Origin of the sequence: Psychrobacillus sp. BL-248-WT-3 (genome assembly GCF_012843435.1) — a bacterium.
GTDB lineage: Bacteria > Bacillota > Bacilli > Bacillales_A > Planococcaceae > Psychrobacillus.
Genome location: NZ_JABAFC010000021.1, coordinates 1 through 57,671, shown reverse-complemented (window position 1 = coordinate 57,671; position 57,671 = coordinate 1). Strand labels below are relative to the sequence as shown.

Below are 57,671 nucleotides of genomic sequence, written 5' to 3'. Positions count from 1 at the left end.
AACGATTACGAATGTAAAGTGGTTTGTGATGAAATCGGTGCTACTTATGTGCGTCCTGCTATGCCAAACGACCAGCCTCAATTTATTGATGCTATGGCGGACGTAGTTATGAAGCATTTAAAAGCTTAAAAAAAACGTTTGATAAAATGCTCTAAAAGTTATTGGCTTTTAGAGTATTTTTAGTAAGTATATGGAGTTTTACATTACCATTCTGGGAGGATTTTTCGAATGAAAAAGGTCATTATCTCACTAGCACTACTTGTAGCTTTAACATTGGTAGGCTGTGGTGAAAAGGAAGAAACACATTCAAGTACTAGTCATCAAGGAACATTAGAAGAGGTTATGGTAGAGATTCAAACACCTAAAGAGTTACCTATTAACGAAGATATCAAGCTTTCTGCTAAAGTTACTCAAAATGGGGAAGCAGTAAATGATGCAAATTCTGTAGAGTTCGAGGTATGGGAATCAGGACTTCGTGACGAAGGACATATGGTAGAGGGTAAGCTTACAGAGGATGGTGTGTATGAAGCTGACTTTACTTTTGAACATGACGGAGTTTATTATATGTTTGCTCATACAACCGCAAGAGATATGCACGTAATGCCTAAACAAGAGCTTACAGTAGGTACACCAGATATGAGTAAAGTGTTACCTGACGATAGCGATAACTCAATGGAACATATGAGTGAAAAACATTAAATTTTACTTGCGTAAATAAACAATAGAGAGTATTATAATGACTAGTTGACCGAAATGGTTTTCTGGTCATTTTTTTATGAGGAGGGATAACCAAATGGACCGCAAACAGGAAATTTTAATAGCTGCCAATAAATCCTTTTCTCTTTTCGGATATAAAGCAACAACTATGGAGCAAATAGCCAAGATTGCAAATGTAGGAAAAGGAACTATATATAATTTCTTTGAAAACAAAGAAGTCTTGTTCCAAGAAATTGTCCTTCATATGATTGAAGAAATGAAACTGGAAGCTGTTAATGTCATTATTGAAGATGCTCCATTTCAGCAAAATGCTCATGCAGCGCTCATGAAGATGCTCGAGTTCCGTGAAACACATCAATTGTATGCAAAGATAATTGATGAGGAAAAACAATGGAAAACTCCTGCAGTAAAGCATGTCATTGGCCAAGTCGAGCAAGCTATTGTTTCGTTCATATGTGAGAAAATCAATAAATATGTTAAAAAGGGAGAAATCCGACAAGTAAATGCAGAGCTTGTAGCATATTTATTACTAAAGGCTTATGTTGCATTCGTAAATGATTGGAACTTAACCCACGATGATTCATTATCTGAAGAAGATATTGCTAACTTCTTTCAGGATACAATTTTTCGCAGTCTCGCAATTTGAGACTCATTTTTTTAGTCAAAAGTGACTAAATGAACATATCGGTCATATAGTATTAGGAGGAATCGACATGATAAAATCGGAATGGAAAGGTATTTTTAAAAACAAAAAATTATTGATTTCAATAATTGCAGTTTTATTTATTCCAGTGATGTATGCTGGGATGTTCCTATGGGCTTTCTGGGATCCGTATGCTAATTTAAGTGATCTACCTGTAGCAGTTGTTAACTCCGACGAAGGAGCAGAGTACAACGGAACGGAGCTCTCCCTAGGTAAGGAGTTAACAGATAAGCTACGAGAAAGTGGCCAATTTAAATTTGTATCTGTATCTGAAAAAGAGGCAGATGCCGGTTTATTAAACCAAGATTATTATTTATTAATTGAGATTCCAGAAAACTTCTCTGAACATGCAACGACTTTATTAGATGAGAAGCCAGAAAAAATGGTCATCACTTATAAAGCAAATGAAGGATTTAATTTCTTATCATCGCAAATAGGTGAAACAGCAATGGATCGTATTCGTGCAGAAGTGAATGAGCAAGTATCAGCAACTTATGCTGAACAGCTTTTTGATTCGATTACGAAGCTAGGTGACGGATTTGCGGAAGCCTCTGATGGGGCAGGGCAGCTAAAAGACGGCGTAGCTGAAGTTAATAATGGTGCCTCTAACCTAAAAGGCTACTTAGAACAATTAGCTAGTAGCACGATTGAGCTGAGTGATGGTACTAATAAGGTAGTTGATGGTATTAATACAGCTGCTACGGGATCTAAGGATTTAAATGAAGGTCTGGGAACACTTGCGGATGGTTCTTCTCAGCTTACAAATGGCGTTAGTCAAACGGCTGAAGGGGCCGCAGCTTTAAATAGTGGTATTAAAGAGTACACAGCTGGTGTAGATAAACTAAATGAAAGCTATCAATTACTTAGCGAAAAGGAAAAAGGCCTGCTAGATTCCTTGGCTAAGCTTCAAGCGAGTAGCTCCAAAATGAATGACAGCACAAACCAACTGGCTCAAGGCTCTGCTAATGTAACAGCTGGTATCCAAGCCTTATCTCAACAATTAGGTCAGTTAACAGCTGCTTTACCTCCAGAACAGTCGGCTGCTATTACAGAGACATTAAAGCAACTAGAAGCTGGTAGTACCTCAGTTTCCACAGGCTTAGAACAATTAGCTGGTGGAACTCAGGATTTAACTACTAGTACTTCTCAAATAGTAAGTGGAGCAGAACAGCTGAGTGGAGGTTACTCACAAGCAAAGCAGGGTGTTTCTCAATTAGCATCATCTTACGCAGCATTAGTAGAAGGTTCATCTAATCTTGCTGGTGGTACGACTACCCTAAATGAAAAAATGAACGAATTCAACGCTGGAATCAGTCAGGCGTATGCTGGATCCTCTAGCCTTGTGAAGGGCTTGAACGAGCTAGCTAACGGCTCATCTCAATTGAAAGAGGGTACTGGTACACTTGCTACGAAATCAGGTGAATTAGCAGATGGTTCTACTAAACTAGTAGAAGGTACACAATTATTGGCAGATGGAACGGAAACCTTGCAATCTAGCTTAAAAGAAGCAAGTGAGCAGGCAGGCGAAGTAACACCATCTGAATCGACTTACGAAATGGTTGCATCCCCTGTAGATGTTAATATCGTAGGGGTCAATGAGGTACCTAACTATGGAACAGGCTTCACACCTTATTTCTTATCACTTGGGTTATTTGTCGGTGCATTATTAATTTCAATTGTCTTCCCATTTGTTCAACCAGCAATTGCTCCAACAAGTGGGGCCAAATGGTTTGCTAGTAAAATAACGGTTTTAAGTGTGGTAGGAATTATTCAATCGCTGTTTGTAGTTGCGGTTGCACTATTTGTCTTAAAGCTTGAAACTCAAAGTGTAGGACTGTTCATCCTTTCTGCAGTCATTACAAGCTTCACATACTTAGCATTAGTACAGCTGCTTGTTTCGATTTTAGGTGATCCAGGAAGATTTGTTGCAATTATTGTCCTAATTCTGCAACTCACAACAAGTGCAGGTACATTCCCATTAGAACTAATACCAGCACCGTTGCAATTCTTTAATAAATTGTTACCAATGACTTACTCAGTCCAAAGCTTTAAAGCATCTATTTCTACAGGTGATTTAAGTCATTTCTGGTTTAATAATAGCTTCTTACTTGGCGTAATGGTAGTGTGCTTAGTAATAACATTCGGATACTTTATGTTATTGTTTACAAAACGCTATTCTAAACAAACAAAAGAAGCGTAATATAAAATTATTAAAGCTCCTCACATTTTACGAAAAGTAAAATGTGAGGAGCTTTATTTTGTACATATTGTTCCGTTAGACTTCCTGTTTTTCCTTTTTCAATTTTTCTACTAGAGGCATCACTTGCTCTGCAAACCGCTTCATTTCCGTGTGCTGAGGGGAAAACTGAAGGATTAACAGATTTACTCCAGCTTCCTCAAACGAAATAATTTTTTTAGCAAGTTGTTCCGGTGTGCCTATTAAGTCTGGCCGTAATCCTCGGTTGGAAACGGAATAATCCTTGAGCTGCACCTCCACGTTAAGATGAGATTTGCTAACAAAATCCTTGTAGCCCTCATAACCAGGAGAACCTTCTTTCACTTCCGTAATGCGAGCAAGTTCTTGTTGAACTTCCTCCTCGGTATCTCGACAAATGATATAGGCAGACATCCCAAACGTTTCTAATGGTTTTTCCCCAAGCGATTGGCGTCTATTTTTCATATCATTAATTTTTTCAGCAATTTCCTCGACTGTGCCGCCATGCATAACATAGGAGTCACAGGTTTTAGCAATTGTTTGCTTTCCAGCTTCACTTTCTCCACCAGCATATAGGGGGATATGCTGGTTCATTGGCTTGGGAGACAAGTAGGTGTTTTCATATTGATAAAACTGGCCAGTATAAGTAAAGGGTGTTTCTTTCCATAACCCTTTTAAGATGTGGATAAACTCCTCTGTCCGTGCATAGCGTTCATCATGTGCTGTGAAGATACCTCCATATTGTCTTGCTTCCCCTTCCCACCATGCAGATACAACATTGAGAGAAAAACGCCCGTTGCTTATGTGATCTATATTTGCGGCTGCTTTTGCCGTTAACGCAGGATTATGGAAGCCAGGTCGAATAGCAGTTAAAATTTCTATGCGTTTCGTGACGGCTGCGATAGCTGCAGTAGTTGACCATGCATCTAAAGAGGGACTCTCCACTCCTTTAATATCATTAAGATTTAATTCAGCTATTAAGGTTAAATCGTAACCCCATTCTTCTGCATTTTGTGCTAGCTCTTTTACATATTCAAACGTTGCAGGCATAGCCTCATCTGTTACATTTCGTAACCATCCACCGAATACAGGCAACCAAAATCCATACTTCATTATTTATTCTCCCCTTTTATTTTATTAATTCTGAAAATTATTATAACTAATCCTACCATAATACTTGGTTATTAACAATTAATCATTAATGGTTAATCTGATTCATCCATATACGCAAAAAAACCAGCTAGGAAGGGGAGCTTCTAGCTGGTAATTTAAAAAAATTATAGGTTGTTGCATTTATCACAGTGGTTCCCATAGCATTCATGTTGCTCTTCAATTGGCTCGCCGCATGTTACGCATTTCTTTTTGGGCAGGTTACGGAAAAATTCTAATACGTTTTCTAACATATATATTCCACCTCCATCTGTTATATAACTGTTTCGATTGAATTCATTGTAATATAACACAGAATGTTTTGTCAACACTTTCTATAGATTTTTGCTAAAATAGGAATAAAGGAGTGATACCCATGTTTTTTATTGATAATAAAGGAATTACGGATCCACGTATTAACTTAGCTATTGAAGAATATGCTCTCAATACTATGGATGTAGAGAAGGATTCATTTCTTCTGTTTTACATAAATCAGCCATCAATCATTATAGGGAGAAATCAAAACACAATTGAAGAAATTAATACAGATTTTGTAGAGCAAAACGGTATTATCCCAGTACGCCGCCTTTCTGGTGGAGGAGCAGTTTATCACGATCTTGGTAATTTAAATTTCAGCTTCTTAACGAAGGACGATGGAGATAGCTTCCGTAACTTTAAAAAATTTACCCAACCAGTTGTAGATGCTTTAAAGAAAATGGGAGTAGATGCAGAGCTTTCTGGAAGAAATGATATATTAGCTGGAGGAAAAAAAATCTCTGGTAATGCTCAGTTCTCCACTCGTGGAAGAATGTTCAGTCACGGTACACTAATGTTCGATACTGAAATCGATGCCGTTGTTTCTGCATTAAAAGTTAAAAAAGACAAAATTGAGTCAAAAGGAATTAAATCCATTCGTAGTCGTGTTACAAATATAGTAGATCTACTGGACAAGCCGATGACGATAGAGGAATTCCGCTTAGCGATACTTTCTTCTATTTTTGGAGGGGAAGACAAGGTTCAATATTGGGAACTAACGGAGGAAGACTGGGCTAATATCCACAAGCTATCTGAAGAGCGTTATCAGAAATGGGAGTGGAACTATGGAAAATCGCCTAAATCTAATATCCAGCATTCCCACCGATTCCCTACGGGCAGTGTAGACGTTCGTCTGGAAGTAAACAAGGGAGTTATAGAAGAGGTTAAATTTTTCGGAGACTTCTTTGGAGTAGGAGAAGTGGAAGAGGTAGAAGTGCTGCTTGTAGGCAAAAATTATAGCAAGGAAGCCATTGAACAAGCTCTAGAATCAGTAGACGTACCAAAATACTTTGGTGGGATAACGAAAGAGGAATTGATCCAGCTAATGTACTGATTAATTGTTCGAATAGTACCGAGTAAACAGTCCATATCTAAATGGGCTGTTTTTTTTTGTTTAAAAGGCACATCAAAGACCCGTTTAGGGAGAACTTCGATGATACCTTTTACTTTTTTTATATCTGAAATAAGTACGATAAAAAAACGCACCTGGAGGATCCAAATGCGTTCATCATTCATTATTTTACTTCCTTAAAGCCTTGACTAACTAGCATATCAGCTGATTTTTCCATACTAATTCCATTTTTTTTAGGGTCTTCGCTAAAGGTCATACCTGGCAGATCCATAATTTCATCAAAGTCGACAGCCTCATAATCTATTACTAAGGATTCGATTGCCTTGGTATCATCATACTCAAGTTTATGTGTTATTCCATCAATGTTTTGGAATTGTTCGGTCATAGGCTCAAAAAGTTCTTTCGCCTGTTCTTTCGATTCAATACCAGCTAGTTCATACTCGATAACATTTTCTGTTGTTTGCTTTGTAACTTTATCACCTTTCGCCGTGTACTCTAACGTTGTTGCAATGCCATTCTGCTCAGCCTCAAACGTTCTAGTTGTTTCATCTTCACCACATGCTGTCAGAAATACAGCCAAAACTACTAACGTAATAAATCCGATTAATTTTTTCATTATTAAACTCCTTGTCATTTGTTATTTTAATATAGTCGTATAGGTGCATTACATTAAACCTTCACATTTTGATGAGAGGTTTCCTCTATATACAACATACAACTTCAACCTCCTAAACTCAGCAATAGGTCATTAAATAAAAATCAACCCTTTCTACTAATTTATTAGCAAAATGATTTCAAAACAAAAAGCCCCTGTATAAGTCACGTATTTTCATAACTTCGGCAAATCAGTACTACTAATATTATGGAATAACTACATGATTGATCTTTTTTATGTAAATAAAGAGGATCTTAATTTTGCTGAATAACATATAAGTTTTCAAAGTGACGTTTGTATTGTACAAGGGGTAATAACTGTCATTTTGATGAAATCTTTTCGCTAATGAAACTTTTACCCGTTTTTACCATTTATTAAACATAAAGTGGTAAAATATATAAGAAAAGTAATTGTAGTAGGAGTGAGGAAATGAAAAAGAAGTCAGAGAAGCTGTTAATAGCAATGATATTGATGTTTAGTTTTGTTTTTGTGAATGGGACAAGCATGGAAGCTGCAAGTATAGTCATGTGGGGGAAAACAGAACTGAAGCTAGGTCAAATTGGTAAAGCGACTATAGTAAAAGATTCTACTTTAGTGAAGATAGGGGAGGACGGATCCCTTCAAACAATAAGAAAGCTGAATCAAGGCGATGAATATCGTGTATATAGCTATAAAAGTACACACAATGGATTATATGGGGTTGGTGGGGGATCTTATATTCAAAAAAACAATAATGTCCTATACGAAACTCCTTCCAAATCAAAATTAGCTCTTTTAGAGAATCCGCCGAAGACTTCTGTCCCGACAAAACCTGCAAAATCAGAAAACGGTAATGGTATAGAGGTTGTACCCGGTGCTCCTACAAAATTTCAAAACTGTAAGGAGTTAAACAAGGTATATCCACAAGGAGTAAAAAAAGGGCATCCTGCTTATGCGTCAAAGCATGACAGAGATAAGGATAACTGGGCATGTGAAAGATAATATGAGTACTAAATTTAATGGTGTTTCCTAAGGGAATACCATTTTTTTGTTGTTTAGAATTATAAAATTCTAAAACCTGTGGATAAATTAATGTCTAGCTCCACCGCCTTGCCCATCGAGGTCAAATGGTTAAAAGCTGCTCCTGCGCAAGCTCGTCGCAAACAAGAACGTTTGCGGTGACTGAGGAACTGCCTCCTCACTTTTCATGTTTCAATAAACTTCCATCGACATATTTTTATTATTTTTGTAGGATAATAATATATGGAAGGAAGTTGATGATTTTGTTTAATAAGTTTATGAAAATATTTATAGTATTACTTTTATTTGTAGGTCTAGGTTTCTCTAATCAATTAACTGCTGAGGCCGCTCCAGTTATGTGGGGGAAAACAGAGCTTAAGCTAGGACAAATAGGTAAGGTTACTATATTAAAAGAGACGAAACTCGTAAAAATGGAAAACGGTACTTTAAAAGATGTACGTAAATTAACAAAAGGTGAAGAGTTTCGTGTCTATAGTTATAAAAGCGAACATAGCGGTCTCTACGGTGTAGGCGGCGGAAGCTTTATACAAAAAGATACTTCTAAAGTGAAATATGAAACACCATCAAAAAGTAAGTTAGCATTACTAGAACAGCAAACTACTTCCCAAAGCAATGCAACAAAAGTTATGTGGGGAAAAACAGAGCTGAAAAAAGGACAAATAGGTAAGGTTACGATATTAGGGGACACACGATTAGTTAAGTTAGAGAATGGTTCACTATCAACCGTACGTAATTTGAAAAAGGGCGAAGAATTCCGTGTGTATACATATAAGAGCGAGCAAGGTGGCTTATATGGTGTAGGTGGCGGAAGCTATATACAAAAAAGCACAAAAGTTAAGTATGAAACACCATCTAAATCAAAGCTAGCTCAATTAGAGGCTTTATCTGCCAAAGAAATGAAGGTACATTTCATTGATGTCGGTCAAGGAGATTCGATATTAATCCAGTCACCAAATGGGAAAAGTATGCTGATTGATGGGGGCGGAAAGTCAAAAGGTGATACAGTTGTCAAATTCATCGAATCTCAAGGGATTACAAAGTTAGATTATGTGGTTGCTACACACCCTGATGCAGACCATATCGGGGGACTAATAAAAGTTTTGGAATCTAACATTAAAATTGGTACATTTATGGATAGCGGTAAAGTGCATACTTCAAATACTTATAAGGACATGCTAACATTAATTCGTAATAAAAATATAAACTTTAAAATACCAACTAAAGGTGAAAAAATTACATTTGATAATTTAAATCTGCAAGTGCTAAATGTGGGAACAACTAATAGTAATAATAACGACGCATCTATCGTACTAAAGCTAGCTTATAATAATATTTCATTTCTTTTGACAGGTGATGCAGATACAGGAAAAGAATCAGAAATAATGAGCAAATATAATGTAAAATCTACTATTTTAAAAGCTGGTCATCACGGATCAGATACAAGTAGTTCCGAAGCCTTCTTAAAAGCAGTTAAGCCAGAAGTTACGATACTTTCTTATGGCAAAAATAATCAATATGGTCACCCACATAAAGCAGTGGTGGATCGTCTAAATTTATATAAATCAAGTATTTATCATACTTTATCAGGTACAATAACAGTTAAAACAAACGGTACAAGTTATTCAGTTAGTCAGTAAAAATATCTTCGGCACAGGAGACGCGTCACACTATTAAAACTTAGGGAGTGAAGGTAAGTGAGCTCAAGTAAAAAATATACACTTGATCGTATTGAAGAAGGTATGTATGTTTTTTTAGAAGCACCAGAAGAAATGAACCAGCTGATCCTACCAACATCTACTTTTGATCTTGAACTAGATGAAGGCGATATTGTTAATATCACAACAACTGATGAAGGATATCAATTGGAAGTTTTAAAAGAAGAAACCTTAGATAGACGTGAAGAAATCAGTGCTTTATTAGAAGATCTAATAAATAGAAATAAATGAAGAGACTCGGTCATAACTAGTCTCTCAAGTAAAAACGTGAAATCGTAAAACTCGATTTCACGTTTTCTTTATTATAAGGCCGGTCCGTATACTGTAGAAAAAAATTTCTCCTTAGTTGTGTGAAGAGGAAGCCGTTAAGATAGCTGAGCTAAAGGAATCGTTAGTTGAATAGTATATAGTGAATATATATAATATATAAAGAGGTCTGAACGTTGAATGTCTAAATTAAGTTGATTGTAAAGGTATAAGTTTATTTTAACCATACTTCGAACATATTATCGAGGGATTTACGATAGATACACATATGGATGTAAAGGAGGTATCTGCATGCAAATCATTATATCTAACAGCTCAAAGGAACCGATATATGAACAGATATACAAACAAATTCAAACTAAGATCTTGTCAGGTGAATTAATAGAAGGAGCCGCTTTACCTTCTATTAGACAATTGGCTAAAGATTTAAGAGTCAGTATGATCACTACAAAACGAGCATATGAAGAATTAGAAAAGGCAGGCTTCATATATTTAATTGTTGGAAAAGGTTCATTTGTAGCGGAACAAAATTTAGATGTTATTCGAGAGAAAAAATTGCGTGTAATTGAAGAACAATTAAGTGCGGTTATCTCTAACAGTAAAGAATCAGGGTTATCTTATGAAGAATTACAAGATTTATTAAAGCTGCTGTACGAGGAGTGAGAGGAATGGGAAATGTAATAGAGTTCCAGGGGGTTTCTAAAAAATTTGAGACATTAACTATCGACAATGTAGATTTACAGATAAAAGAAGGATACACAACAGGATTTATTGGTCCGAATGGATCTGGTAAATCGACGATGATCAAGTTAATGATGAATCTTTTACAGCCGGATAAGGGAAAGGTAAGTGTATTTGGAAAAAATTATGCCAGCCATGAGAAAGAAATTAAAAACCGTATAGGCTTCGTATACGACAGCAATATATTTTATCAATCCCTGAATTTAAAAGAAATTAGTAAAATAGTTGCTCCCGCTTATAAAGCATGGGATGATCAACAATTTAATCAGTATGTTAATCAATTTGAGTTACCTCTAAATAAATCTCTTAAAAATTTTTCTAAAGGTATGAAAATGAAAGCTTCTATAGCTATTGCCTTATCTCATCATGCAGAACTAATTATTATGGATGAGCCGACATCAGGATTAGATCCTACGTTTCGCAGAGAGTTGTTAGACATTTTTCAAGGAATTATGGTAAATGAGGGAAGGAGTATATTTTTTTCAACGCATACGACAAGCGATTTAGAACGTTTTGCTGATTATATTGTATTAGTTGATAAAGGGAAAATTCTTCTTAACCAACGTATAGATGAGTTACAGGAACGATATGTCGTTGTAAAAGGAAGCACGGATTTACTAGACCGAGATACAGAAGCACATTTCATTGACATAGAACGTTCTCAAGGAGTATTTCAAGCTTTGTCAAAAGATGCAGAAGAAGTACAGAAAGTCTTTGAGGATCATGTCGTGATAGAGAAAGCCTCTTTAGATGAAATAATGTATTATATGAAATCTGCCCAAAGAAGCAAGGTAAATAGTTAAATTTATAGGCTATGTTAAAGGTAAAGGTTGATTTAAATACACGTAAAAAATGAGCTAGGATATTTTCCTGGCTCATTTTACTTTGATATTGCTTTTTACTAAACCAGCTAATAGGATGTCAATATTTTTCTCTAAAATTCTACATAACCTTATGTTATACTATTTTGAGCATGACAAATAGCCCTCCAAAAACCTTTTGGAAGGTTTTCTCTTTGTTACATGTAACCGTTAATTACGCTATATCTAGGAAATTCTCTTTTCTATTTAATAAAGCATAAATCCAATGAAGCAGTTTGTTAATGCAGGCTACTATCGCTACTTTGGCAGGCTTGCCTTCTGATTTTTTCTTATTATAGAATTCTTTCAGCTTTTTGTTTCTTGAACTTCTGATACCGCATAATACGGCAAGATACAAAGCATGGCGTAATCTACTAGAGCCTCGTTTAGTAATACGATTGGTTGTGGCAGTAAACTTTCCTGATGAATGAACACTGGGATCTACTCCTGCAAAGGCAACTAGTTTTTTCGGGTGATTAAACCGTTCGATTTCTCCGATCTCAGAGATTATCGTGCAGCGATCTTTTCTCCGATTCCTGGAATCGATTGGACAAACTTGTAACCTTCTAATTCATTTGCCAAGGTCACTATACGAATTTCCAACTCCGAAAGGTGTCCTTGGTACTGAAAAAGCATTTCAATATACATTTGAAGATTGATCAAGTGACTGTGATACACCACTTTTTGAAATGGATTTCGATAGGCAGAATCCATTAGTTTTTTTGCCTTCTCCAATGCCCATAGATTAGAACGTCTTGGACAAAACTCCATCACACAATCCGCTAACTTACTTTCTCCAGCTGCTATTACATCTTCTGAAGTCGGGTATTTCTTTAACATCAATAAAGAAACCTTTGAATACAGATCACCAAAAACCTTGCGATATTCAGGAAACACTTGATCTAGAATAGTGTGAAACTGCAGCTTAGCCTCCACATACATATTCGTCACAATCTCCTGTTGTCTCGATAGATTTCTAAGATTTAAGAGTTGAATCCCTCTTTTTTTATGAGGTTCAAAATCTTCTTTGTAATAGAGCACACACAACTGATACGCATCAATTGCGTCTGTTTTTACCTTTCGTAAACTAGATCTCTTCGCCTGATAAGAAATAATAGGGTTAAGCAAGATATATAAAACCTCGTTCTCCTCCAAGCATTGAATAACAGGAGAATGGTAATGACCTGTAGATTCTAAAATGACCATAGGCATTTGCCCGGTCATCACTTCAATCTCATGTAAGAAGCCTATAAAACGGTCTAAATCCTCTCGTGTATGCTTCATAGAATAACTCTTTCCAAACGGCTTCGATTTATCTAAAAATGCCTGAACTTGGCTCTCTCCTTTTGCCACATCCAGACCAACTACTGGGTTCATTTAACTTCCTCCTCTGACGCACTCACCAGTACCCCTGTTCCTCCTTGTAGTGTCATAGCTTCGCTTGTTATACGAGATCTATGTCCCAACCAGCCTCAAACATGTTTCTACAAGTAGGGGGTGGACAGTTTAGTTCACGGGATCATTGTCCCACGCACCCGTACGTCCTACCCTGGCTACTGATATATTAAATCCTATAAAAATAAGGTCAACCAGTAAAAACTGGTTAACCTTATAATACGAAAGCACCCGTTAGTTGAACATCTTATTACTATTTGAAAATGATTCATTATTCTTCACTTCTTTCCTCTGGCCCAAATTGCGACCAACCATTATAACCTGATAATTCATACTTTAAATATCCTTGGGAATTTACCTCATAGATGTTTATAATGGCGACCGCTTTTGTAGGTTGTCTTGTATAAAAATAAAGAATACTATCTTCTTTTTTTTCGCCATCCTCAATGTAATAGTGCAAATATACACTTACATCATTTGTTTTTAATTCTTTGGTACTACTAGTAATTTTACCTGTTTCTCCAGGACCAAGACTTTTTATTGTTCCTAACTCTACAAAATCACGATTTCCGTTATGTGAGAATGTAAGATCAGGTAGACTTTGATTACTCAAATTATTCACCTCAATAGTAATTCCTTTATCATATTTTTTATACTCGTCTGGTGACCCATCTAAAAAGAATAATAAATATATAGGTAAAATTATGAGCAAAATTGCAAGTATTAACCCAAAAGATATAAAAGGAATAAGAGATGTATTAGTTTTCTTCATTATTTAACACCTACTCTCTTTATGGATAGTATATTGGTAATATAGGGATATTTGAAATAATGATTGATTATTTCGGAAAGCGAATATTTAACTAAACTGCTGCTTTACTTCAATAAGAAAAAAGGCTTTACTCCTTCTTGAAGTAAAGCACGCGTTAGTGAATTAGTGGTGATCATTCTTATACTTCAACCATACATCTATCTCTGCTTTTAAGAATCTTTCCTGATTATCGATTTTTAAGTATGGAATAAATTGATAAGTGTCATAGCTACTTAATTTTGCCTTCTCAAATTCATCTTTTTTAATAATGCCTTCTAATGATTGCTCACTTATCTGAAGATATTCGGAAAGTTGTATTTTAGTCATTAAATCAGGCATTGAATTCGTTACTGTTTGAGGATTACTTACCTTACTTAATGAATTTGAAAAGGTGCTATAAAAAATAAAAGAAGATATTACTACCGATATACCTAATATAAATGCACCAATTATATAAGTTGACTGTTTCAAGTCAAATCCCTCCATAAAATAAATTTATTAAACTGCATTATTTGGTCAAGAAAAAAGTGCAACCCCCTGCCTTGAAGTAAAGCACCCCCTTCGTTCAATAATTTACATATATTAACTTATTCAACACAATAGTATAAAAACCTTCTTAGTTAAACTAAACTGCCCCGTTAGTTTAAGTGTAACATTTCACAAACTAAATCTCCTCAAGAAAAAACAACCCTAGCCTTTAACATAGCCAATTTATAAATGAGTCTATTTCATAAATAGCAACTTAACAATTTACCACCATCTTTTTCGCTGGATTGATTGAAGCAGCAAGCGGCGAGTCTGACTGGATGAGCAAAACAGTTAGACATCACTACCACGCGCGTAAAAGATGGGTGATGGCTGATCACTCTCTCACTAAAAGACTTCGAGATATGAGCACAAATCAATTCTAATTTATTTTCTAAAATGCCTATAATTTTCTATTTATCATTCGTATTCTTTTGTAAACATAGAGATTATGAAATTGATTCAAATAAATAACGTTTTAAAAGACTTTAATAATATATTAAGGTCTTTTTTTTTATAAAAATCAGATTTTTATATTGTGCATACCGTTAATATAGTATATAGTGTGTATATATTACATATACTCTTTTACTTTATCTATGTCAGGAGGGGGTTCTAGCTCAGTTAATTTCATAAATAGCTTTTTAACATTTAAACATGTACATTTCTATCTAATGATTGCGATAGGAGGTGACTCCAGGGGGATGAGTTAATGAGCAATAAAAATCGTGTCAAAGAAAAGTTTTATAGCACGCATTTTAATTTTAATAAGGGGTGAGGAAAATAGAAAATTTAGTAGAGTTTAAAAATGTCAGCAAATATTTTAAAGATTTCTCCTTAGAGAATATGAATTTACATGTTAAACAAGGGCAAATAACAGGATTTGTAGGGGCGAACGGGGCAGGGAAATCATCCACCATGAAGCTAATAATGAATCTTTTACAACCAGATACAGGTGAAATAAACATATTTGGTAAGGATTATGCCAATCATGAAAAGGAAATTAAAGAGCGCATAGGATTTGTTTATGATAGTAATGTATTTTACGAGAGTTTGAATCTAAAAGATATCCGTAAAATAATTGGCCCAGCTTATCAAAATTGGAGTGACAGTCAATTTAATGATTATGTTAGAAAGTTTGAACTCCCATTAAACAAAGCTATTAAAACCTTTTCCAAAGGAATGCTGATGAAAACTTCTTTAGCAATAGCCCTATCTCATGAAGCTGAATTTATAATGATGGATGAGCCGACAGCTGGTTTAGATCCCGTTTTTCGAAGAGAATTGCTGGATATTTTAAAAGATATGATGGTAGATGGAAGGCGGACTATCTTCTTCTCCACCCATATAACCAGTGATTTAGAAAGAATCGCAGATAATATTACTTTCATTCATAAAGGAAAGATTCTTTTCAACGAGTCGATAAGAAATATACAGGAGCGTTATGCATTAGTAAAAGGAAGTGCAAATCTAATCAACCAAGACATTGAAAAATGTTTTATCAGTATGGAACGTACCTCTACAGAATTTCAAGCAATAACAAATAATGCAGAAGAAGTAAAAAGATTATTAGGAGCTCAAGTGGTTATTGAAGAAGCTACCTTGGAGGATATTATGTTTTATACGAAAGGAGCTATAGGGCAATATGTATAATTTGATAAAAAAAGATTTAGTTATTCAAAAAACACAGATACTACTTTTTATTCCGTTTATTATGTTCTTTGCAATATTTGCTGATCATATGAGTCCAGCCTTTGTTTTTCTGATGGCTAGCATGTATATACCACTGAATGGATATATTTACGATGAACAAGTAGAATCTAATATACTTCTTAATTCTTTGCCTTATACGAGAAAAGAGATTGTGGCAGCAAAGTACATCGGCGCTATTGCATATATGATTGTATCAATAGGAGTAGCTAGTATTATTTTTTATATATTTAGTTATGACTTTTTGATAAAGGATATATCTATCGCCATGGGATTATTCTTCATTTTCACAGCAATAGCCTTTCCGTTATTTTATATTTTAAAACCCGGATATATAGGTGCAGTGGTTATGGTTGGATTTCTATTCTTAGCTGTTGTTATCCCGCCAGTCTTTCAATTCCTGACCAAACATCTCACTGTGATTACAGATTTTCTAACTAGCATGTCGACAACAACTCTTTACCTTAGTGGCGCAGCTACCTGCATTATAATTTATCTAATTTCCTGGATGGTTAGCCAATCTGTATATCAGCGGAAGGTATTTTAAGTTTGGAAAATTGGAGTTCAGAAACGTTCATCACTAAAAAAGGAATGTCTCCAATCTGAGACATTCCTATATAGGCTATTTTGTTTAAATAACATGTCTTAAAGAATCATATACAATTGTGATACACTTTTCTAACCGACGGGATCGGCTATTCTCATCTACTATGTGAAGGCTAATACCGTACTCATTAAATAAGCTTTTCAATTGTTCATTGTCCTGTAACCTCTGTTTTTGTGAGACAGGAAGTCTGGTTCCATCCATTTCATACTCATTATGAGGTTCTAAGTAAATGTAAGTATCTATTTGATTTACTCGACTCTTAATCATTTCGCTCAAAACTGCGCTTTTTTCGCCGATACTTTTTAATCTGAAAAACTGGGTGTATGTTTCCTCCGTATCAATAAAGAGCACTTTATTGGCTGTAGGCACCGCTTGCAAAATAGCATAGCTATGTCCAAAAGCGATTTGATGGAAGTCCTCTGGCATGTCGATATCAAAACAACCATTGATGTTATCGTAGAAGGCTCTACCGTATTCTTCTACAAGGTTCGTTTGAAAGTGAGCAGCTAGTAGCTTAGCCATCGTTGACTTCCCTGTAGACTCTACTCCGCATAAGCAAATTCTTTTAACGTATGATTCCCTTACAGCTGGAGGTAGCATTTCCCAATACGAATAGACACCTTTATCTCGTATTTCTGTTGCGGAGATAGGATATTGGGTGCTCAGTCTATCAAAAAGGATATGCTCACTATCTGGAAAGTACATATTAAAATAATCTTCATAGTCAGCTTCACTACTAAACACATAATCTAATTTTCCACCAAGCTTTTGAAGCAATTCCTCATTGGCCTGCTTCACTAATGGATCTGTCATATACCCGTCTGAACGACGCTCATAGTGAGACAGCACACGAACATTCGGCATATCTTTTGTGGCTTTAGTAACCCAACGCTCTCTTAGACGAGGAGACACCCATTTAAAATTACTGTTTAGACACAGGTCTTGCTCATAGGCTTCATCGTAGCCTACAACTACAAACAACACATCTACTAGCGAAGCAGCTTTTATAATACAGCTGAGATGCCCCATATGAAATGGTAAAAACTTTCCTCCATAATAACCAAATGTTAAATTTCGGTCATATTCCTCAATTGGAAGGCCGTAGTTCATACGCTTCTCCTTCAAGATTATGTTGCGCTCTGTGCATTTTCAGCCAGTTTACATATCCGTAAATAGAGTTCACTAAAAATGCCGACCACATAACAAGCATTGACCAGTCATTTCCGCCCGTTTTTGTAAGTGTGATCACCCAAAGGACAATTGTTAATCCATTGACAGCGATCCAAAGCACCCATTGCTCTGCATAACGTTTAAGCATCAATATTTGAGCTAGAACAGATAACACAACTGCAGCTGAATCTAATCGAACCTGTTGGCCACCAATAGCATTTAAAAGGTAGGCATAAGATATAGACGCTACAATAGAGATAACAATTATATACATCCATCCTTTTTTGTCTAATCGTTTTACAGAGACGTCTTCGCCAATTGTCTGAACTTTCGTTAGGTTTTTTCTCCATAAATAGATTCCGATAAACTGTATTGGAAAATAGAACAGTCCATTCAGCATAGACTCCCCATATAATCCATACGTATAGGTGATGTAGGCATAAGTAGACGTGTTTACAATACCAAAATAATAATTACTAATTTTCCCCTTTGCTACCAATACCACACAAAGCATACCTGTTAGTGAGCTTATTAGACCTAATAATGAATCCTTCCAAGCAAAAAACAAATAAATATTAACTAACGTAAATACACCCAACCAAACTTTTTCAAATAAAGTCCAGTCCTTGAACATTCCCATCACTCTCTCCTTTATTCATCATCTTATTCTCCCCTACAATAATTCCATACAATCCTCAGGAGGTTCTTGCAAATAAGTAAAAATTACCCTCTTTTATAAGAAAATGTATCGAACAATAAAACAATAGATTATTCTGAGAATAAATACAATATCCTTTGAAAAATAAATTTTTAAAATGTCACCACCACAATAGGAGAGGCTTAAAAAATATGATTGTGGTATGAATTCTTTGGGTGTATGAAGAATAATAAAGAAAGATTTGATATGATAAGAGAAGAACTTTTTAAGGGGGATTACTGTGGACACACACCGAGTGCTAGTAGTGGAAGACGATAAGAAAATTGCAGCACTACTGGCAGATACATTAAGAAAATATCACTATGAAGTACATACTATAGAAGACTTTGACCATATAATTGAGGAATTTACAGCCTTTGATCCACACATTGTTTTACTTGATGTGAATTTACCTTCGTATGACGGCTATTATTGGTGTAGACAATTAAGACAGCTTACGACTTGTCCGATTATTTTTGTTTCGGCAAGATCAGGTGAAATGGATCAGATTTTTGCTTTAGAAAATGGGGGAGACGATTTTATTACGAAGCCTTTCCATTATGAAATCGTCCTAGCTAAAATACGAAGCCATTTAAGAAGGACGTATGGGGAGTATGCAGCAAAGCAGGAGGAGAGAATTGTCCGTGCTGGAAAGCTTCAGCTATTCTTGGAGCGGATGGAGCTACATATCGGTAAGGAAGAAATTCCTCTTCAGAAGAAAGAGTGTACCATACTAGAATTACTTTTAAGAAACTATCCTAAAGTAGTGACACGGGAGCAACTATTAGAAGAGCTCTGGGATGACCAGTCCTTTGTTGATGAGAACACATTGAATGTGAACATGACAAGAGTCCGTAAAAAGCTTGCGGATTACCATGTGAGCTCCACCATTGAAACGGTACGAGGAGCAGGTTATCGCTTAAACCTTAGTTCGGAGGAATCCTGATATGTTTCGTTTATTTATAAAAGAACATTCTATCTTTATCATATTTCAAATTTTCCTTGTGTTATTTATCATGCTCCTTTATTGGCTGGATGGCTTTCGAAACGTTGATACTGCCGTATACTCAATCGTGATTAGCACTATCCTAACACTTACCTTTTTAGGAACGCTTTTTATAAAAAAAATGTCGTTTTATAAAAAAATACTATCTGTTCCAAACAAAATAGAAGTAGTCTTGCAAAAAGAAGGATACTCCCCAGAAGTAAGACAAGTGGAGACCTATTTGCAGCACATCTATCGTTTATATCAAAAAGAGGTACAGCTTTTATATGCAACTCAAAACAGGCATCTGCAATTTATGAACAGCTGGGTTCATCAAATGAAAACTCCAATTTCTGTTTTAGAAATGATGGGACAAAATGGGGAACAGATGGACTCTAAAAGTGTTCTCGAGGAAACGGATCGATTGAAGCGAGGATTAGAAGCCGTACTTATGAATGCCAGGCTTGATACCTTTGAAGAAGATATGCACATAGAACAAGTGAATTTAAGGCAAGTTGTGGCAGAAGAGGTTTCTAAGAATAAGCGATTGTTTATTAGTCATCGAGTTTATCCAGTCATTGAAATGGAAGATGATTGTTTAATCGCGACGGATGCTAAATGGATCCGTTTTGTTATTGCTCAATTTATAACAAATGCTGTTAAATACACGATGAAGGAAAATAAAAAGATATTTTTTGAAACTACTTTAGAGGACGAAAAAGTAGTATTGAGTGTGAGGGATGAAGGGATTGGTATCCCGGCCTCTGATATAAAACGTGTGACCAAAGCCTTTTTTACGGGCGAGAATGGACGTAAAAGTGGGGAATCTACTGGAATGGGATTATATTTAGCTCAGGAAATCTGTAATCGTTTAGGTCACAAGATGAGCATCAAGTCGATACTTGGTGAAGGGACGACAATATCGATCCTATTTGAGAAGTTAGATTCTAAGGAAAGGGATGACAAGGATGTCGATATTAGTTCTTGATGACATAACGAAGGTTTATGAAGGAAAAATAGCTCACCTTGCCATTAATCAGCTTAGCTTTGAAGTGGAAAAGGGAGAGTTCCTTGCAGTAATGGGTCCATCAGGAAGTGGAAAAACTACTTTACTGAATATAATTTCCACTATTGACCGACCAACCTCTGGGGATTTCTTTATAGACGGCTTAAACCCGCTGGAGCTGAAAAAGGATGATTTGTCTTTATTTAGAAGAAGACAGCTTGGATTCGTATTTCAGGATTTCAACCTTCTCCCAGCGCTTACTGTAGAGGAAAATATGATTCTCCCTTTAACCTTAGATGGGCAGCCTGTAGGGACAATGAGGGAAAAAGTCATTGAGATAGCGGAATCGTTGGATCTAATGAATATTCTAGAAAAGAGACCAGCAGAGATCTCTGGTGGTCAGGCGCAAAGAACTGCGATAGGAAGAGCTTTGATACATGGGCCGTCTATTATTCTTGCGGACGAGCCAACCGGGAATCTAGATTCTAAATCAGCACGTGATGTATTAGAAATATTAACTCAAGTTAATCAGATGAGTAATACGACCATTGTTATGGTAACTCACGATCCGATAGCAGCAAGCTATTGCGATCGAGTGCTATTTATCAAGGATGGAGAGTACTTTAACGAGATTTATAAGGATGATCGAAGACAAACCTTCTTCCAGAGAATATTAAACGTCCTTTCTCTCTTAGGTGGAAACGTTAACGATTTAAACTCTTTGCGAATGCCTTGATAATTTTCGAAACATGAAAGTTAGGTGGAAATGTAAAATGACCTTTCAACAATTTGCTTATCATAATGTCATAAGGAACAGCAGGATATATGCAGCTTTTTTTCTAGCTAGTAGCTTTTCTGTTATGGTGTTCTTCGTCTATACGATGTTAATGTTTCATCCAAAGATTGAGGATCAGTTTTTACGTGATATAGCATTTGGTGGAATGCTGATTGCTGAGATTATATTAATCATTTTTACATTGTTTTTTTTATTTTATTCGATGAGTGCCTTCATACAGGCTAGGTCGCATGAGTTTGGCGTACTACTGAATCTTGGGATGCAAAAGCAACAGCTAGGTCGGATGATTTTTATAGAAACAATGCTATTAGGACTTATATCTGTTACTGTCGGCATATTCTTTGGCTTTTCATTTTCCAAGTTCTTTTTTATGGTTATCCGAGAGCTTTTTTTACTCGATAGCCTTCCTTTGTATGTATCTTGGAAGCCATTTGCATTAACAATCATCGTTTTTGTTACGATGTTTGTCGTGATTTCTTTTAGCAGTGTCGTTTTTATACGTAAGAAAGATATCATCCAGCTTCTAAGAGGATATAGTAATGACGAGGAACCGACTGCATATAAAAAATGGAGAGCATTACTGGGGTTTGTCCTCATTTTATCTGCCTACGGACTTGTTATATTCTCGGCATTTCAAATGCATATTGCCCTTAGCTTCGTCATTGTGACATTAGCATTTTGGGGAACGTATTACTTTTATACGGACAGCATCCTCTACCTGCTACAGGTCATTCGAAACAAAAGAAAACTTTATTGGCGGTCTTTTCGGTTAATCGCTTTCGCAGATGCATCGATTAAAATTCGAGAGAATGCCAAAATGTTTTTCGTTGTAACAATTGTATCCTGTATAGCCTTTCTTTCAGTGGGAATCGTTACTTCGTTTACTTCCTTTACCGCACAGTTTAGAGAGTTAAACCCTGTAAGTATTTTCTACTCTAGTGATTGGAATAACCCCTATGAACAAGAGCATGTGACGAAGCTAACCAAGGAGTTGCAGAATGAAGGGCTTTCTTATGATTTAGTTAAATTTAACCTGAAGAAGCAGACGTCCTCCAGTACAGGAGAGACGGTCAACGTCATTAGAGAATCAGAAGTCAATAGCCTTGCACTTGCACTCAAACTTCCTTTTGTTGATTTGCTACCGGGACAGGCATTGTTAGTGCCCAATACAGAAGAGGACTTTGGAAGTATCCGAGTGGAAAATGAACAGACAGTGTTAGAGGAAAGTAATATTCCTCTTCGTATTCAGGATATTTACAATAAGTTAATTTTTCCTTCCCTAGCAATCAAAGATCGCACAATCATTATTAGTGATGAGGACTTTTCATTAATAACAGAACCATTGGCGGGGTATGAGGACCAGCAATCGAGAATGACCTTTTATGCCTTCCATATTTCTGAATGGCTCCGTACGAAAGAAATTGGTACTAGTTTAGACGAATTAATGAGTGAAACTGTTAGTTCTACTGGTATAAATTCCAATCCTTTTTATTACGTAAACCCAGGGTTGAACTATTCCATTATTCGCGCGACCTTCTCATTACTTCTATTCACGGGGCTATTAGTTGCTGCAGTACTAATCCTAGCTGCAGGTAGCTTTGTTTACTTCAAGCTATACACAGATTTGGAGAGAGACAAGAAGCAATATGATGTACTGAGAAGAATGGGAGTAACAGATAGAGAGCTAGTGAAAATCGTTAATAGGCAGCTAATTCCGCAATTCTTTTTACCTTGGGGACTAGCAATGATTCATAGCACCTTCTCCTTCTTATTTTTACAGGCGTTTTGGGTGGATCTAGCTGCAGTTTCCATAGCAAAAGAAATGCTAATAGTTTTAATCGTGTTTACCATTATCCAGCTGTCCTATTTCTATTTAATAAGATGGAGATATATTGCCCATATTCAAGAATAAAATATGCATGAAAGAATGGGGCGGGGTTATTACTCTGCTCCCATTTTGCTTTGGAAGCAAATGGTGCAAACCTTCATTTTATATTGAATTGTCAAAACTTTTCTTATATAATTAAGTTGGGGATTATGAATGACTGTTCATTCAAGAAAGATGGGAGCTGTAAAAAATGAGTTTAGTGACACACGTTCAACAAAGGGCCTTAAAAAATCCAGACAAAATTGCTTATCATTTTATGGGAAAAGACACTACTTACGCAGAATTCAATCAGTCGGTAGAGCGCTTTGCGGCTGCTTTACATTCATTAGGGGTAGAAAAAGGGGATAATGTAGGGTTTCTACTTGGAAATTCTCCACACTTCTTAATTTCTCTTTATGCAACCATGCGTTTAGGTGCAACCGCAGTACCGATTAATCCAATATACACACCAGATGAAATTAGCTACATCGTGAAAAACAGTGACGCTAAAGCTATTATTGCCTTAGATGCGTTTATACCACTAGTAGAAAAGGCAGCTGGTGTTTTTTCAACAGTAGAAAACTATATTATCTGTGAGACCGATCCATCAACAGCTGACAAGCTTGCAGCTCTTCCAGCTACCTTAAAGCCTAAGGTGAAATCGTTTACATATTTGATTTCTACAGCAGTGGAAGCAGTACCTCATGTGGAAGTTCATTCAGATGACACAGCTGTCATTCTATACACATCTGGTACTACTGGACACCCTAAGGGAGCAATGCTGACATTTAATAATATTTACTCGAACGCTCGTGACGTTGCCGAGTATTTAAACTTCAGCACAGACGACCGAGTAATAGCGACACTTCCAGTATTCCATGTATTTGCATTGACGGTTGTAGTAAATGCACCATTATTAATGGGAGCTACTATTCTATTAGTTCCTAGATTCAGTCCACAGGAAGTGTTTCATGTTATTAAAGAGCAAGAGGCAACTGTCTTTGCTGGCGTACCAACGATGTTCAACTTCCTATACCAATTCCCAGAAGGAAAGGTAGAAGACTTCTCTACGATTCGTTTGGCGATTTCTGGAGGATCTTCCTTACCGGTTGCTTTATTACACAACTTTGAGGATAAATTTAAAGTGCGTATATCGGAAGGATATGGTTTATCAGAGGCTTCTCCAGTAACTTGCTTTAACCCAATAGATCGTGACCGCAAGGCAGGATCCATTGGAACTTCTATAGTTAACGTAGAAAACAAAGTAGTGAATGAGCTAGGGGAAGAGGTACCGGTAGGAGAGGTTGGCGAACTAATTGTTCGTGGACCGAACGTCATGAAGGGCTATTACAAGATGCCTGAAGAAACGGAAAATGCTATTCGGGGTGGCTGGCTTTATACAGGTGACCTAGCTCGTCAAGACGAGGAAGGCTATTTCTATATCGTTGACCGTAAAAAGGATATGATCATTGTCGGGGGCTATAATGTTTATCCTCGCGAGGTAGAGGAAGTATTATTTGCGCACCCTGGTATCGTGGAAGCAGCCGTTATCGGCGTTCCAGACCCTAACTTTGGAGAAGAAGTACTTGCCTTCGTTGTGAAAAAGGATGAATCCTTAACGGAAGAGCAGCTTCATGATTATTGCGCTGAAAAACTAGCAAAATATAAGATTCCAAAAAGCATAGAATTTTTAGAGGAGCTTCCAAAAAATACGACTGGTAAAATACTACGTCGTACATTGAAGCCAACATCCAAAGCAAAATAACAGAAACTGCCTCCTGAAATGGGAGGCAGTTTTTTTAGTGGGAATTAAAATATAGTGCACATGTGTAAATCTAGTTGAATCGAGAGAGTTGCTGATTGATTGTAGTAATCTATGGGTTGATTGTCGTAAAGTAGCGTGGGATTGTAGTAAAACACGGACCCATTGTCGTAAATTTAGTTGGACCGAGAGAGTTGCTAATCGATTGTAGTAATCTATGGATTGATTGTCGTAAAGTATCACGGGATTGTAGTAAAATACGGACCCATTGTCGTAAATGTAGTTGGATTGAGTAAGTTGCTGATCGATTGTAGTAATCTATGGATTGATTGTCGTAAAGTAGCGTGGGATTGTAGTAAAACACGGACCCATTGTCGTAAATTTAGTTGGATTGAGTAAACCGCAGAGTATTGGGTGTTTGGGTAGTAAGACGGCTTATTGCTCATCTCCTGAAATGCGTTTGCCTTATGAAGAGATCAACTTTGCTTAATGTTAAATATGAAAATATTCATGTAACATTCTTTTTTTCGGGAATTAAAGGAAAATGATTTATAATGTCGAAATAAGAAAGACAACAAGAAAGCGAGGAAAAATAATGACTAAAAGACGGTTAGAAGCAAAGGACTTATTTAAACTGCAATCTATTACAAATCCTGTAATTTCTCCATCAAATAAGGACGCCTTATTTATTAGAACTGAAATGAATGAGAAGGATAATAAATACTATTCTTATTTGTATCATGTAGATTTAGAGACAGATGAGGTGGCCCAGTGGACACATCTGAAGGAACGTATATCATCACCATGTTGGTCCAAGGATGGAAAATACATAGCGTTCTTGTCTAGTCGAGATGACAAAAACCAACTCTTCCTTTTATCGTCTAAGGGTGGCGAAGCAAAGAAGCTAACCACTTTTGAAAAAGGAATCTCAAGCTTCCACTGGTCTCCTTGCAGTAAAAAAATCTGGTTTGTCGCGCCTTTAAAAGAGGGGAAAAGCTGGACAGACGACCCTGAAAAAGAAGAAAACAAGCATCCCGAGGCATATGTTGTAGATAAGATGAAATATCATTCAGACGGAGTAGGGCTATTGCCAAAGGATACGTATAGACAGATTGGAATAATCGATATACAAACAGAGGAAGCTGTACAGTTTACGGAGGGAAATCATCAGCACAGCCTGCAGGCAGTCTCACATGATGGCAAGAAAATAGTAATGGGAGTAAATAGAGAAGAAAACCAAGACTTTTCATTTAAACAACCTTTGTATTTAGTAGATGTGGAATCGAAGGAAGAGAGCATATTAGTAGATGAAGAGGGTTATTTCGGAGGCGCTGCTTTTTCACATGAAAATGACTATGTTGCTTTTGTAGGATCAAATAGAACTTATGAAAATGCAACACACGATGAAGTATATATTTATAATGTTCAAACAGGTGTAAGAGAGGCCTTAACAGAAGGAATTGATGCTCCAGTCGGAGATTACTCCGGAGGTGATTTACAGCAAGGAGCAAGTGCACCAAGTATAGCCTGGACAAAAGACAACTATGTATATTTTCAGCTCTCTACTATGGGTGACGTCCGCCTCTATGTAGCTTCCTTAGAGGGAGAGATCTATCCAGCCACACCTGAAAACGAGCATGTTTATGGATATGACGTTGCGAAAGATGGCACATTTGCACTTGCAGCAATTAGTAATTCAGTATTTCCCGGGGAATTATTTAAGCTTAATTTGACGACTGGTGAGAGAAAAGCACTTACTTCATTCAATGAACAACTTCTGGAGGAAATAGAACTTGTCGAACCAGAGCCGATTGTTTACAAGGGAGCTAAGGACTGGGATGTTCACGGATGGCTGATGAAGCCAGCAGGTTTCGAGGCTGGAAAGAAATATCCGCTTATTGTAGAAATTCATGGTGGTCCCCATACCATGTATGCGAACACCTTCTTTCATGAGCTTCAGCTCTTAGCGGCTAAGGGCTACGGCGTATTATATGTAAACCCTAGAGGTAGCCATTCCTATAGCCAAGAATTTGTAGATGCGGTAAGAGGCGACTACGGTGGTGGAGATTATGAGGACATTATGGCAGGCGTTGACTATGTGTTGTCGGAAAATGATTGGATTGACCATGATCGTCTAGGAGTAACAGGTGGAAGCTACGGTGGTTTTATGACAAACTGGATTGTTGGACACACAAATCGCTTTAAGGCTGCAGTAACCCAACGCTCTATTTCTAACTGGGTTAGCTTTTACGGCGTTTCTGATATAGGATATTATTTCACTCCATGGCAAATCGGTGGAGATATGACGGATATTAATAAACTTTGGGATGCATCTCCATTAAAATATGCGTCTCAGGTGGAAACTCCGTTACTTATTTTGCATAGTGAAAACGACTATCGTTGTCCAATAGAGCAAGCTCAACAGTTGTATATTACTTTAAAGGGAATGGGGAAAGAAACAAGCTTTGTACGTTTCCCGCAAGCAGATCACAATTTATCGCGTGTCGGGTTACCAAATCTACGCCAAACGAGACTCGAACAAATTACGGGATGGTTTGAAAAGTATATTTAAGCATTAAGAAAAGCCCTTCATCTCCTTTTTAAGAGAATGAAGGGCTTTATTTAGATCTGGTTTTTCTTTTTATGAAAGCCATTTTTGTAATAGCTAAATACTAAGCCGATGATCCATATAGGACCGACTATTACTGCGACCCTTGTATCAGGGAAATAAGCCATGAGACCAAGCACTAATACTAAAAAGGCAAGCACGAGATACGAGCCGTAGGGATAGAATAATGCCTTATAGGAAAGTCTTGAAACTTCTCCCTTAGTTAAAGATTTTCGGAATTTTAATTGAGACATTAGAATAATTCCCCATGTCCAAACTGCTCCGAAGGTCGAGATGCTCGTTACCCAAATAAATACCTTTTCCGGTACTAAGTAGTTTAGTAAAACGCCAAACAATAATAGTGCAGCAGAGAAAATAATAGCTTTTGAGGGAACGCCAGTACCGCTGATTCGCTTAAAGGAAGCAGGTGCTTGTTTTTGCTCTGCTAAATTAAAGAGCATTCTCCCTGTACTGAAAATTCCGCTGTTACAGCTTGATAACGCAGCGGTAAGAACAACAAAGTTAATAATACCCGCAGCCGGTCCAATACCAATTTGCTCGAACATTAAAACAAATGGACTACCGTTGTCTCCAACCTCATTCCAAGGATAAATCGACATAATAACGAACAAAGCTCCCACATAGAACAATAAAATTCGCCAAAATACTGTGTTGATGGCATTAGGAATAACCTTCTTAGGATTCTTTGCTTCTCCAGCTGTTACTCCAATCATTTCAACACCTAAGTAAGCAAACATGACCATTTGTAGAGACATGAATATACCCGTTATTCCATTCGGGGCAAAGCCACCGTTTGTCCATAGATTGCTTATACCAACGGCTACACCGCCGTTACCTATTCCAAAAATAATAACGCCAAGTCCCACGAATATCATTGCAAGGATTGCCACAATTTTAATAAGAGCAAACCAGAATTCAAATTCTCCGTAAGCCTTTACGGCAATCAAATTAACTAGAGTCATAATCACCAAAGCAGCTAAAGCCCAAATCCACGATGGCGTATCAGGGAACCACATTTTCATGTATACTCCAACTGCTGTAATTTCGGCCATACAGGTGACAACCCATAAAAACCAATAATTCCATCCAGTTATATATCCTGCCAGCGATCCTAAATAATCCTTTGCATACCTGCTAAAAGATCCGGATACCGGGTTATGGACGGCCATTTCCCCTAGTGCTCGCATAATAATGAAAATAGCTAGGCCTCCAATAATATAGGAGATCAGAATAGCTGGTCCGGCTAATTGAATGGCTGTTGCGGAGCCTAAAAATAGTCCGACTCCAATGGCAGCGCCTAACGACATTAAGGTGATGTGCCGTTGTTCCAAGCCTCGTTGTAATTGTTGATTTCCACCCACGAGAGTAGCACTTCCTTTTATATATGTAATTTTCACAAATAACACTTTACCACAATAGAAACTATATAGGAAATATTCTTTCGAAAGAATAGTATGATAAAATTATATGCATGGAAGTTAGGGGGCATGAAAGTGAATGACATTAATATAAGACCGGTAAAAGAAGAGGAACTATATCGATTATGGGAACTGAGCCTAAAAGAAGAAGCCCCAGAATGGAAAAAGTGGGATGCCCCGTTTGAGCCTTACACTTCCATGACTTATGAGCAATTTATTTTAAAAAAAGATTATTTTATAAACCAAGATGATTTTTGGGGAATCTATTATAAAGATGAATTAGTTGGAGCACTTTGTTATTACTGGGAGCATGAGGCCTCACTTTGGCTAGAGATGGGAATTCTTATCTATGACCCAAAATCATGGAATTCAGGAATTGGAACAAAGGCACTTAAAATGTGGATCAATCATCTATTTACGGAGCTGCCTCTTGTACGGGTTGGCTTTACAACCTGGTCCGGCAACGAACGAATGGTCAAGGTTGGAGAAAAGTTAGGTATGAAAATGGAAGCGCGCATGAGAAAATGCCGTTTATATAATGGAGTCTACTATGATTCGATACGTATGGGCTTATTAAGAGAAGAATGGGAAGAACAAAATGAAGCCTCTACCTGAGCTGAACAATACTGCCTTTCAAAGCACTGAAGATAGGATTCAGTGCTTTTTATATTGACTGAAAATTAAATTATTATTATAATTATTGAAAATAGATGGTCAGGGGATGGTAGTGAGATGGCTGAAACTGAAAAAATAACAATAAATATGAACGTGGTGGACTTAGGTAAGGCAGATTTATTAATAGAGCAGGGCTTTTATTCGAACAGAACCGACTTCATCAAAACTTCTATTAGAAATCAACTAAACACGCATGCGCAAGTAATCGATCAAGCAGTGACAATGAAAGCTTTTAATATGGGAGTTAGCTATTATGACAAACATACATTAGAGCTACTGTCGGAGCAGAATAAAACCCTGTCCCTTAAAACAATAGGTATGCTCATCCTAGCTAATGATATAGATCCAGAGCTGGCACTAAAAACCATTAACTCTATAAAAGTATACGGAGTAGTTAGAGCCTCTCCAAAACTTAAAGAAGCACTACAACCAGTGATGAATTAAAGGGAAATGTCGATGTAAAACAAAAAATGAGCTGGTATATTTTAAACTGTACCCTAAGTAAAGGACATTTTAAAAAAAGCTAGGCAGCCTTAATTAGATGATCTCTGTATTCAACAGGGGTCATCTTTTTTAAATCCCACTGATATCTATAATGATTGTAATAGGTCATGTAGCTCTTGATTTCCTTCTTTAGCTCATCCAATGTATCACATGGCCTGATATACGCCTCGTCCTTAAAATGCCCAAAGAATGACTCCTGGGGAGCGTTGTCCCAACAGTTTCCTCTCCTTGACATGGACTGTCCTAATTTATATTTCTTCACTAGCTTTTGGTAAATAGGACTGGTGTAATGTCCACCTTGATCCGAGTGAATAAAGGCGCCTTCAGCCAACCTCACTTTCCGATTTTTCTTCAGCTTATTTAAGGTATTGAGGGCTATATCGAGGGTGATTTGATCTGATACCTGATATGCCAAGATTTCATTAGTCGAGGAATCTTTGATTGTTGATAAATATGCCTTTTTCCCTTTTCCGTAAAACAAATAGGTGATATCAGTCAGTAGTACCTTAAAAGGAATGCCTTGTTTGAACTCCCTGTTGAGTAAATTGGGGACTACCTTATGTTCCTGACTGGCTTTCATAATTCGCTTATATGGATTGGCCCTTCGAATAGGGCAGACAATGTCATATTTCTTCATGATTCTCCCAATTTTTTTCAAATTATAGACAACCTTAAATTGACCCTCCAGGGTCATTTTGATCTGACGGGCACCTTTCTTACGTCTTTTGAACCGATAAGCTTTTAGGATGATATCCCGTGAAGCTTCGTCCTTCTTATCCTTGTGTTTCCTTTGTTCTACCGCTTCCTCAGAATAGTGGTTATAGTAGCCAGAGCGTGATACGCCGGCTATTCCACATAGATGACTGACCATTCTTTTCAAGTTGTATTTAACAATGACAGACTGGATCAGATTAAATTTGTGTTCAGCTGTAAGCGTTATTTCTTCTGTTGTCCCCTTTCGGCGAATCGTATCTTTTTTAGAAGTTCATTCTCTGCTTTCAACAAATTAACTTGTGCTTCCAACCTGGAACACTTCTCTTCTGGAGTAAGTTCTCTTTCACGAGGCCGTCCTGAATTATTGAGCCTAGTATCCTCCAAGCCAAGAATTCCGTCTTGCTTGAATGCTTTTCTCCAACGTCTAGCTGAATTGCGGATACGTGACATCCCTATTACCTCTATATCAAATCCAGATGCTTCAAATATCTCCCTAGGAAACATGCCATTTTCAGATTGATTCATAAAAAGTTTCTTGAACTCATTGGAATATGTAATTCCTTTTTCACTAACCGACCTAACATAAGGATTTTTAGATAATAGGCTAATCTCTTTCTCAGTGAATGTCTTTTTACTCATCTCAAACTCTCCTGTCTCGTTCCTCTTTAACTAATTCTACACAAAAAGACCCTATAGAGTAGACTCTTTTTAAAGTGTCTACTCTATAGGGTACAGTTTATTTTCTCCCAGCTCATTTTTATGTTGATTTATTTTTACTTTTTATTCTAAAGTTACATCAACGAATACCTCAAGTCCATAACTCTCCATATAGTGAGAATTTAAAATGTCTCTAAAGTATTCCTTTGCTTGTTCTTTATACTGTGCTTCTGCAATTCTAACTGTAAAAACTTTTTCTTCAGGACTTAAACCCATACCATGGACAGTAAACTCCTCTTTTGCATAATCATAGATTTGACCAGAAAACAGCTTATCAATACCATCTGCTGTCTTGTTCCCTCCAAATTTTTCTTGTACGAAAAAGATGATAAATCCAGATACAACTATACATAAACCTAACTTCATTTTCTTCAAAGTATCACCTCCAAAGTTTCTATTCCTTCTTTATGCATTTGTGCAAGGTTCCGCACCATCTCTGCAAGGTTTCGAGCGATTAGTGCAAGGTTCTACCTCGTCTCCGCAAGGTTGAGGAGGATTAGCGCAAGATTTTCCTTTATCTCTGCAAGATTCCGGATTGTCTCCGATTAGCGCAACACTTCGTCCAATATGTGCAACACTTATAATTCCCGCAACACTTTATAGGATATCCGCAACACTTCCAGAATTAGCGCAACACTTCACGCCGAAGACGCAACACTTTTCAATTTCCCGCACCAAGCCAGCTACTTTACCTGAGTCCACAATATAAAACTAACCCCTTGGGATCCGATCGTTAGTTAATCCATTGTTCCATTATCGTAACTTCTTTACTCGTAGCATCTAGCTTGATTTGTCGGCCGATTGGCATCGTTAGCATTGGATGTGTGTGGCAGCAGTCGAAGTCTACTAGGATCGGGATATTTAGGTCTCCGATTGTTTCCAGTAGTATATCAGATGGCTGTTTGCCTGTTCCTTCATCATCGAATAGCTCATGCTTGCCAAGGATTATTCCTCCAATTCGATTGAATACGCCGTTGACCTTTAATAAATTGAAGTTTTTCTCCACGATAGAGGCGGATTTCATCGTGTCCTCGATTAGGAGGATGTCGCCTGCTTTAATGCTTGGCATATAGGGGCTTCCCCAAAAACCATACATGGCGTTAAGGTTGCCGCCGATAAGTCGGCCCTTAGCGATGCCCTTATTTAGACAAACCCACTCATTTTCTCGCTGATCCTTTTCTTTTGTTTTAACCTCCCAGTTTACCATTTCATCTGTCCAATAGGGAGGGGTTGGGATGACATACGGTGCCTGCTGCTCCTCGATTAGCATTTGATTGAAATAGTCATATGTATAATTGACGAATGGCTCAAACTCTCCAAAGGAAGGGACGAGTGCTGGACCATAAAAGGTTGGTATTCCTGTTTGGGCGTAAAGTGCTAATAGAACTGCTGTTGCATCCGAATAGCCGATTACAATTTTGGGATCCTTTTTAAACGCCTCATAGTCGATATATGGGAGAATGGCATTGGAATTGGTACCACCTATTGTAGACATGATACATCGAACATCAGGATTTCGGATCAGCTCATTTAGTTCCTCTGCCCGTGCCATTATACTACCTGATCTATAGTGATCGTGTTTTCCTGTCAAGCTTCCTTCTACTATCTCAAATCCCTTTGATTGAATAAAAGCCTTCGAGCGTGCAAAGCGCGTAGGGGAGGAATAGGTAATTGGGGAAGAGGGTGAATAAATTCCAATTTTATCTCCCTTTTTTAGTCTGTTTAGTAAAGTCATTAAGCTTCCACTCCTTTATACATACTATAAAAGAAAAATAGCAGCCTAACTAGAAGTTTTTGAGAATTTAGATTAGTATTTCAATTCTTGTATAAAAAGGATATATTAAATAAAAAAGGGGTTAGGTTATGAATGATCATATTTTATTAGAAAACAATGGGTTTTATATTAGTACGGATAAGAGGTTACTAGATATAGATGTGATTTATAATTATTTAACGAACGAATCCTATTGGTTAAAAGGAGTAACGAGAGTATTAGTGGAGGCTTCCATAAATAACTCTGTATTGTGCTACGGCATATATGAGGGAGACCCAACATCTGGTGCAGCCAGACAGGTAGGGTTTGCTCGAGTAGTATCAGATTTAGTGAGGCATTCATGGCTAGGAGATGTATTTGTTTTACCTGATTACAGGGGGAGGGGCTTAAGCAAATGGCTGATGAGTGTTATTGTTGAGCATCCGAACTTAAAGGGAACAAATTTTCACTTGGCTACCAAGGATGCGCACTCCTTATATGAACAGTTTGGATTTAAGCCGTTAGACAGCATAGAAAAGAGGATGGCTAGACTGCATGACTGGGATGCTATTCATGCAGGCTACAACAGTGTAAATAAGGGATAGGGTTGTGATCCATACATACTTGATGAACTTTAAAGACTTTGTAACAACCTTTAACCATATGACGAGTACTTCTTCCAAACATTTTATATAATAAAGGAGACAAAAAAAGAAGGAGCTCACTTAGATATGCAGTTAGCAATAACCTTTAGTATATTGGCAATTAGTATTGTCTTATTTATAAGCAATCGAATACGAGCCGACTTAGTGGCACTGCTTGCACTTTTAGCATTTGTTATTACTGGCATTTTAGAGCCGAACGAGGCGCTTGTTGGGTTTTCTAACTCTGTAGTCATTATGATAGCAGGTTTATTTGTCGTAGGAGCAGGCATAGTAAGAACTGGACTTGCCCAAAGTGCGGGTAATCTCCTTCTTAAATGGTCTGGTAAAAGTGAACAAAAGCTATTTATTTTATTATTAATAATAACGGGTAGTGTTGGTGCATTTATGAGTAATACAGGAACGGTTGCATTAATGCTGCCAATCGTCATTAGTATTGCAATTAGCATCAATAGCAGCCCGTCCAAATATTTAATTCCACTGTCTTATATTAGCAGTTTATCTGGCTTATTGACCTTAATAGCAACGCCTGCCAACCTTATTGTCAGCCAGGTACTAGTAGACAATGGCTATGAAAAGCTTGGATTTTTTGAAATTACGCCGGTTGGTATAATTGCTATTATTGTAGGTATTTTATATTTTGTTGTAGCGAGAAATGTAGTTCTTCCAAATGGCAAAAAGAAAGATGCTGTAGGTGCGGGTCATAAGCTATCGCCTAAACAGCTAGCGATTGATTATGAGCTTGGGGGAAATCTTCATCGCTTGAAGGTTCCTGAGCATTCTTTAATGATTGGAAAGAAGTTGACCGATCTAAAGCTACCGGCAAAGTATCATCTAGCGATTTTGAAGATAGACCGCAAATCCACAGAGGGGATCAATCTGTTACCAATGACGTACCAAGAGATGGCTGGTCCTCTCAGTACAGTCCAGGCAAAAGATGTCCTTTATATTCAAGGTTCCTTAAAGAGAACAGAGGAGCTAGCAAAGGATTATTTGTTAGAAGTAGATGACGATGATTCGATGCCGGACTTATTAGTTTCCAAACAGCTTGGAATCGCGGAGGTGTTATTGACTCCCCATTCCACATTAATTAATGAAACGATAGCGAGTATTAAGTTCCGCGAAAAATATAATTTAAACATTCTTGGCGTAAATCGCAAAGGGGAATATGTACTAAGCGAAATGGCAGATGTCCGTCTACGCTTTGGGGATGCCCTACTAGTACAAGGGGCATGGGAGGAAATTGAGCTCCTCGCAAAGGCTACCAATGATGTAGTGGTTATTGGCCAACCAAAGGAACACGCAAGTATGGCGGCAGCTAGTGGTAAGGCGCCGATTGCTGGAGCTATTATGTTATTAATGATTATTTTAATGATTTCCGAAATATTTCCTGCCGTAATTTCTGTTTTAATAGGTGCGGTGTTAATGGTTGTGACCGGATGCTTACGTAACATGGATGATGCCTATGGAAAGATGAACTGGGAAAGTATCATACTCATAGCCGCCATGCTTCCAATGGCCACCGCATTAGAAAAGACAGGTGGTATGGTGATTTTATCGGAAGGCATTATCGATCTTCTAGGGGACTTTGGGGCATTAGGTGTCTTGGCAGGAATCTATTTTATCACCATGGTATTTGGGCAATTTATCTCTAACACGGCTACGGCAGTTTTGTTTGCACCAATTGCCATGACTGCTGCCCTTAGCATGGGAGCTAATCCATATACTTTCTTAATCGCTATTGCGGTATCGTCATCAATGGCTTTTGCAACTCCGGTTGCCTCGCCGACCAATGCATTAGTTATGACGGCTGGGGGCTATAAATTTTTCGACTTCGTAAAGGCAGGGATCCCATTACAGCTTATTATGTTTGCAGTTATGATGATTGTTATTCCAATATTCTTCCCTTTATAAAAATGGTAAAATATTCATAAAGTTAATAAAGGGGGAAGATATATGAAAATGCCAACTCATATCGCTGCAGCAGGGGGTATCGTAGAAAATGAAGAGGGAAAAATTCTTTTAGTGAAAACAGAGCATGGCGGGTGGGTTTACCCAGGCGGCCAAATAGAGGTGGGAGAAAACCTGATAGATGGTTTAACGCGAGAAATAAAAGAAGAAAGCGGGATTGACGTAGAGGTATCCTATTTAATAGGGGTTTATTCAAATACCGGTATGTATAAATGGTACGATGGCATTACGGACGTCCCTACTAAAGTAATGTTTGATTTTGTTTGTAAACCAATTGGTGGGGAGCTATGCACTTCTGAGGAGACCTCTGAAGTACTATGGGTATCAAAGGATGAAGTACTTAGCATGATCACGGCTGATGCAATCAGGAAGAGATATCAAGTCTATTTGGAATTTGAGGGTAAAGTAGTGTATCAGGAATACGTAACTAATCCTTCATTTGAATTAAAATTAAACAGAACCATATAACCAAATGAGATATAAACAGGAGCTAGCCTTAAAGGGTTTGCTCTTTTTTTGTTTTTTACCTTCCAGAAAGGGTAATAAAAAAATAGTAACATCTTCCTTTTATTAGTCTGCTGAATATGATATAACTAAAAGTGTTAATTCAAAGTAAACAACTTGGTTTAATACACTTCATAAAAGGGGTTAGACGAATGGGTAGAGAATTTGTAAATATTTTTGATGGATGGGCAGAGTCCTACGACGCATCGGTGTCAGGAAAAGACCCAGAATATCGTGATGTTTTTGAAGGCTATGATTCTATTTTAAATGAAGTAGTTAATCGAATTTCCGGTACTTCTATAATAGAGTTTGGTACAGGGACGGGTAATTTAACAGCACTGTTAGTGGAAAAAGATTTAAGTGTAATTGGCTTCGAGCCAAATGAAAAAATGAGAGAAATGACGGCAAAACGATTTCCGGATAAGGAAATTCTAGACGGTGATTTACTTCAATTTGAAATTGGAGAGGGAAAAATAGATACAATTGTTAGTTCCTTTGTATTTCATCATCTAACGGATGAGGAAAAAGGAAAGGCTCTAAAGCTGTATTCCGAACTTCTCGAACATAACGGCAAGATAGTATTTGCGGATACTGCGTTTATCACAGAGGAAGCAAAGCTAGATCAGATTAAAAAAGAAAGAGCTAGAAACTTTCACAACGTAGCAGACGATTTAGAAAGAGAATACTATACAACGATTCCAATTCTAACGGAATTATTCGAGGAAGCAGGATTTCAAGCACATTTCTCGAAGATGAATGATTATGTCTGGATTATGGACGCAACGAAAAAATAAGGAGCGATTTATAATGAAAAAAATGAACGTAGAAAGCTTTAACCTTGATCACACAAAAGTAGCAGCACCATTTATACGCCTAGCAGGAACAAAAGAAGGAAAACATGGCGATGAAATATACAAATATGATATTAGATTTAAACAACCAAACAAAGAACATATGGAAATGCCAGGGTTACACTCTCTGGAGCACTTAATGGCTGAAAATATTCGTAACCATACGGATCAAGTCGTAGATTTAAGTCCAATGGGCTGCCAAACTGGTTTTTACTTATCCGTCATAAATCATGAGGATTATGATGAGATTCTTGTCATTCTTGAAAAGACGTTAGAGGATGTACTGCAAGCAACGGAGGTACCGGCTTGTAATGAGGTACAGTGCGGGTGGGCAGCTAGCCATAGTTTAGAGGGAGCAAAAGAAATTGCTTCTGAAATGCTTTCTAAAAAAGATGAATGGCGACAAATTTATAAAGAGGAAGCATAAATGAATATTTTTAATAGCGTGCAAGAATTGATAGGAAATACACCCGTAATAGAAATAAATAATATATCTATTCCTAACAATTGCCGCATATTTGCAAAGCTTGAATACCTAAACCCAGGTGGTAGCGTGAAGGATCGTCTTGGTCTAGCGTTAATCGAGGATGCAGAGAAATCCGGTAAGCTTACTCCTGGTGGGACAATCATAGAGCCTACAGCAGGGAATACCGGAATTGGTGTTGCACTCGCAGCAATTGGGAAGGGGTATAAGGTTAAGTTTGTAGTTCCTCAAAAGTTTAGTCTCGAGAAGCAGACCCTTATGCGAGCACTGGGTGCAGAGGTCATAAATACGGACACAGCATTAGGTATGCAAGGGGCTATTAAGAAAGCGCAGGAGCTAGTGAAAGTCACACCAGGTGCTTTTTCACCCTCTCAATTTTCTAACCCTGCTAACCCAAAAACTTATGAGCATACACTTGGTCCAGAGCTATGGAGAGATTTAGAGGGACAAATTGATGTGTTTGTAGCTGGAGCTGGCTCGGGTGGAACCTTTATGGGCACGTCCACCTTTTTAAAGGAACGGAATAAAAAAATAAAAACAGTAATCGTAGAGCCTGTAGGTTCCATTTTAAATGGTGGAGAAGCTGGCTCTCATGCAACCGAAGGAATAGGCATGGAGTTTTTACCGGAGTTTATGGACTCATCTTATTTCAATGCCATTCATACCGTTAGTGATGAGAACGCCTTTGCAGAGTTGCGTAGACTCTCCAAAAAAGAAGGCTTACTGGTGGGAAGCTCCTCAGGTGCTGCCTTCTACGCAGCAATGAAGGAAGCAGAGGTGGTATTAGAGGGAAGTCATATCGTTACCATCTTTCCGGACTCTAGTGAACGCTATTTGAGCCAGAAGGTATATGAATTATTCAAGGAGGAATAAATAAATGCGCGCAAAAACAAAGCTTATTCATGCAGGAATCGTTGGAGATGAAGCAACAGGTGCCGTATCCACACCGATTTACCAGGTGAGTACGTATAAGCAAGAAGCCGTTGGTAAATTTAAAGGCTATGAGTATTCACGAACAGGTAACCCGACTCGACATGCATTAGAAGTATTAATCAGTGATTTAGAGGGTGGAGTAGCAGGCTTTGCCTTTTCTTCCGGAATGGCTGCGACAAGCTCGATCATGATGCTCTTCAGTAAGGGCGACCATGTCCTATTAACGGACGATGTGTATGGCGGAACATTCCGAGTGATTTCTAAAGTATTGAATCGTTTTGGAATCGATTCTACATTCGTCGATACAGGGGATCTTTCTAATGTCGAGGCAGCTATTCAGGAAAATACGAAGGCTATTTTCTTGGAGACTCCAACAAATCCTTTATTGAAGGTAACAGACATAGAAGCTATAGCAAAATATGCAAAGGAAAAGGGACTCTTAACCATAGTGGATAACACGTTTATGACTCCTTATTTCCAACAGCCAATTGCACTTGGTGCAGATATCGTTGTGCATAGTGCCACAAAATATTTAGGAGGCCATAGTGACGTAGTAGCAGGTCTTGCAGTGGTTAATTCCGAGGAGCTAGCGAGTGAGCTGCATTTTGTACAAAACTCCGTTGGTGCTGTGCTCGGACCGCAGGATTCCTGGCTGCTGATGCGAGGGATTAAAACACTAGGCTTACGTATGGAAGAGCATAATGAAAGTGCCCAACGAATAGCAGAGTTTTTAAATGATCACGATGCAGTCGGAAAAGTATTTTATCCTGGCCTCTCTTCTCATCCAGGCCATGACCTGATGCAAAAACAAGCTACAGGATTTGGAGGAATGATCTCCTTTGACGTTGGAAGTGCAGAAAAAGCAGATGAGCTGTTGGCGAAGTTAAAATACTTTACTCTTGCGGAAAGCTTGGGAGCTGTAGAAAGCTTAATCTCCGTACCTGCACGTATGACTCACGCCTCAATTCCGAGTGAACGAAGAGCAGAATTAGGTATTACCGATGGATTAGTTCGCATTTCTGTAGGTATTGAAGATGTTGAGGATCTAATAGAAGATCTAGAGCAAGCCCTAAGATAAATAAATGTTCAATTATTAAAAAAACAACCTACCGGTGATAAAATCTCCTTGAACGGTGATAAAAAGAAACGAACGGTGATAAAACCGTATGAACGGTGATAAATAGAAACGAACGGTGATAAAACCGTACGAACGGTGATAAAGTACATTCGGTACTGCAGATTGTTGAATAAATTTCTAGAGACCCCTTTACTACTAGGGGTCTCTTTTTATTGGCAACAAAAGATAAAGTGATCCTCACTGTTCCAAACGTGTAAATCATCTGCGATGTATCCGCGTAACCACAATAATCCATCAATCTTTCTAAGGTAAAAGCCTTTTGGAAAATTATCGTCTTCACTGACTATTTCTGACGCTACTGTGATAGAGCCAGAGGGGGCTTGTTGCGGGACTTGAATTTTTGTATTTCCTTCAGGTTGGTCTAATAACTCTAACCTTAGATAGGGACCTACCTCAAGTGGACAGAGATTTAAACCTACTTCGCTCGCTCGTTTAAATATTTGAGACATTGTGGCTCCTTCTCGGAAACCAAGTTCTCTGACGGTTAGCGTAACCGTAGTAACACTATACTTATTTTTAGAAGGAGAGAATTTATCAGCAGATAGTAGCTTTTCTGCGTATTCATTCAGCCTAATAGAATGGTTTTCGAGTTTCTGAATAATGAAATTTTGTTAGTCCACCAATCTCTAGCGTTCTAGTAATAGCTGAGTCACCCAAATCTAGTATCCCTCCTTAAAAACAGTGTTTATTTTAGTAGCGTAACTTTATTTTCTTTCTTCGTTTTCTAATTCCTTTTCAATTTCTAGATCACTTAATGATACTAGCTCATCTTTTGTTCCAAACCTTTTAATGATAATTTTACCGACCTCGGACTTTTCTATTGCATCCCTCACTGCTGTATAAATGACTACGTACAAAATGATTAAACCAAGAATCCATAGCAGTATTTCCAACTACTTCTACCCCCCAAAAAGTCTTTTATAAAGATTTTAAATAATCGCCTAAAATTTAAATAAATAACTAAATATTACATTTATTAACTATATATGAAAAGTGAGTTGAATGTAATAAATATGCGGAATTTAAAATTATTTATTCTATTTTTTTCTATTGCGAAATAATGTTTTATTCCAATGACATAGGGAATTATTAAAGATAGACAGGTGTAGAAAGAAAGGAGTAATTTAAATGAATACAACTAAAGCAGCAATTATTACAGGTGGAGGTGGCGGCCTAGGAAGAGCGGCGGCATTAAAATTAGCTGAGTCAGGCATCAATATTAGTATTATTGATGTTTCGGAAGAGCAAGGAAATGAAACGGTTCGTTTGGTAGAAGAAAAAGGAGCTAAGGCCATCTTTATCAAAGCTGATGTAACGAAGGCTGAAGAGGTTAAAAAGTATGTAGAAAAAACAGTGGAAACCTTCGGATCAGTGGATATGTTCTTTAACAATGCAGGTATCTCTGGCCCAGGTAAGAAATTCTTGGACAATTCGATTGAACAGATTGACCTTGTAGTAGATATAAATCTTCGAGGAGCTTTATATGGTTTATACTATGTGCTACCTGAAATGATTAAGAATGGTGGAGGTAGCATCGTGAATACTTCCTCTACTGCTGGATTAGTAGGGCAGGATGGTGTCGTGAGCTACTCGGCAACGAAGCATGGTATCGTAGGAATTACGAAATCCATAGCAGCAGAATATGCAAACCAAGGTATTCAGATTAACGCAGTGGCACCAGGGTCAACGGAAACTCCTATGGTGAAACAATATAGAGAAGCGAATCCTGAGCTATTTAAAACGGTCTCTGCGGGTATTCCACAGCGTCGCTTAGGACAACCAGAGGAAGTTGCAGAATTAGTGGCGTTCCTGTTGATGAGTGAGGCAAAATATATAAATGGTGCTGTTGTACCAATTGATGGAGGATTTACTGCTGTCTAGGTAACTTATTTAGACAATTGCATACTATAACATTAAGGCATACCACTTTTGTGGTGTGCTTTTTATATAAGTAGTTGAGAGCTTGTTAGTTAAGTATAGAAATATCCTAGTCGGACAAAAATGAAAAAAGGAATAGGTCCGAGCCTATTCCCAAAACGAAAGAAATACAAACGAGAAGTGTTACCAGAAAAAGGCCCCAGCTAATGCAACACCTGCTATGGCACCTAATGCAATACCATAACCAAATCCTGGTCCAAAGCCCCAAAACCCAAATCCATATCCTCCAAAGTTGTTCTCAGGACGAATCCATACCATGTTTTGATCTACTTTAGTAATTCTTCCTACATGCATTTTTCCTTGTTTATCCGTGATTCGCACTCTTTGTCCATGATATTTACAGCATAAATTATACACTTGTGACTGACTCATTTTTTGTCCCCCTCTCTCAAAAAATTACATACAAGTATGTTTTATAACATATGCCGTATGAAAGTTTTCACGGTAGACAATCGTCTATTTACTATAGACATAAGTTTTCAAGCAAATCGAACATATAAAAGAATAAAGAGAAAAGGATGAGATGTTGGCTGTCATTAGAACCTCTAAATGGTTATATCAATTTATAGAAGCATGCGAGAAGAAAGATGGGAAGGAAATCTATCTTCGGCAAGGGGAAATCCTATGTGAACCCCTAATGGAGGTTTTCCCGAATGAAACTAGAGAGGCTGTGCACTATGAGCTTTTACAATACGGTTTATTTGAGCCAAATGAATGGGAAGGCTTATCGGAAACTGTAGGGGAGCTAGAAAAAAGGAAGGTTTGGGAATTAGTAAACAACGAATACAAACGGTTACGAAAGCGGTGGGGTGGTCCAAAAGTTCCGATTTATATATTCCCAATAAAATTAAAAGGAACAAGTCAGGCAAGAGAGCCTTTACCTGTAAAAAATGGTGTTGCTTATAAAAAAGCATTATTTTTATTTTTATCGAAGGACCTTTCAGAAGAAGAGATAAAGGCGACCTTAGTACATGAATATAATCACGTATGCAGATTAAATTTCTTAGATCTTACCCCTTCACAAACAACGTTGGCAGACTCTTTGATTATAGAAGGCTTGGGAGAGTATGCTGTAAAAGAGGAGTGTGGTGAAAAGCTGCTAGCCCCATGGATAGCGCTTTATCCTTACGCGGATGCTACCGAGATATGGAAGCACCGTTTCGTGCCATCCCTAGGGTTAGAAGGTGTAAAAAATCATCAGCTATTTTTATTTGGTCGTCCCAGAAGCTATTTTCCAAAGTGGATAGGCTACAATATAGGCTATCAAATAGTCGATACTTACGTAAAAAATCATGGACCGTTTCCAAAGGGCGAATTATATCACAAACCAACTAAGGAAATAATAGACGGATCTGATTTTGCTCCAAAGCCTTAATCTTCGTTTATAACTGACATTTAAAAATTCTATAGCCTATCATGTTTCCAAAATCAGCTAAAAATTGATTATGCTCATCCCAGACTTCATATAGTGTCATGTCAATATAACTGGATGGATTCATGTCTTCAATTTCTACTGGGTTCATATCGGCTGGGTTTTCTAATATCTCTATATGTGAAAAACCAGCCTTTTTTAAAATTTCTTTCCACTCTTCCTCATCCATCAGCTGTTGAATCCCATAAAGCTCCAACACTTTATGTTTTACTTCCTCCGAAGCATTAGAAGCTCCCGTCATTTCAATCAACAGTAGCTTTCCGTCCTTTTTTAATAGACGAGCAGCCTCACTCAAAGCTAGTGCAATATCCGTAAATACAAGGACCGATTCAGAAATAATAATGTCAAACGAGTCGCTTTCTAATGGTAGACACGTAATGTCCCCTTCGATTAAGTGAATGTCAGCCTCCAATGGTTTAAACCTTTCTCTCGCCTTCTCAATCATAATTGGATGATTATCGACAGCAGTTACATTGCAACCATACTTTGTAGCTAAGAAAGCGGAGGTCTTTCCTGTACCGCACCCTATATCTAATACTGACTGAGCTGCCTGAATTTTTTCTTTCCCTAATATAAATTGTGTTAATCCAAATCCCCCTGGATGCGCACTTCCGATCCCAAAATAAGACAGTAAATCTAGGTATTTATTTGACATGAAGCAACCTCCTAAATTAGTTACAATATCATATGCACAAAAAGACTAACCTGCTAGGTTGATTAAAGGGAAAACAGTAGGTTAAAGAGAATAAATAAAGAAAGAGTAATAGAAATAGGAGATTTCAAAAATGGAGAATGTACCAGGAAATAGCACCATATACTTAACTGAAATGACAAATGACTATCTGATAGATATTCATTCGTATGCATCAAAGGAAGAGGTTTGTAAATACCAACCATGGGGACCAAATAGTTTCGAGGACACTAAAGCTTATTTAGAGGAAGTTTTAGCAGAGACCAAGAAGGAAACAAGAAATAGGTACGTGTTTGCGGTTATTGATAAAGAAAACTGCAAAATGGTAGGAGCAGGTGAGTTATTTCATATAGACCTGTCTAACAAAAGTGGAGAAATAGGCTATATAATAAATCCAGATTTTTGGGGAAAGGGTATAGCTACTCAAGTTGCCAATATTTTAATTGATTATGGATTTAATGAACTAAAACTTAACCGTATTTATGCCACCTGTGATGCAAGAAATAGTGCTTCTGAAAGGGTTTTAAAGAAAGCAGGTATGAAGCAAGAAGGACTACTAAGAGAGAATATCCTATTAGACGATGGGTGGAGAAATTCACTTCTTTACAGCATGTTGAATCGTGAATGGAATACAAAATCATAGGGGGTATATGATGGCAGATCTATTTCAAACGTCAATTGAACAATTTTCGAAAGCACACGACGACTTCATTGAGGCATGGAACGTAGCAATGTATTCAGGGGATACTGCAGGTCTTGAAATCATGACTAATAATTACTATGTTACTTTTTTTAATAGCCATGTGGAAAGACCAGAATTCTTTGACCGTCCCGAGGCTATACAGGGAATGAGAGAGTCAGTGGAAGCGTTGCAGGGTGCAAAGAAAAGATTTGAGCATCGTATTATTAGACAACGTGATCCTAACAGATTCGTTGTGTTTTATGAAATGATTATTGAAAAGAACGGACAAGAGCTGACTCGATTCTTTACAATAGAGGATTGGGAAGAGAGAAACGGGCAGTGGTTATTGAACCGAGAAGTTACTGAGCATATTTAAGGTATGAGGCGTGGAGCCCCGAAAAATTTTCGGGGCTTTCTTGTCTACCTCATAGCCGCAGTTTATCCGCTACGCGTGGTCTGAGCCAGTACTCTCTCTCCCCTAGAACGACTTCTAACCACTAGTGTTTACCTCTATATATCTGTACTACTTCAAGTGCCTGAAACTAGGTTGATTATGTATCCCCCTCATGTTTTCTTCTTATAGTAATGCCCAAATTCATTAAATTGAAAATTCGAGAAATTTAAACTTTTAATTTCCCTAAATTACCTATTGTATAATTATACATAAAGGCATATATTATATAAATATTAGAAAAATCCATTAGCTAGAAATAAAACAGATTACTAAATTAATAGCTATCTGATAGTGGATGAAAAGTAAGGGTGAATAAGATGGATAACTGGCTAAATTTATATAATAATATGGGAGATTTTTTAGCACCGAGTATGGCAAAGGATCATCCTAATATTCCAATAGTTAAAGAGGAAGGCTGCTACTATTTTGGAGCGGATGGAAAGAAATATTTAGACTTTACATCAGGTATTGCCGTTACAAATACCGGACACCGTCATCCGAAAGTAGTTCAAAGTATTAAAGATGCTGCGGATCAATTAGTTCATGGGCCTTCAGGAGTTATTATGTACGAATCGATTCTACAGCTTTCCAAAAATCTTGGAGAAGTGTTACCAGGAGATTTAGACTGTTTCTTTTTCGCCAATAGTGGGACAGAGGCTATCGAGGGAGCATTAAAGCTAGCGAAATTTGTAACAGAGAGACCGTATGTTGTTTCATTTACGGGCTGCTTTCACGGTCGTTCACTTGGTGCACTAAGTGTCACAACGTCTAAAAGTAAGTATCGAAAATTTTTACAGCCATCTCATTTATCGTACCAGATTCCTTATGCAGACGCGAAGAGCTGTCCAGAGGGAATGGATCCAGAAGTATATTGTGTAGAGCAGCTAGATAAAGACTTTAAGAGACTCTTTAAGCACCAAGTAACTCCAGAAGAAGTTGCTTGCGTTATTTTAGAGCCAGTACTAGGTGAGGGTGGATACATTATCCCTCCTAAATCATGGGTGAAGCGAATTCGAGAAATTTGCGATGAGCATGGAATCTTATTAATATTTGATGAGGTTCAAACTGGTTTCGGAAGAACAGGAGAATGGTTTGCTGCACAATATTTCGAGGTTACTCCCGATATTATGGCCATTGCAAAGGGAATTGCGTCTGGTTTACCTTTAAGTGCAACCGTTGCTTCTAAGGAATTAATGAAGAAGTGGCCATTAGGAATGCATGGGACAACATTCGGTGGAAATCCCATTGCTTGTTCAGTTGCCTTAACTACACTAGAAATTCTCCATGAAGAGAACCTAGTAGAAAACTCTAAAGTTGTAGGAGCATATGCAACTGAAAAGTTAAACGTGCTAAAAGAAAAATATCCAATCATTAGCGATGTCCGTTCTGTCGGTTTAATGATTGGTATCGAAATCTCTAATATAGAAACTGGAGAGCCAGATGGACAAGCCGTGATGAAAATTCTTGACTATGCACTAGAAGAAGGCGTGCTCTTCTATCTTTGTGGAAACGTCGGTGAAGTAATCCGTATGATACCTCCATTAACGGTAACAAAGGAACAAATTGATGATGGCTTAACAATGCTTGAAAAAGCAATTATTCGATATACAAATGAAATAAAAATAAATGAGATAAAGGGGTAAAACATTATGAAAAACAAGTTATTTCTAATCATGCTAACAATGATTATTGCTTTACTAGCTGCTTGTGGAACTAAAGACGATGCGAAAGAGGATGCTGGATCGGGTTCTACACCTTCTGAGGAATTACCAGTATTAAAAATGGGGACTTCAGCTGACTATCCACCATTTGAATTTATCGATCCAACAAAGAGCGAAGAGATTATTGGTTTTGATATTGACCTATCCAATTTAATCGCTGAAAAGCTAGGATATAAGATTGAAGTAGAAAACATTGATTTCAACGGATTAATCCCAGCGATACAAGCAGGTAAATTAGACTTCGTATTAGCAGGAATGTCACCAACAGAAGAACGCGATGAAGTTGTAGATTTTTCTATCCCTTACAACGAAACAGTACAAATGGTAGTGACTAAAAAAGACAGTGGTATTAAAACAGTGGAAGACTTAGCTGGTAAAACAGTTGGGGTTCAAATCTCATCTGTTCAAGAAGAGCTAGCAAATGAATTAGCAGAAACAGTAGACATGAAAGTGGAGAGCCGTAACTTAATCCCAGAGGTTATTCAAGAGCTAATGACTAAGCGTTTTGATGCAGCCGTTATAGAGGATGTAGTAGCTGAAAATTATACACAGCGTAACAAAGATTTAACTTACTTCCCAATAGTAGTAGAAGAAATAGATACTAAAGCAGCAGTTTTCCCTGAAGGCAGTGAGCTGAAAGAGAAGTTTGATAAAGCTATTAATGAGTTAATTGAAGAAGGAAAAATTGACGAGCTTAGAGAAAAATGGTTTGTAGTAGAAGCAGAATAATATAGATAAAAAATATAATAGTTTGAATAGAAAGGAGGGTAACGATATGTTAGATTTTTCTGCAGTCGTTCCCTCTATTCCTTATATTGCAAAAGGAATAGGTGTTACACTTCAAATAGTTGTGGGAGCCACAATTTTAGGTTTAATTTTAGGGATTTTGTTAGCTCTATGTAAAATAGGGAAAATAACTGTATTACGTCTATTAGCAGATTTTTATACATCTATTTTCAGAGGAACTCCCCTTGTATTACAATTAATGATTATTTACTATGCGATTCCTCAGCTTTTTGATATTACGGTAGATCCGATGCCAGCAGCAATTATAGCATTTGGATTAAATTCAGGTGCCTATATCTCTGAAATTATTCGTGGTGGGATTAATGCTGTTGATAAGGGGCAGTTAGAGGCTTCTTTAGCTTTGGGTATACCTTATTCGAAGATGATGAAGGATATTATTCTTCCTCAAGCGATGAAAAATATCATGCCTTCCCTTATGAATGAATTTATCACATTAACGAAGGAATCAGCGATTGTAACAGTAATTGGTGCACTAGACATTATGCGCCGTGCATACGTCGTGGGCGGATCTTCTTATCGTTACTTAGAGGCATTAATGATTGCTGGAGTGATGTACTATATCCTTACACTTATTTTATCATTCCTTGGCAAAAAGCTAGAAAAGAGGATGAGTAGAAGTGATTAAAGTAGAAAAATTATATAAATCATTTGGAAAAAATGAAGTCTTAAAAAACATATCCACTGAAATTAAGGAACAGGAAGTAATTGCAATCATAGGGCCCTCTGGTTCTGGTAAGTCTACTTTTTTACGTTGCTTGAATTTACTGGAGGAGCCTACTAGTGGTGTGATTAGTATAGGCAATGATGTTGTAACAGATAAAAAAACTAATATTATGAAGGTACGTGAAAATGTAGGAATGGTATTTCAACATTTTTATTTATTTCCTCACAAAACGGTACTAGAAAACTTAACGTATGCACCAATGAATGTTCAAGGAAAATCAAAGGAAGAGGCAATAGCTGTTGCAGATGACCTCTTACATAAAGTCGGACTCTTTGAGAAACGCTCGGAATATCCAAATCGTTTATCAGGCGGTCAAAAGCAGCGTGTAGCAATTGCCCGTGCGTTAGCAATGAACCCTTCTGTTATGTTGTTCGATGAGCCAACTTCTGCCTTAGACCCAGAGATGGTAAAAGAGGTTTTAGCTGTTATGAAGGACTTAGCAGAATCAGGTATGACAATGGTCATCGTGACACATGAGATGAACTTCGCAAAAGAAGTAGCAGACCGTATTTTATTTTTGGATGGTGGAGTTTTAGTCGAAGACACCCCTCCTGTCGAATTCTTTAGCTCTCCAAAGTCAGAGCGTGCAAAAGAGTTTTTAGAGAAGGTTTTATAAGGATTTAAGAAATAATAAAAGCAAAGCAGACTACAGCAAGCTCAAAACATTGGGCTTGCTTTTTTGTTGTTAATTGTAAGGGTATGAAGGGAAGGACTATTTCAGTATTCATTTTTAAATAACCTCTAAAAACCATAAAAGCCGGCAGTCCCCAAATAATTATAATTTGAATAAGTGAATCAGTATCTATATTAATGATTCATCCATCCCATCTACTACTGAGCAATTTATTCACAAACTGAACTATTAGTTTAAGTGTAACACTTCAAATACATTGGCATCTTACAAATATTGACTCTTTAACTTTTACAAAGCCTTTGGTTTGGATAAAGCAAATCAGACTCAATAAGGATAGCTATAAAGAAAGGAATTTTACTAGCTTTGTAGAATTATAGAGGGTGATGAAATAATGAAAGTAAACAATCCTCAATTTGTAAAGGGGTGTAAATATGAACAGTGGATTGAATTTTGATGGGCTGGTCTATGACAAGGAGAGAGGAAACTATCATGGAAAAGTGGAAATAGCGACTGATTATTTTATAGATGTAACTATTTCTCCTGAGTCCTATGATAAAAAACTGGTATTTAAATTAGCCGAAAATACCTTTAGGAAAACAAGAGTAATGAATGAATCATATAAAGAAAAAATAGCAGGGGATTTATTAAAACTACATAATGAAGTATGGAATGAAGGCAAAATAATCAGTAAGAATGAATTTAAAAAACGAATTAATATACAAGGGATTTTAATTTTTTGTGAGGGAAATGCCGAATTGTACTATGACGACGGGGACTTATTCTGGGGTCACACGATAGTAGTAGATGTTGATGAAAACGGTTTGTATCAAGAAGCTCAAATATACGGATGAACGAAATAATATTATGATCAGGAGGAACATATGACATTTTCCAACACTATTAGTTTAGAAAAGTCACCTAGTAATATAAAAATCAGTGTCTTAGAAAAGGAAATAAACTTACCAGACAAAATTAAGTCAAAAGTAAATCAATACTGGGAAACGATCAACAGACAAAATACTTTTAGAAGAGGGGAGGTCTTTACTGTTCATTAAATTCAAGAAGATGAAAATGATTTATTCATTTCCCTTATCCACACTGACTATGCTCATTTTCTTTATAGTAGGAAAATGGAGTTATCAGCGGAGTACGACTGCACCGTTGTCTATCCTGCTACACTTGTCCTTACTTCGGACCAACATCTAGTTTATGGTCATATGAATGAAGGCACAGCCAATCCGGATCGAATTCAATTAGTTGCTGGTGGCTTAGACAAAAATGATATAGAAGAAGGGCATATTAATATACACAAAAATATAATAAGAGAGATACAAGAAGAGCTAGGTATTAACCTTACTAAAATAATGTGTTTGTCACCTTTGAGTCCATGGCTAATAAAACGTGGAGGCCAATCATTAGTTTTAATAAATCGAGTAACCATTGATTTAACTTCTCAAGAAGTAAAAGAAATACATAAACATTATAAAAATGAATTATATAGTAAAGGAGAACTTCCAGAATTCAAAAGAGTAGAAACAATTCCATTTAACAGTAGAGGGCTTAATAGATTGTTATTAAGTGATTATTGTAAGGCTGACTATATAAATCCGCTATGTATTTATTTACTAAAGCAACTAAAAGAAAATAAAACGTGACTCTAAACGTACTCATTGCCTATCAGGTTTATAAATAAAAAGCTAATTTATTATTAGACTTATTTTTACATAGTATAGAGAGTTATTGAATTATTTTGAGAGGAGGAAAGTATGAAACGGTATAGTTTATTGTTCTTAGTTTTATTGCTTCAATTTCTAATTACTGCTTGTAATAATGAACCACTAATAGAAGTGGAAACGATAATTTCTACTATTAGTGATGAGGAATATGCTAGCGTTGGTGGCACTAAGGATTTAAATGACCCCCAGCAAGAAGACTTCAAAGTATTAAAATTTAAATTTTTTATGGAAAACACGAACGCTGTAACAGATCGTCAAATAGAAATAGATGTAGACTGGAGAAATACGTTAAATAGTATAGATGGAGTGGATCGTTATTGGCATGGAAGTGAGGGTGAACAAGATAATCCAAGTGAAAATTTTGCAGAATATCAGCAAGAAGTGGTTTTTTATGCAAAAGGATTATCGGAAGAGAACATTAAAAAAGCGTTCGAGGATTCAAAAGTTACAGTTTCATGGACTGACAATAAAGAGCTTGTAGAAAAACAGTATATAATTGCAGATTTAATAGAGTTTAAGGAGTAAGAAGCACTTTTACTGGCTTAGCTAAACATTCGTTAAATTTAAGCCCTATAAAAAATAGCCCCTTTTTGACGTTTATATATGCAAAAGATGGGCTATTTTTTATAAGAATATCTCCTGAAAGCAGTAAGTGCTTTTCCCTGCTTACTAATCTACATCTACTTCAACTGCTGGCTGACTTTTTTTGTTGAACAGCATCCCAAAAAGGAACGTCATAAAGATAATTCCCATTACAGTGATGATGATGCATCGAACAATGTAATCAGAATCCATCGCAAAGATTACGTCTTTACGGAACCAGTTTTGGAAAGGTAGACCAAAACCTAAGAGAACAGCGAAGAAGAGAAGTTTCGTCCAGATGCTTTTTCCCTTCATTTTTTTGATAGCTCCATTTACTACTAAACGAAGTAAAGCAAGACCTAAACCTACGCAAAAGAATATTATTAGATAAGTAACTATATCGTCACCGGTAACTAGCGCTGCAATCACTAATCCTAAAGCTATAATCAATGAACCAAACATTAATATATATTTTTTATTCACTTAACATTCTCCTTTATAATAAAGTACTGAACAACGTGTTGATTGTTTGCTTTATTATCATATGAAATTAGAGAGTAGAAAGCAATCGACAGATTTTTAGAAACTGTTTAGTGATTACTTATTAAGTATTAACAAAAAAAAGAGAGTTATGACAATGTCATGACTCTCTTTTAAATCTATTTAGTATAATCCACAACGATGTAAGGCTGTAATTGGAATGGTTTTGGTGCAATGTTACGATCGTTCCACATACCGAACCATCTTTCTAATGGATAGAAGTAATATCCGTCCTGCCAATGGTCAGATGTATCATACGGGTCTGCAAAGATAAGCATGTCATCACCAATACCTGGTGTTCCATTATTATCATATCCAATAATGGCTTGCCAATGTCCATCCCAATCTGCCCACTCAACCATAATTGGTCGGTCATTAGAAAGATGGCCAGTTAACCATTTAACAAAATAGCTATCCTTAGCATCTGTTACCCATGCTTCAGTAGTTTCACTATTTTCAGAAGCATATAAGCTGTTCCATGTGAAAGTAGCAGGAAGGTTTCCTACATTATTTCCGGTTTCACCATCTGCTTCTTGAATTAGATCGTCTGCTGCATAATTCACCTTATAGCTTGTCTCTACCACTTTAAAGCCCTCTAGACTAGTAAAGAAATTATGGAGCTGGCTAACGTCTGTCCCGTATTCTGGGAAGTTGTTTGCAGAACCAGGCTTTGCTCCTGGAGTGTCCAAGTCGGTCATTGCTTTCATTTGCTCAGCAATATCCATTTCTGTCATGTCTGTGAAGCCAAAATGGTTAGCAACCATTAATGCGGTAACAGGTCCACAAGACCATTCCGTTGTTTGCTGCATCGTTTGGAAATTTTCGATTAGTAGTAATTGATCATCTGATTTCATGTTGTAAAAATCAGGGGCTTTAAAATAACGAGACTCTTTGTTATCGCCAGCTTCTGCATAGGCATCAGCACCGCCGTTTTCATCATAGTCTTCGCCTTTAATCATAGTTGGTTTAACTGCCACAGTAGTTTCGGCTGACGCTTTTGTGTCTACTTCCTTGTTAACCTCCGCTTGTGAATCTGTGTTCTCTGAGCACGCAGATAATAATAATAGCATTGCGGATGCTAAAACTGCTGTAAGGGTTCTTTTCATTTATCCCCATCCTTTTCTTCTTTTTTTGAAACACAAGAATTTATTATATAGAAAGTAGGGAACAAATCAATAGATCGATTTATATTATTTTTTTACTTTATTTTGAAATTAGCTTTAAGTCAAATACGAACAATGAAAAAAGAATAATGAAATTTATATGCTTTTTAATAATAGTTTAAATTACATCTAGCTGGACACCCTACGCAGGGTGAGCGATTAGCATTCATCTGTCACTCCAATCAATACATAGTTAATGTTCGTGTTTAATCTGTAAAATGCTTTTAAGGAAATTTGCTCAGCTTATTAACATAAAGCTATGTTAAAGGTAAAGGCTGATTTTAAATATACATAAAAAATGAGCTAGGATATTTCCTACCAGCTCATCTTGCTTTGACATTGATTTTTTACTAAAGCACCCGTTAGTTGAATAACCGTTTAGGTTGTTTCTTTACGTAAAAGTATATTAGGTACTAATCGAATATAAATTAGTTCCCCCACAAGCTCAACGATTGTCTGCGTCACGATTACGGCAGCTACCAACGAGCTTAACTCGTCAGGCAACGCTAAGGCGAGAGGAAGTACCACAAGCGAATTGCGTGTTGAGCCACTGAAGATAAGGGCACGACCTGAACCTATATCGAGCTTAAACCACTTGGCTATGAACCGAGAAATAACAGGCACAATAATCATAAAGACAATATAAATCGGAATGACTTTGATAATTAAGTCCATGTAGGTAGATAATTTACCGATTTGAGACGCAACGACGACAAAAAGGGTTAGTGCCATGAAAGGAACGGGCAGCCATGCTGATAGATTTAATATTCTATTGCCAACAGGTGCTTTTCTTGCATACAACTGTATAGCAATAGCAATACCTAGTGGGATAACGATGAGACCAAAAAAAGCTTCCAAGAATGGAACAGGTTCTACGATTCCTGCTGCATCCTCTCCCATAAACAGCCATAAATACAGAGGCAAAAGGAGCATTTGCGTAATGAAAAGAATCGGTGTTGACATCAGTATCAGCTTTTCATTTCCACGACCTAAAGCTGTAAAAACAATTACATAGTCTATGCAAGGGGTTAGTAAAACTAAATAGACACCAAGTAATAATGGTGGATATTCGGGCAATAACTTTGATAAAAGCCATACCACAATAGGTACTGCTATATAGTTAACCGTTAATAGAGCCCAAATAAAACGTCTATTTGCAAACGACTTTTTTAAGGATGTAAAAGGTATCTGTGAAAACATACTATACATCAAAATAGCGATGACCACAGAAATCGTAACATCTAATTGTCCTGAAAAACCAGGAACTATTAGTCCAAATCCAGCTGCCATTACTAATACCATGACATATAGCCAAACTTGGTTATTTTCAAGTTGTTCTCTAGTAATCATGAATAATATTTCTCCTCTGATTTTTAGATATTAGTTACATTAAATCTGCAGTTCATAGTTTAGATGATGAACTTTTATAAAGCAACACTACAAGCAACATAGAGTTTTACCGTAGTAGAATCAATTTTGCTTCTTCAACTAAACTGCCGCTTTAGTTCAATAAGAAGAAAGGCTTTACTCCTTCTTGAAGTAAAGCACGCGTTAGTTTAAGTACAATACTTCACAATCTTTTCTATGACTTTATGAACTTAATTCCTTAAATGCGTTATCAATGCAAAAATTATGCCGCCTTTTGGGTTCTCGCCAGATTTTTGTGGATTTACAACGATCAGTAATATGCAGAGTCTTATGCAATAACTGAGATTGTACAGCATTGTTGAATAAACGGGAATAGTGTGACAATATATCAATTTCAAATTTATCCCTTGAACCTCAAGTTACTTGAGGTTTTATAATGAACTTATACTTTTGTTGGGAGGAATTTTGATGAATAACAATAACAGGTTTTCCATTGGGGAGTTTTCAGAAAAGACAGGATTACCTATTCCTACTTTACATTACTATGATGAAATTGGTTTATTACGACCAGAAAAGAATCCTTCTTCAGGGCATCGCATTTACAATTATCAAGATATTATAATATTGCAAAAAATTATAAGTTTAAAATTCCTAGGATATAGTTTGGATGAAATAAAAAATTTATTAAATAAAACAAGCTTTACCGTTGATTTAAACGAAAGCTTGTCTCTTCATTTTCAAGCTTTAGAAAAAGAAAAAAAACAAATCGAACAGTCAATGAAATCTATTAATAGAGTAATTAGGTTAATGGAGGAAGAGGGAACAGTGGATAGTAACTTATTATTTACCCTTCTTCACGGTATGCGTACTGACCATATACAAGAAGAATGGATTAATCGTCATATGTTAACGGATATCATGGAAGAGTTAGAAAAGAAATCGGAAGAAGAAAAAATCTCTTTAGATAAAACGTTTACTCAATTGTCTAAAGAAGTGAAACAATTATAGGGTAAACCCGTAGAGGACCTGAAAGTACAGCGAATGATTAAGAACTATATAGAAGGAGTTTTTTCATTTTTTGATGAGGATTTGATGCAAAAACTCGCTGATACGAATATAGAAGGAGAACCTGATTTTCAAGAATTTGATAATATGACACCTTCTCCTTTTACAGAAGATGAACAAAAATGGTTTGAACAAGCGATAGAATATTATATTCAGCAAGAAGAAATGGAATAGATATTAATGAGCTATACTCTTAAATTATAGTTGGTCTATCTTATTTAAAACAACACACTTGATTTTCCATTATAGGGCGATTTAATAAAGTAACTAAAGTCTAATTTCTCACTTATAAACCGAGAAATTAGGTTTTTTTATGTTTAGATTTTCTTATAGCAGTAAATCTTCAAAATTCTTACGCCCCCCTAAAATGCTACCAAAGCTGGTTTGGGGGCATTTAGTGAATAAACAGCTAAAAACAAATCCCCCATTCAAATGATGAAGGGGGTAGCTGGGAAATGTATCTCCATGCTTATTTATTTTGATGTCCGATTTTTTACTAAAGCATTCGTTAGTTAAAATTACTGTTCTATCTAAGCAGTTTCTGAACAAACTTTGTTTTCCAAATTCCAAATCCTATTAAAGCACCAAGCATATTAAGAATAAAATCATCAATATCAAAACTTCCTCTTCTAGTAACTACTTGAACTACTTCAATTACAACTAGCAATATACTCAACGAAATTATAAAAACACTTATCTCTTTTGCCTTTCTTATGCAGTAAGGTAAGTAAATCCCCGCTGGCAAAAACATAAATAAGTTACCAAAGAGATTTTTAATAGGTATATCTATATTCATACTTCCGTCAAACAATGCCCTTATATATGTATTTATAGTTTTAAAGGGTATAAAATTAGATGAGTTCTTTATATACTCTATCATTGTTATACCAGACCATAAAAAGCCTCTAGTGCCTAAGAACAATAGAACTACTAATGCAAATAAATAAAACACGAAACTTATGTTAAGAACAATCTTTATTACTTTTTTCATTTTATCCCCCTGTACTTGATATCCTTTTGTTCAATAAGAAAATGGCTTTACTCCTTCTTGAAGTAAAGCACCCATTAGTTCAAAAAATAATGAATAAAGGAATGAAAATTAAACCAATTACAATCCATACACTAAGTTGATTATCAATCCGTTTATCTAAAAATTTTAAATGTCCTTCAAACCTTTTGGAAAAATAACTTAGAGTAAAGAAAACTAGTGCAAATATCAAAAATTTGAACCATACATTCTGTTTAATAACAGGTTCAATAAAATAAAAATAAATAACAAACGCAATCATAGCCGTTAATAATTGTATCAAGCTGAATAGTCTCAATTGAATCCACTCCCGGTTATTGCCATACTGCCTATATTAACTACTTCGACATCTTTCAAAAAATGACTTCTTCAAATAAACTGCGGCGTTAGTCAAAATACACCCTTTGTCTATAATTCTATTAAGTTGGCAATAATCCTTTTAATATTACTATTTTAGGGGGAATAAAATTGTTACTGTCAAAAGCATGGGCTTCGTTTGAAGCGGATAAGCGAATAGAGGGCTTTTCGCCACAAACGTTGAAGGCCTACCAATTACAGTCTTTGCTATTAATTGGTTATTTTAAAGACGTAGAGATGGCATTGCTGGATACAAATCAACTAAAGGAATATCTTGCTGTATCCGGTAAGCATTTAAAACCAGCCAGTCTTGCACATCGTATTCGCTTTATGAAATCATTTTTTCGTTGGTCTCATGAAGAAGGATACCTTAGTAAGAATCCAACTTCCAAAATTAAAGAACCCAAAGTAGGGAAGCGGATACCTAAGTATTTAACAGAACGGGAAATCGAACACCTTCGTGAATCCTGTCATTCCCCAATGGAAAAAGCGATTTTTGAATTCATGTTTTCTACCGGTTGTCGAATTGGAGAAATAGTTTCGTTAGAAAAGAACCATATTAATTGGTCCAATCAATCGGCGATCGTTCGAGGTAAAGGTGATAAGGAAAGGGAGGTATATTTTAATACACGTTGTGACATATGGCTTAAACGCTATTTAGAAAGCCGTAATGACCATAATCCAGCCATCTTTGTGACAGCAAGACAGCCGCACAAAATGAGTGTCGCCCAAATGCGATACATCATCAAGCGGATCTCCAATCGTGCCGAAATTAATAAAGAAATTCATCCACACCAACTTAGGCACAGCTACGCAACTCATTTGATGAATAATGGAGCTCCTATTGAAGTCATACAGAGTCTTATGGGGCATGAGAAGAGTGAAACCACTAAGATCTATGCTCAGCTAAGCGGAAGGTTAAGAAAAGAGTATTATCAGAAGTACTTTTAAATGCAAAAGGAGACTGGGACAAAACCATCCTCTTAAATGAAAAAGCCGATGAAATTTTACAATAAGTAAAATTTCACCGGCTTTAT

58 protein-coding genes and 3 pseudogenes (1 of these 61 running past the window's edge) are annotated in these 57,671 nt (G+C 36.9%); 41 read left to right on the top strand and 20 right to left on the bottom strand.

Annotation, left to right across the window (positions count from 1 at the left end):
- From hemH to HF876_RS11875, 4 genes are all read left to right on the top strand, one after another.
- Nucleotides 1-129: the 3' end of a ferrochelatase gene (gene hemH / locus HF876_RS11890; RefSeq protein ID WP_169360272.1), read on the top strand. Its footprint begins 801 nt before the window's first position; the window shows 129 of its 930 coding nt (coding positions 802-930); its start codon lies beyond the left edge, outside the window; it ends in the stop codon at nt 127-129.
- 99 nt (nt 130-228) lie between these two features.
- Nucleotides 229-699: a FixH family protein gene (locus HF876_RS11885; RefSeq protein ID WP_240949748.1), complete on the top strand. Its 471-nt coding sequence runs from the start codon at nt 229-231 to the stop codon at nt 697-699.
- A gap of 94 nt (nt 700-793) precedes the next feature.
- Nucleotides 794-1,363: a TetR/AcrR family transcriptional regulator gene (locus HF876_RS11880; protein WP_169360271.1), complete on the top strand. Its 570-nt coding sequence runs from the start codon at nt 794-796 to the stop codon at nt 1,361-1,363.
- 67 nt (nt 1,364-1,430) lie between these two features.
- The gene (locus HF876_RS11875) at nt 1,431-3,620 is read left to right on the top strand and encodes a YhgE/Pip domain-containing protein (protein ID WP_169360270.1); all 2,190 of its coding nucleotides are present in this window, start codon (nt 1,431-1,433) and stop codon (nt 3,618-3,620) included.
- Nucleotides 3,621-3,695: 75 nt separating this feature from the next.
- Here the strand turns inward: HF876_RS11875 and HF876_RS11870 are convergent, their stop codons facing one another.
- Complete coding sequence (locus HF876_RS11870) at nt 3,696-4,748, bottom strand: LLM class flavin-dependent oxidoreductase (protein ID WP_169360269.1); 1,053 nt, start codon at nt 4,746-4,748, stop codon at nt 3,696-3,698.
- A 164-nt stretch (nt 4,749-4,912) separates the two neighbouring features.
- On the bottom strand, nt 4,913-5,038 hold the full coding sequence (yhfH, locus tag HF876_RS11865) for a protein YhfH (RefSeq protein ID WP_169360268.1): 126 nt from the start codon (nt 5,036-5,038) through the stop codon (nt 4,913-4,915).
- Nucleotides 5,039-5,160: 122 nt separating this feature from the next.
- Between yhfH and lplA the strand changes: the two genes are divergently transcribed.
- On the top strand, nt 5,161-6,153 hold the full coding sequence (gene lplA, locus HF876_RS11860) for a lipoate--protein ligase (RefSeq protein WP_169360267.1): 993 nt from the start codon (nt 5,161-5,163) through the stop codon (nt 6,151-6,153).
- Between the two features lie 181 nt (nt 6,154-6,334).
- Here the strand turns inward: lplA and HF876_RS11855 are convergent, their stop codons facing one another.
- The gene (locus HF876_RS11855) at nt 6,335-6,787 is read right to left on the bottom strand and encodes a YehR family lipoprotein (RefSeq protein WP_169360266.1); all 453 of its coding nucleotides are present in this window, start codon (nt 6,785-6,787) and stop codon (nt 6,335-6,337) included.
- Nucleotides 6,788-7,255: 468 nt separating this feature from the next.
- Here HF876_RS11855 and HF876_RS19165 point away from each other — a divergent pair, with 468 nt between their 5' ends.
- From HF876_RS19165 to HF876_RS11830, 5 genes are all read left to right on the top strand, one after another.
- The gene (locus HF876_RS19165) at nt 7,256-7,807 is read left to right on the top strand and encodes an excalibur calcium-binding domain-containing protein (RefSeq protein WP_169360265.1); all 552 of its coding nucleotides are present in this window, start codon (nt 7,256-7,258) and stop codon (nt 7,805-7,807) included.
- Nucleotides 7,808-8,082: 275 nt separating this feature from the next.
- The gene (locus HF876_RS18890) at nt 8,083-9,483 is read left to right on the top strand and encodes a ComEC/Rec2 family competence protein (RefSeq protein WP_240949747.1); all 1,401 of its coding nucleotides are present in this window, start codon (nt 8,083-8,085) and stop codon (nt 9,481-9,483) included.
- Nucleotides 9,484-9,540: 57 nt separating this feature from the next.
- On the top strand, nt 9,541-9,792 hold the full coding sequence (locus tag HF876_RS11840; RefSeq protein WP_169360264.1) for a DUF3006 family protein: 252 nt from the start codon (nt 9,541-9,543) through the stop codon (nt 9,790-9,792).
- Nucleotides 9,793-10,119: 327 nt separating this feature from the next.
- Nucleotides 10,120-10,491, top strand: a complete 372-nt coding sequence (locus HF876_RS11835) for a GntR family transcriptional regulator (protein ID WP_169360263.1) — start codon at nt 10,120-10,122, stop codon at nt 10,489-10,491.
- A gap of 5 nt (nt 10,492-10,496) precedes the next feature.
- Complete coding sequence (locus HF876_RS11830; protein ID WP_169360262.1) at nt 10,497-11,372, top strand: ABC transporter ATP-binding protein; 876 nt, start codon at nt 10,497-10,499, stop codon at nt 11,370-11,372.
- Nucleotides 11,373-11,604: 232 nt separating this feature from the next.
- Here HF876_RS11830 and HF876_RS11825 read toward each other — a convergent pair.
- From HF876_RS11825 to HF876_RS11815, 3 genes and pseudogenes are all read right to left on the bottom strand, one after another.
- Nucleotides 11,605-12,806, bottom strand: a pseudogene (locus HF876_RS11825) (IS110 family RNA-guided transposase).
- 289 nt (nt 12,807-13,095) lie between these two features.
- Nucleotides 13,096-13,596, bottom strand: coding sequence for a hypothetical protein (locus tag HF876_RS11820; RefSeq protein ID WP_169360261.1), 501 nt, complete (start codon nt 13,594-13,596; stop codon nt 13,096-13,098).
- Nucleotides 13,597-13,758: 162 nt separating this feature from the next.
- The gene (locus HF876_RS11815) at nt 13,759-14,106 is read right to left on the bottom strand and encodes a Clp protease ClpB (RefSeq protein WP_169360260.1); all 348 of its coding nucleotides are present in this window, start codon (nt 14,104-14,106) and stop codon (nt 13,759-13,761) included.
- Between the two features lie 837 nt (nt 14,107-14,943).
- On the opposite strand from HF876_RS11815, the gene HF876_RS11810 reads away from it, so the two are divergent.
- Nucleotides 14,944-15,813, top strand: coding sequence for an ATP-binding cassette domain-containing protein (locus tag HF876_RS11810; protein ID WP_169360278.1), 870 nt, complete (start codon nt 14,944-14,946; stop codon nt 15,811-15,813).
- The gene (locus HF876_RS11805) at nt 15,806-16,417 is read left to right on the top strand and encodes an ABC-2 transporter permease (protein WP_169360259.1); all 612 of its coding nucleotides are present in this window, start codon (nt 15,806-15,808) and stop codon (nt 16,415-16,417) included. The genes HF876_RS11810 and HF876_RS11805 overlap by 8 nt, the downstream gene beginning before the upstream one ends.
- Before the next feature lie 84 nt (nt 16,418-16,501).
- Here HF876_RS11805 and nadR read toward each other — a convergent pair whose 3' ends face one another.
- Both nadR and pnuC read right to left on the bottom strand, forming a co-directional pair.
- Nucleotides 16,502-17,587, bottom strand: a complete 1,086-nt coding sequence (nadR, locus tag HF876_RS11800; protein ID WP_169360258.1) for a multifunctional transcriptional regulator/nicotinamide-nucleotide adenylyltransferase/ribosylnicotinamide kinase NadR — start codon at nt 17,585-17,587, stop codon at nt 16,502-16,504.
- Nucleotides 17,565-18,287 carry a nicotinamide riboside transporter PnuC gene (gene pnuC / locus HF876_RS11795; protein ID WP_169360257.1) on the bottom strand — a complete coding sequence of 241 codons (723 nt, stop codon included), beginning with the start codon at nt 18,285-18,287 and terminating at the stop codon, nt 17,565-17,567. The genes nadR and pnuC overlap by 23 nt, the downstream gene beginning before the upstream one ends.
- A gap of 298 nt (nt 18,288-18,585) precedes the next feature.
- Here pnuC and HF876_RS11790 point away from each other — a divergent pair, with 298 nt between their 5' ends.
- The 6 genes from HF876_RS11790 to HF876_RS11765 all read left to right on the top strand — a co-directional run bounded on the left by HF876_RS11790 (nt 18,586) and on the right by HF876_RS11765 (nt 27,332).
- Nucleotides 18,586-19,290, top strand: coding sequence for a response regulator transcription factor (locus tag HF876_RS11790; protein WP_169360256.1), 705 nt, complete (start codon nt 18,586-18,588; stop codon nt 19,288-19,290).
- A 1-nt stretch (nt 19,291) separates the two neighbouring features.
- Nucleotides 19,292-20,317, top strand: coding sequence for a sensor histidine kinase (locus HF876_RS11785; protein WP_169360255.1), 1,026 nt, complete (start codon nt 19,292-19,294; stop codon nt 20,315-20,317).
- The gene (locus HF876_RS11780; RefSeq protein ID WP_169360254.1) at nt 20,298-21,071 is read left to right on the top strand and encodes an ABC transporter ATP-binding protein; all 774 of its coding nucleotides are present in this window, start codon (nt 20,298-20,300) and stop codon (nt 21,069-21,071) included. The genes HF876_RS11785 and HF876_RS11780 overlap by 20 nt, the downstream gene beginning before the upstream one ends.
- Before the next feature lie 37 nt (nt 21,072-21,108).
- Nucleotides 21,109-23,043, top strand: a complete 1,935-nt coding sequence (locus HF876_RS11775) for an FtsX-like permease family protein (RefSeq protein WP_169360253.1) — start codon at nt 21,109-21,111, stop codon at nt 23,041-23,043.
- Between the two features lie 166 nt (nt 23,044-23,209).
- Nucleotides 23,210-24,763, top strand: a complete 1,554-nt coding sequence (locus HF876_RS11770) for a fatty acid--CoA ligase family protein (protein ID WP_169360252.1) — start codon at nt 23,210-23,212, stop codon at nt 24,761-24,763.
- Nucleotides 24,764-25,355: 592 nt separating this feature from the next.
- A complete protein-coding gene (locus tag HF876_RS11765) occupies nt 25,356-27,332 on the top strand; it encodes a S9 family peptidase (RefSeq protein WP_169360251.1) in 1,977 nt (658 codons plus the stop codon).
- Nucleotides 27,333-27,382: 50 nt separating this feature from the next.
- Here HF876_RS11765 and HF876_RS11760 read toward each other — a convergent pair whose 3' ends face one another.
- Nucleotides 27,383-28,750, bottom strand: coding sequence for an amino acid permease (locus HF876_RS11760; RefSeq protein ID WP_169360250.1), 1,368 nt, complete (start codon nt 28,748-28,750; stop codon nt 27,383-27,385).
- 132 nt (nt 28,751-28,882) lie between these two features.
- Between HF876_RS11760 and HF876_RS11755 the strand changes: the two genes are divergently transcribed.
- Entirely contained in the window at nt 28,883-29,422 is a 540-nt protein-coding gene (locus tag HF876_RS11755) for a GNAT family N-acetyltransferase (RefSeq protein WP_446740166.1), read from the top strand.
- A gap of 117 nt (nt 29,423-29,539) precedes the next feature.
- On the top strand, nt 29,540-29,926 hold the full coding sequence (locus HF876_RS11750) for a CopG family transcriptional regulator (RefSeq protein ID WP_205964087.1): 387 nt from the start codon (nt 29,540-29,542) through the stop codon (nt 29,924-29,926).
- 79 nt (nt 29,927-30,005) lie between these two features.
- Here HF876_RS11750 and HF876_RS11745 read toward each other — a convergent pair.
- The 3 genes from HF876_RS11745 to HF876_RS11735 form a co-directional block, all read right to left on the bottom strand.
- Nucleotides 30,006-31,339 (bottom strand): IS3 family transposase gene (locus HF876_RS11745; RefSeq protein WP_481900287.1). Its coding sequence is split into 2 segments (ribosomal slippage): nt 30,006-30,926 and nt 30,929-31,339, totalling 1,332 coding nucleotides; the frame shifts between segments, so codons are not numbered across the junction.
- A gap of 141 nt (nt 31,340-31,480) precedes the next feature.
- Nucleotides 31,481-31,783: a YolC/YozM family protein gene (locus HF876_RS11740; RefSeq protein WP_481900288.1), complete on the bottom strand. Its 303-nt coding sequence runs from the start codon at nt 31,781-31,783 to the stop codon at nt 31,481-31,483.
- Between the two features lie 367 nt (nt 31,784-32,150).
- A complete protein-coding gene (locus tag HF876_RS11735) occupies nt 32,151-33,152 on the bottom strand; it encodes a S66 family peptidase (RefSeq protein WP_169360247.1) in 1,002 nt (333 codons plus the stop codon).
- Nucleotides 33,153-33,280: 128 nt separating this feature from the next.
- Here HF876_RS11735 and HF876_RS11730 point away from each other — a divergent pair, with 128 nt between their 5' ends.
- The 7 genes from HF876_RS11730 to HF876_RS11700 all read left to right on the top strand — a co-directional run bounded on the left by HF876_RS11730 (nt 33,281) and on the right by HF876_RS11700 (nt 39,653).
- Nucleotides 33,281-33,775, top strand: coding sequence for a GNAT family N-acetyltransferase (locus HF876_RS11730; RefSeq protein WP_169360246.1), 495 nt, complete (start codon nt 33,281-33,283; stop codon nt 33,773-33,775).
- A gap of 126 nt (nt 33,776-33,901) precedes the next feature.
- On the top strand, nt 33,902-35,746 hold the full coding sequence (locus tag HF876_RS11725) for an SLC13 family permease (RefSeq protein WP_169360245.1): 1,845 nt from the start codon (nt 33,902-33,904) through the stop codon (nt 35,744-35,746).
- Between the two features lie 42 nt (nt 35,747-35,788).
- The gene (locus HF876_RS11720; RefSeq protein ID WP_169360244.1) at nt 35,789-36,271 is read left to right on the top strand and encodes an NUDIX hydrolase; all 483 of its coding nucleotides are present in this window, start codon (nt 35,789-35,791) and stop codon (nt 36,269-36,271) included.
- Nucleotides 36,272-36,459: 188 nt separating this feature from the next.
- A complete protein-coding gene (locus HF876_RS11715) occupies nt 36,460-37,101 on the top strand; it encodes a class I SAM-dependent methyltransferase (protein ID WP_169360243.1) in 642 nt (213 codons plus the stop codon).
- Between the two features lie 13 nt (nt 37,102-37,114).
- Nucleotides 37,115-37,585 carry an S-ribosylhomocysteine lyase gene (locus tag HF876_RS11710; RefSeq protein WP_169360242.1) on the top strand — a complete coding sequence of 157 codons (471 nt, stop codon included), beginning with the start codon at nt 37,115-37,117 and terminating at the stop codon, nt 37,583-37,585.
- Nucleotides 37,586-38,515, top strand: a complete 930-nt coding sequence (locus HF876_RS11705; protein ID WP_169360241.1) for a PLP-dependent cysteine synthase family protein — start codon at nt 37,586-37,588, stop codon at nt 38,513-38,515.
- Nucleotides 38,516-38,519: 4 nt separating this feature from the next.
- A complete protein-coding gene (locus HF876_RS11700) occupies nt 38,520-39,653 on the top strand; it encodes a bifunctional cystathionine gamma-lyase/homocysteine desulfhydrase (RefSeq protein WP_169360240.1) in 1,134 nt (377 codons plus the stop codon).
- Between the two features lie 209 nt (nt 39,654-39,862).
- Here HF876_RS11700 and HF876_RS11695 read toward each other — a convergent pair.
- Both HF876_RS11695 and HF876_RS11690 read right to left on the bottom strand, forming a co-directional pair.
- Nucleotides 39,863-40,379 (bottom strand): annotated as a pseudogene (locus HF876_RS11695) (helicase).
- Nucleotides 40,380-40,417: 38 nt separating this feature from the next.
- A complete protein-coding gene (locus HF876_RS11690) occupies nt 40,418-40,606 on the bottom strand; it encodes a hypothetical protein (protein ID WP_169360222.1) in 189 nt (62 codons plus the stop codon).
- A gap of 235 nt (nt 40,607-40,841) precedes the next feature.
- Here HF876_RS11690 and HF876_RS11685 point away from each other — a divergent pair, with 235 nt between their 5' ends.
- Nucleotides 40,842-41,594, top strand: a complete 753-nt coding sequence (locus HF876_RS11685) for an SDR family NAD(P)-dependent oxidoreductase (RefSeq protein WP_169360239.1) — start codon at nt 40,842-40,844, stop codon at nt 41,592-41,594.
- Between the two features lie 180 nt (nt 41,595-41,774).
- On the opposite strand, the gene HF876_RS11680 is transcribed toward HF876_RS11685, so the two are convergent.
- Nucleotides 41,775-42,023, bottom strand: a complete 249-nt coding sequence (locus tag HF876_RS11680) for a hypothetical protein (RefSeq protein WP_169360238.1) — start codon at nt 42,021-42,023, stop codon at nt 41,775-41,777.
- Nucleotides 42,024-42,174: 151 nt separating this feature from the next.
- On the opposite strand from HF876_RS11680, the gene HF876_RS11675 reads away from it, so the two are divergent.
- Nucleotides 42,175-43,026: a DUF2268 domain-containing putative Zn-dependent protease gene (locus tag HF876_RS11675; RefSeq protein ID WP_240949745.1), complete on the top strand. Its 852-nt coding sequence runs from the start codon at nt 42,175-42,177 to the stop codon at nt 43,024-43,026.
- Nucleotides 43,027-43,033: 7 nt separating this feature from the next.
- On the opposite strand, the gene HF876_RS11670 is transcribed toward HF876_RS11675, so the two are convergent.
- Entirely contained in the window at nt 43,034-43,738 is a 705-nt protein-coding gene (locus tag HF876_RS11670) for a class I SAM-dependent methyltransferase (RefSeq protein WP_169360237.1), read from the bottom strand.
- Nucleotides 43,739-43,868: 130 nt separating this feature from the next.
- Between HF876_RS11670 and HF876_RS11665 the strand changes: the two genes are divergently transcribed.
- The 10 genes from HF876_RS11665 (at nt 43,869) to HF876_RS11620 (ending at nt 51,057) form a co-directional block, all read left to right on the top strand.
- Nucleotides 43,869-44,417, top strand: coding sequence for a GNAT family N-acetyltransferase (locus HF876_RS11665; RefSeq protein ID WP_240949744.1), 549 nt, complete (start codon nt 43,869-43,871; stop codon nt 44,415-44,417).
- A gap of 10 nt (nt 44,418-44,427) precedes the next feature.
- Complete coding sequence (locus HF876_RS11660; protein ID WP_169360236.1) at nt 44,428-44,832, top strand: hypothetical protein; 405 nt, start codon at nt 44,428-44,430, stop codon at nt 44,830-44,832.
- 395 nt (nt 44,833-45,227) lie between these two features.
- The gene (locus tag HF876_RS11655; protein ID WP_169360235.1) at nt 45,228-46,553 is read left to right on the top strand and encodes an aspartate aminotransferase family protein; all 1,326 of its coding nucleotides are present in this window, start codon (nt 45,228-45,230) and stop codon (nt 46,551-46,553) included.
- A gap of 6 nt (nt 46,554-46,559) precedes the next feature.
- Nucleotides 46,560-47,360 carry a transporter substrate-binding domain-containing protein gene (locus HF876_RS11650; RefSeq protein ID WP_169360234.1) on the top strand — a complete coding sequence of 267 codons (801 nt, stop codon included), beginning with the start codon at nt 46,560-46,562 and terminating at the stop codon, nt 47,358-47,360.
- Nucleotides 47,361-47,406: 46 nt separating this feature from the next.
- Nucleotides 47,407-48,063, top strand: a complete 657-nt coding sequence (locus tag HF876_RS11645) for an amino acid ABC transporter permease (RefSeq protein ID WP_169360233.1) — start codon at nt 47,407-47,409, stop codon at nt 48,061-48,063.
- Entirely contained in the window at nt 48,056-48,778 is a 723-nt protein-coding gene (locus HF876_RS11640) for an amino acid ABC transporter ATP-binding protein (protein WP_169360232.1), read from the top strand. The genes HF876_RS11645 and HF876_RS11640 overlap by 8 nt, the downstream gene beginning before the upstream one ends.
- Before the next feature lie 449 nt (nt 48,779-49,227).
- Nucleotides 49,228-49,647, top strand: coding sequence for a DUF2262 domain-containing protein (locus HF876_RS11635; RefSeq protein ID WP_169360231.1), 420 nt, complete (start codon nt 49,228-49,230; stop codon nt 49,645-49,647).
- A gap of 30 nt (nt 49,648-49,677) precedes the next feature.
- Nucleotides 49,678-49,851, top strand: coding sequence for a hypothetical protein (locus HF876_RS11630; RefSeq protein ID WP_169360230.1), 174 nt, complete (start codon nt 49,678-49,680; stop codon nt 49,849-49,851).
- 75 nt (nt 49,852-49,926) lie between these two features.
- The gene (locus HF876_RS11625) at nt 49,927-50,451 is read left to right on the top strand and encodes a hypothetical protein (protein ID WP_169360229.1); all 525 of its coding nucleotides are present in this window, start codon (nt 49,927-49,929) and stop codon (nt 50,449-50,451) included.
- A 111-nt stretch (nt 50,452-50,562) separates the two neighbouring features.
- Entirely contained in the window at nt 50,563-51,057 is a 495-nt protein-coding gene (locus tag HF876_RS11620) for a hypothetical protein (RefSeq protein WP_169360228.1), read from the top strand.
- 144 nt (nt 51,058-51,201) lie between these two features.
- On the opposite strand, the gene HF876_RS11615 is transcribed toward HF876_RS11620, so the two are convergent.
- The 3 genes from HF876_RS11615 to HF876_RS11605 form a co-directional block, all read right to left on the bottom strand.
- Nucleotides 51,202-51,597: an MFS transporter permease gene (locus tag HF876_RS11615; RefSeq protein WP_169360227.1), complete on the bottom strand. Its 396-nt coding sequence runs from the start codon at nt 51,595-51,597 to the stop codon at nt 51,202-51,204.
- Between the two features lie 176 nt (nt 51,598-51,773).
- Nucleotides 51,774-52,760: a papain-like cysteine protease family protein gene (locus tag HF876_RS11610; protein ID WP_169360226.1), complete on the bottom strand. Its 987-nt coding sequence runs from the start codon at nt 52,758-52,760 to the stop codon at nt 51,774-51,776.
- A gap of 435 nt (nt 52,761-53,195) precedes the next feature.
- A complete protein-coding gene (locus HF876_RS11605; RefSeq protein WP_169360225.1) occupies nt 53,196-54,167 on the bottom strand; it encodes an arsenic resistance protein in 972 nt (323 codons plus the stop codon).
- Nucleotides 54,168-54,653: 486 nt separating this feature from the next.
- Between HF876_RS11605 and HF876_RS11600 the strand changes: the two are divergent.
- Nucleotides 54,654-55,424: pseudogene (locus HF876_RS11600) on the top strand (MerR family transcriptional regulator).
- Nucleotides 55,425-55,776: 352 nt separating this feature from the next.
- Here the strand turns inward: HF876_RS11600 and HF876_RS11595 are convergent.
- The gene (locus HF876_RS11595; protein WP_169360224.1) at nt 55,777-56,241 is read right to left on the bottom strand and encodes a VanZ family protein; all 465 of its coding nucleotides are present in this window, start codon (nt 56,239-56,241) and stop codon (nt 55,777-55,779) included.
- A 504-nt stretch (nt 56,242-56,745) separates the two neighbouring features.
- On the opposite strand from HF876_RS11595, the gene xerA reads away from it, so the two are divergent.
- On the top strand, nt 56,746-57,585 hold the full coding sequence (xerA, locus tag HF876_RS11590; RefSeq protein WP_169360223.1) for a site-specific tyrosine recombinase/integron integrase: 840 nt from the start codon (nt 56,746-56,748) through the stop codon (nt 57,583-57,585).
- Nucleotides 57,586-57,671 lie beyond the last annotated feature (86 nt).

Excerpts from the sequence above, each read along its gene's own strand:
- HF876_RS11885 (WP_240949748.1), top strand. The coding sequence starts at position 229 with ATGAAAAAGGTCATTATCTCACTAGCACTACTTGTAGCTTTAACATTG.
- HF876_RS11880 (WP_169360271.1), top strand. The coding sequence starts at position 794 with ATGGACCGCAAACAGGAAATTTTAATAGCTGCCAATAAATCCTTTTCT.
- HF876_RS11875 (WP_169360270.1), top strand. The coding sequence starts at position 1,431 with ATGATAAAATCGGAATGGAAAGGTATTTTTAAAAACAAAAAATTATTG.
- HF876_RS11870 (WP_169360269.1), bottom strand. The coding sequence starts at position 4,748 with ATGAAGTATGGATTTTGGTTGCCTGTATTCGGTGGATGGTTACGAAAT.
- yhfH (WP_169360268.1), bottom strand. The coding sequence starts at position 5,038 with ATGTTAGAAAACGTATTAGAATTTTTCCGTAACCTGCCCAAAAAGAAA.
- lplA (WP_169360267.1), top strand. The coding sequence starts at position 5,161 with ATGTTTTTTATTGATAATAAAGGAATTACGGATCCACGTATTAACTTA.
- HF876_RS11855 (WP_169360266.1), bottom strand. The coding sequence starts at position 6,787 with ATGAAAAAATTAATCGGATTTATTACGTTAGTAGTTTTGGCTGTATTT.
- HF876_RS19165 (WP_169360265.1), top strand. The coding sequence starts at position 7,256 with ATGAAAAAGAAGTCAGAGAAGCTGTTAATAGCAATGATATTGATGTTT.
- HF876_RS18890 (WP_240949747.1), top strand. The coding sequence starts at position 8,083 with ATGATTTTGTTTAATAAGTTTATGAAAATATTTATAGTATTACTTTTA.
- HF876_RS11835 (WP_169360263.1), top strand. The coding sequence starts at position 10,120 with ATGCAAATCATTATATCTAACAGCTCAAAGGAACCGATATATGAACAG.
- HF876_RS11830 (WP_169360262.1), top strand. The coding sequence starts at position 10,497 with ATGGGAAATGTAATAGAGTTCCAGGGGGTTTCTAAAAAATTTGAGACA.
- HF876_RS11820 (WP_169360261.1), bottom strand. The coding sequence starts at position 13,596 with ATGAAGAAAACTAATACATCTCTTATTCCTTTTATATCTTTTGGGTTA.
- HF876_RS11805 (WP_169360259.1), top strand. The coding sequence starts at position 15,806 with ATGTATAATTTGATAAAAAAAGATTTAGTTATTCAAAAAACACAGATA.
- nadR (WP_169360258.1), bottom strand. The coding sequence starts at position 17,587 with ATGAACTACGGCCTTCCAATTGAGGAATATGACCGAAATTTAACATTT.
- pnuC (WP_169360257.1), bottom strand. The coding sequence starts at position 18,287 with ATGGGAATGTTCAAGGACTGGACTTTATTTGAAAAAGTTTGGTTGGGT.
- HF876_RS11785 (WP_169360255.1), top strand. The coding sequence starts at position 19,292 with ATGTTTCGTTTATTTATAAAAGAACATTCTATCTTTATCATATTTCAA.
- HF876_RS11780 (WP_169360254.1), top strand. The coding sequence starts at position 20,298 with ATGTCGATATTAGTTCTTGATGACATAACGAAGGTTTATGAAGGAAAA.
- HF876_RS11775 (WP_169360253.1), top strand. The coding sequence starts at position 21,109 with ATGACCTTTCAACAATTTGCTTATCATAATGTCATAAGGAACAGCAGG.
- HF876_RS11770 (WP_169360252.1), top strand. The coding sequence starts at position 23,210 with ATGAGTTTAGTGACACACGTTCAACAAAGGGCCTTAAAAAATCCAGAC.
- HF876_RS11765 (WP_169360251.1), top strand. The coding sequence starts at position 25,356 with ATGACTAAAAGACGGTTAGAAGCAAAGGACTTATTTAAACTGCAATCT.
- HF876_RS11750 (WP_205964087.1), top strand. The coding sequence starts at position 29,540 with ATGGCTGAAACTGAAAAAATAACAATAAATATGAACGTGGTGGACTTA.
- HF876_RS11740 (WP_481900288.1), bottom strand. The coding sequence starts at position 31,783 with ATGAAGTTAGGTTTATGTATAGTTGTATCTGGATTTATCATCTTTTTC.
- HF876_RS11735 (WP_169360247.1), bottom strand. The coding sequence starts at position 33,152 with ATGACTTTACTAAACAGACTAAAAAAGGGAGATAAAATTGGAATTTAT.
- HF876_RS11730 (WP_169360246.1), top strand. The coding sequence starts at position 33,281 with ATGAATGATCATATTTTATTAGAAAACAATGGGTTTTATATTAGTACG.
- HF876_RS11725 (WP_169360245.1), top strand. The coding sequence starts at position 33,902 with ATGCAGTTAGCAATAACCTTTAGTATATTGGCAATTAGTATTGTCTTA.
- HF876_RS11720 (WP_169360244.1), top strand. The coding sequence starts at position 35,789 with ATGAAAATGCCAACTCATATCGCTGCAGCAGGGGGTATCGTAGAAAAT.
- HF876_RS11715 (WP_169360243.1), top strand. The coding sequence starts at position 36,460 with ATGGGTAGAGAATTTGTAAATATTTTTGATGGATGGGCAGAGTCCTAC.
- HF876_RS11710 (WP_169360242.1), top strand. The coding sequence starts at position 37,115 with ATGAAAAAAATGAACGTAGAAAGCTTTAACCTTGATCACACAAAAGTA.
- HF876_RS11705 (WP_169360241.1), top strand. The coding sequence starts at position 37,586 with ATGAATATTTTTAATAGCGTGCAAGAATTGATAGGAAATACACCCGTA.
- HF876_RS11700 (WP_169360240.1), top strand. The coding sequence starts at position 38,520 with ATGCGCGCAAAAACAAAGCTTATTCATGCAGGAATCGTTGGAGATGAA.
- HF876_RS11685 (WP_169360239.1), top strand. The coding sequence starts at position 40,842 with ATGAATACAACTAAAGCAGCAATTATTACAGGTGGAGGTGGCGGCCTA.
- HF876_RS11680 (WP_169360238.1), bottom strand. The coding sequence starts at position 42,023 with ATGAGTCAGTCACAAGTGTATAATTTATGCTGTAAATATCATGGACAA.
- HF876_RS11675 (WP_240949745.1), top strand. The coding sequence starts at position 42,175 with ATGTTGGCTGTCATTAGAACCTCTAAATGGTTATATCAATTTATAGAA.
- HF876_RS11670 (WP_169360237.1), bottom strand. The coding sequence starts at position 43,738 with ATGTCAAATAAATACCTAGATTTACTGTCTTATTTTGGGATCGGAAGT.
- HF876_RS11665 (WP_240949744.1), top strand. The coding sequence starts at position 43,869 with ATGGAGAATGTACCAGGAAATAGCACCATATACTTAACTGAAATGACA.
- HF876_RS11660 (WP_169360236.1), top strand. The coding sequence starts at position 44,428 with ATGGCAGATCTATTTCAAACGTCAATTGAACAATTTTCGAAAGCACAC.
- HF876_RS11655 (WP_169360235.1), top strand. The coding sequence starts at position 45,228 with ATGGATAACTGGCTAAATTTATATAATAATATGGGAGATTTTTTAGCA.
- HF876_RS11650 (WP_169360234.1), top strand. The coding sequence starts at position 46,560 with ATGAAAAACAAGTTATTTCTAATCATGCTAACAATGATTATTGCTTTA.
- HF876_RS11645 (WP_169360233.1), top strand. The coding sequence starts at position 47,407 with ATGTTAGATTTTTCTGCAGTCGTTCCCTCTATTCCTTATATTGCAAAA.
- HF876_RS11635 (WP_169360231.1), top strand. The coding sequence starts at position 49,228 with ATGAACAGTGGATTGAATTTTGATGGGCTGGTCTATGACAAGGAGAGA.
- HF876_RS11630 (WP_169360230.1), top strand. The coding sequence starts at position 49,678 with ATGACATTTTCCAACACTATTAGTTTAGAAAAGTCACCTAGTAATATA.
- HF876_RS11625 (WP_169360229.1), top strand. The coding sequence starts at position 49,927 with ATGGAGTTATCAGCGGAGTACGACTGCACCGTTGTCTATCCTGCTACA.
- HF876_RS11620 (WP_169360228.1), top strand. The coding sequence starts at position 50,563 with ATGAAACGGTATAGTTTATTGTTCTTAGTTTTATTGCTTCAATTTCTA.
- HF876_RS11610 (WP_169360226.1), bottom strand. The coding sequence starts at position 52,760 with ATGAAAAGAACCCTTACAGCAGTTTTAGCATCCGCAATGCTATTATTA.
- HF876_RS11605 (WP_169360225.1), bottom strand. The coding sequence starts at position 54,167 with ATGATTACTAGAGAACAACTTGAAAATAACCAAGTTTGGCTATATGTC.
- HF876_RS11595 (WP_169360224.1), bottom strand. The coding sequence starts at position 56,241 with ATGAAAAAAGTAATAAAGATTGTTCTTAACATAAGTTTCGTGTTTTAT.